The 56,424-nt window shown below is 50.8% G+C and carries 62 protein-coding genes, 1 pseudogene and 1 other annotated feature (2 of these 64 running past the window's edge); of the genes and pseudogenes, 49 read left to right on the forward strand and 14 right to left on the reverse strand.

The annotated features are described in order from the left end of the window. Positions 1-703, reverse strand: the 5' portion of a protein-coding gene (locus tag NI21_RS0108305; protein ID WP_033125773.1) for a helix-turn-helix domain-containing protein. It extends 65 nt beyond the left edge of the window; only the first 703 of its 768 coding nucleotides appear in the window; it begins with the start codon at positions 701-703; the stop codon falls past the left edge of the window. A gap of 135 nt (positions 704-838) precedes the next feature. Here NI21_RS0108305 and NI21_RS0108310 point away from each other — a divergent pair, with 135 nt between their 5' ends. The 10 genes from NI21_RS0108310 (at position 839) to NI21_RS0108355 (ending at position 6,423) form a co-directional block, all read left to right on the forward strand. Beyond that, positions 839-1,039, forward strand: coding sequence for a helix-turn-helix transcriptional regulator (locus tag NI21_RS0108310; RefSeq protein ID WP_033125774.1), 201 nt, complete (start codon positions 839-841; stop codon positions 1,037-1,039). After that, the gene (locus tag NI21_RS0108315; RefSeq protein WP_033125775.1) at positions 1,036-1,227 is read left to right on the forward strand and encodes a DUF6462 family protein; all 192 of its coding nucleotides are present in this window, start codon (positions 1,036-1,038) and stop codon (positions 1,225-1,227) included. Before NI21_RS0108310 ends, NI21_RS0108315 begins: the two co-directional genes overlap by 4 nt. Before the next feature lie 142 nt (positions 1,228-1,369). Further along, on the forward strand, positions 1,370-1,894 hold the full coding sequence (locus NI21_RS0108320) for a hypothetical protein (RefSeq protein ID WP_033125776.1): 525 nt from the start codon (positions 1,370-1,372) through the stop codon (positions 1,892-1,894). A 17-nt stretch (positions 1,895-1,911) separates the two neighbouring features. Beyond that, a complete protein-coding gene (locus NI21_RS0108325; protein WP_197052615.1) occupies positions 1,912-3,243 on the forward strand; it encodes a phage/plasmid primase, P4 family in 1,332 nt (443 codons plus the stop codon). Between the two features lie 136 nt (positions 3,244-3,379). Beyond that, positions 3,380-3,622, forward strand: a complete 243-nt coding sequence (locus tag NI21_RS0108330; RefSeq protein WP_033125778.1) for a hypothetical protein — start codon at positions 3,380-3,382, stop codon at positions 3,620-3,622. A gap of 140 nt (positions 3,623-3,762) precedes the next feature. Then, a complete protein-coding gene (locus NI21_RS0108335) occupies positions 3,763-4,296 on the forward strand; it encodes a hypothetical protein (RefSeq protein ID WP_033125779.1) in 534 nt (177 codons plus the stop codon). A gap of 353 nt (positions 4,297-4,649) precedes the next feature. Beyond that, positions 4,650-4,856, forward strand: coding sequence for a hypothetical protein (locus NI21_RS0108340; protein ID WP_033125780.1), 207 nt, complete (start codon positions 4,650-4,652; stop codon positions 4,854-4,856). A 17-nt stretch (positions 4,857-4,873) separates the two neighbouring features. Continuing rightward, positions 4,874-5,758, forward strand: a complete 885-nt coding sequence (locus NI21_RS0108345; protein ID WP_033125781.1) for a hypothetical protein — start codon at positions 4,874-4,876, stop codon at positions 5,756-5,758. Positions 5,759-5,779: 21 nt separating this feature from the next. Next, complete coding sequence (locus NI21_RS0108350) at positions 5,780-6,082, forward strand: hypothetical protein (RefSeq protein ID WP_033125782.1); 303 nt, start codon at positions 5,780-5,782, stop codon at positions 6,080-6,082. A gap of 77 nt (positions 6,083-6,159) precedes the next feature. Next, entirely contained in the window at positions 6,160-6,423 is a 264-nt protein-coding gene (locus tag NI21_RS0108355; protein ID WP_033125783.1) for a hypothetical protein, read from the forward strand. 400 nt (positions 6,424-6,823) lie between these two features. Here NI21_RS0108355 and NI21_RS0108360 read toward each other — a convergent pair whose 3' ends face one another. Continuing rightward, on the reverse strand, positions 6,824-7,042 hold the full coding sequence (locus tag NI21_RS0108360) for a helix-turn-helix transcriptional regulator (RefSeq protein ID WP_033125784.1): 219 nt from the start codon (positions 7,040-7,042) through the stop codon (positions 6,824-6,826). A 143-nt stretch (positions 7,043-7,185) separates the two neighbouring features. Between NI21_RS0108360 and NI21_RS0108365 the strand changes: the two genes are divergently transcribed. The 5 genes from NI21_RS0108365 (at position 7,186) to NI21_RS0108385 (ending at position 9,356) form a co-directional block, all read left to right on the forward strand. After that, positions 7,186-7,425, forward strand: a complete 240-nt coding sequence (locus tag NI21_RS0108365; protein WP_033125785.1) for a hypothetical protein — start codon at positions 7,186-7,188, stop codon at positions 7,423-7,425. Between the two features lie 78 nt (positions 7,426-7,503). Further along, on the forward strand, positions 7,504-7,746 hold the full coding sequence (locus NI21_RS0108370; RefSeq protein ID WP_033125786.1) for a hypothetical protein: 243 nt from the start codon (positions 7,504-7,506) through the stop codon (positions 7,744-7,746). After that, on the forward strand, positions 7,743-8,021 hold the full coding sequence (locus NI21_RS0108375) for a hypothetical protein (RefSeq protein WP_033125787.1): 279 nt from the start codon (positions 7,743-7,745) through the stop codon (positions 8,019-8,021). The genes NI21_RS0108370 and NI21_RS0108375 overlap by 4 nt, the downstream gene beginning before the upstream one ends. Further along, on the forward strand, positions 8,021-8,242 hold the full coding sequence (locus NI21_RS0108380) for a hypothetical protein (protein WP_033125788.1): 222 nt from the start codon (positions 8,021-8,023) through the stop codon (positions 8,240-8,242). Before NI21_RS0108375 ends, NI21_RS0108380 begins: the two co-directional genes overlap by 1 nt. A gap of 1 nt (position 8,243) precedes the next feature. Next, entirely contained in the window at positions 8,244-9,356 is a 1,113-nt protein-coding gene (locus tag NI21_RS0108385; protein WP_033125789.1) for a site-specific integrase, read from the forward strand. A 369-nt stretch (positions 9,357-9,725) separates the two neighbouring features. On the opposite strand, the gene NI21_RS0108390 is transcribed toward NI21_RS0108385, so the two are convergent. Continuing rightward, on the reverse strand, positions 9,726-10,271 hold the full coding sequence (locus NI21_RS0108390; protein WP_033125790.1) for a Uma2 family endonuclease: 546 nt from the start codon (positions 10,269-10,271) through the stop codon (positions 9,726-9,728). A gap of 139 nt (positions 10,272-10,410) precedes the next feature. Further along, positions 10,411-10,596, reverse strand: a complete 186-nt coding sequence (locus tag NI21_RS0108395) for a hypothetical protein (protein WP_033125791.1) — start codon at positions 10,594-10,596, stop codon at positions 10,411-10,413. Positions 10,597-10,996: 400 nt separating this feature from the next. Here NI21_RS0108395 and NI21_RS0108400 point away from each other — a divergent pair, with 400 nt between their 5' ends. The 6 genes from NI21_RS0108400 (at position 10,997) to NI21_RS16370 (ending at position 13,870) form a co-directional block, all read left to right on the forward strand. Continuing rightward, positions 10,997-11,374, forward strand: coding sequence for a TnpV protein (locus NI21_RS0108400; RefSeq protein WP_002586617.1), 378 nt, complete (start codon positions 10,997-10,999; stop codon positions 11,372-11,374). Between the two features lie 127 nt (positions 11,375-11,501). Then, the gene (locus NI21_RS0108405) at positions 11,502-11,810 is read left to right on the forward strand and encodes a helix-turn-helix transcriptional regulator (RefSeq protein ID WP_033125792.1); all 309 of its coding nucleotides are present in this window, start codon (positions 11,502-11,504) and stop codon (positions 11,808-11,810) included. 89 nt (positions 11,811-11,899) lie between these two features. Continuing rightward, positions 11,900-12,913 (forward strand): permease, encoded by a 1,014-nt coding sequence (locus NI21_RS0108410; RefSeq protein ID WP_033125793.1) that lies wholly within the window; start codon positions 11,900-11,902, stop codon positions 12,911-12,913. 18 nt (positions 12,914-12,931) lie between these two features. Beyond that, positions 12,932-13,306 (forward strand): thioredoxin family protein, encoded by a 375-nt coding sequence (locus NI21_RS0108415; protein WP_033125794.1) that lies wholly within the window; start codon positions 12,932-12,934, stop codon positions 13,304-13,306. A gap of 2 nt (positions 13,307-13,308) precedes the next feature. Continuing rightward, positions 13,309-13,701: an arsenate reductase ArsC gene (locus tag NI21_RS0108420; RefSeq protein ID WP_002586621.1), complete on the forward strand. Its 393-nt coding sequence runs from the start codon at positions 13,309-13,311 to the stop codon at positions 13,699-13,701. A 1-nt stretch (position 13,702) separates the two neighbouring features. Beyond that, complete coding sequence (locus NI21_RS16370; RefSeq protein ID WP_074141147.1) at positions 13,703-13,870, forward strand: cysteine-rich KTR domain-containing protein; 168 nt, start codon at positions 13,703-13,705, stop codon at positions 13,868-13,870. A 53-nt stretch (positions 13,871-13,923) separates the two neighbouring features. On the opposite strand, the gene NI21_RS0108425 is transcribed toward NI21_RS16370, so the two are convergent. Together NI21_RS0108425 and NI21_RS0108430 are read right to left on the reverse strand one after the other, a co-directional pair. Continuing rightward, complete coding sequence (locus tag NI21_RS0108425) at positions 13,924-15,360, reverse strand: MobA/MobL family protein (protein WP_002586622.1); 1,437 nt, start codon at positions 15,358-15,360, stop codon at positions 13,924-13,926. A 234-nt stretch (positions 15,361-15,594) separates the two neighbouring features. Further along, entirely contained in the window at positions 15,595-15,810 is a 216-nt protein-coding gene (locus tag NI21_RS0108430) for a helix-turn-helix domain-containing protein (RefSeq protein ID WP_002586623.1), read from the reverse strand. A gap of 172 nt (positions 15,811-15,982) precedes the next feature. On the opposite strand from NI21_RS0108430, the gene NI21_RS0108435 reads away from it, so the two are divergent. Then, on the forward strand, positions 15,983-16,657 hold the full coding sequence (locus tag NI21_RS0108435) for a helix-turn-helix domain-containing protein (protein WP_225363674.1): 675 nt from the start codon (positions 15,983-15,985) through the stop codon (positions 16,655-16,657). Between the two features lie 107 nt (positions 16,658-16,764). Further along, on the forward strand, positions 16,765-18,063 hold the full coding sequence (locus NI21_RS0108440; protein ID WP_002586625.1) for a tyrosine-type recombinase/integrase: 1,299 nt from the start codon (positions 16,765-16,767) through the stop codon (positions 18,061-18,063). Positions 18,064-18,208: 145 nt separating this feature from the next. On the opposite strand, the gene NI21_RS0108445 is transcribed toward NI21_RS0108440, so the two are convergent. Then, entirely contained in the window at positions 18,209-19,054 is an 846-nt protein-coding gene (locus NI21_RS0108445) for an acyltransferase domain-containing protein (protein ID WP_033125795.1), read from the reverse strand. 169 nt (positions 19,055-19,223) lie between these two features. Between NI21_RS0108445 and asnS the strand changes: the two genes are divergently transcribed. The 5 genes from asnS to NI21_RS0108465 all read left to right on the forward strand — a co-directional run bounded on the left by asnS (position 19,224) and on the right by NI21_RS0108465 (position 25,204). Beyond that, on the forward strand, positions 19,224-20,615 hold the full coding sequence (gene asnS / locus NI21_RS0108450; protein ID WP_033125833.1) for an asparagine--tRNA ligase: 1,392 nt from the start codon (positions 19,224-19,226) through the stop codon (positions 20,613-20,615). A gap of 154 nt (positions 20,616-20,769) precedes the next feature. Next, positions 20,770-21,459, forward strand: coding sequence for a VanR-ABDEGLN family response regulator transcription factor (vanR, locus tag NI21_RS0108455; RefSeq protein WP_033125834.1), 690 nt, complete (start codon positions 20,770-20,772; stop codon positions 21,457-21,459). Then, positions 21,449-22,720: a sensor histidine kinase KdpD gene (locus tag NI21_RS0108460; RefSeq protein WP_033125796.1), complete on the forward strand. Its 1,272-nt coding sequence runs from the start codon at positions 21,449-21,451 to the stop codon at positions 22,718-22,720. The genes vanR and NI21_RS0108460 overlap by 11 nt, the downstream gene beginning before the upstream one ends. Continuing rightward, on the forward strand, positions 22,629-23,654 hold the full coding sequence (locus tag NI21_RS16375; RefSeq protein ID WP_081958025.1) for a metallophosphoesterase: 1,026 nt from the start codon (positions 22,629-22,631) through the stop codon (positions 23,652-23,654). Before NI21_RS0108460 ends, NI21_RS16375 begins: the two co-directional genes overlap by 92 nt. Then, complete coding sequence (locus NI21_RS0108465) at positions 23,651-25,204, forward strand: ATP-binding protein (RefSeq protein WP_033125797.1); 1,554 nt, start codon at positions 23,651-23,653, stop codon at positions 25,202-25,204. The genes NI21_RS16375 and NI21_RS0108465 overlap by 4 nt, the downstream gene beginning before the upstream one ends. A 172-nt stretch (positions 25,205-25,376) precedes the next feature. Here the strand turns inward: NI21_RS0108465 and NI21_RS0108470 are convergent, their stop codons facing one another. From NI21_RS0108470 to murC, 4 genes are all read right to left on the reverse strand, one after another. Beyond that, on the reverse strand, positions 25,377-26,561 hold the full coding sequence (locus NI21_RS0108470; protein WP_033125798.1) for a ribose-phosphate pyrophosphokinase: 1,185 nt from the start codon (positions 26,559-26,561) through the stop codon (positions 25,377-25,379). 35 nt (positions 26,562-26,596) lie between these two features. Beyond that, complete coding sequence (locus tag NI21_RS0108475; protein WP_033125799.1) at positions 26,597-27,586, reverse strand: ATP-binding protein; 990 nt, start codon at positions 27,584-27,586, stop codon at positions 26,597-26,599. 40 nt (positions 27,587-27,626) lie between these two features. After that, positions 27,627-28,766, reverse strand: a complete 1,140-nt coding sequence (locus NI21_RS0108480) for a DnaD domain protein (RefSeq protein ID WP_033125800.1) — start codon at positions 28,764-28,766, stop codon at positions 27,627-27,629. Between the two features lie 145 nt (positions 28,767-28,911). Continuing rightward, complete coding sequence (gene murC, locus NI21_RS0108485; protein WP_033125801.1) at positions 28,912-30,291, reverse strand: UDP-N-acetylmuramate--L-alanine ligase; 1,380 nt, start codon at positions 30,289-30,291, stop codon at positions 28,912-28,914. Between the two features lie 255 nt (positions 30,292-30,546). On the opposite strand from murC, the gene NI21_RS0108490 reads away from it, so the two are divergent. The 5 genes from NI21_RS0108490 to NI21_RS0108510 all read left to right on the forward strand — a co-directional run bounded on the left by NI21_RS0108490 (position 30,547) and on the right by NI21_RS0108510 (position 34,825). Then, complete coding sequence (locus NI21_RS0108490) at positions 30,547-31,821, forward strand: glucose-1-phosphate adenylyltransferase (protein WP_033125802.1); 1,275 nt, start codon at positions 30,547-30,549, stop codon at positions 31,819-31,821. Next, positions 31,818-32,936, forward strand: coding sequence for a glucose-1-phosphate adenylyltransferase subunit GlgD (gene glgD / locus NI21_RS0108495; RefSeq protein WP_033125803.1), 1,119 nt, complete (start codon positions 31,818-31,820; stop codon positions 32,934-32,936). Before NI21_RS0108490 ends, glgD begins: the two co-directional genes overlap by 4 nt. A gap of 48 nt (positions 32,937-32,984) precedes the next feature. Continuing rightward, on the forward strand, positions 32,985-33,272 hold the full coding sequence (gene spoVG, locus NI21_RS0108500; protein WP_033125804.1) for a septation regulator SpoVG: 288 nt from the start codon (positions 32,985-32,987) through the stop codon (positions 33,270-33,272). 193 nt (positions 33,273-33,465) lie between these two features. Beyond that, positions 33,466-34,665 carry a PEP/pyruvate-binding domain-containing protein gene (locus NI21_RS16380; protein ID WP_242842831.1) on the forward strand — a complete coding sequence of 400 codons (1,200 nt, stop codon included), beginning with the start codon at positions 33,466-33,468 and terminating at the stop codon, positions 34,663-34,665. Further along, complete coding sequence (locus tag NI21_RS0108510) at positions 34,553-34,825, forward strand: hypothetical protein (RefSeq protein ID WP_243127193.1); 273 nt, start codon at positions 34,553-34,555, stop codon at positions 34,823-34,825. Before NI21_RS16380 ends, NI21_RS0108510 begins: the two co-directional genes overlap by 113 nt. A 6-nt stretch (positions 34,826-34,831) precedes the next feature. On the opposite strand, the gene NI21_RS0108515 is transcribed toward NI21_RS0108510, so the two are convergent. Then, positions 34,832-35,548, reverse strand: a complete 717-nt coding sequence (locus NI21_RS0108515; protein WP_052084019.1) for an RluA family pseudouridine synthase — start codon at positions 35,546-35,548, stop codon at positions 34,832-34,834. A 191-nt stretch (positions 35,549-35,739) separates the two neighbouring features. Further along, positions 35,740-35,953, forward strand: a binding site (T-box leader). 87 nt (positions 35,954-36,040) lie between these two features. On the opposite strand from NI21_RS0108515, the gene proS reads away from it, so the two are divergent. The 15 genes and pseudogenes from proS (at position 36,041) to NI21_RS0108595 (ending at position 53,440) form a co-directional block, all read left to right on the forward strand. Beyond that, a complete protein-coding gene (gene proS, locus NI21_RS0108520) occupies positions 36,041-37,483 on the forward strand; it encodes a proline--tRNA ligase (RefSeq protein ID WP_033125806.1) in 1,443 nt (480 codons plus the stop codon). Between the two features lie 170 nt (positions 37,484-37,653). Then, complete coding sequence (locus tag NI21_RS0108525) at positions 37,654-39,003, forward strand: CCA tRNA nucleotidyltransferase (RefSeq protein ID WP_138303380.1); 1,350 nt, start codon at positions 37,654-37,656, stop codon at positions 39,001-39,003. Positions 39,004-39,083: 80 nt separating this feature from the next. Further along, complete coding sequence (locus tag NI21_RS0108530; RefSeq protein ID WP_033125807.1) at positions 39,084-40,091, forward strand: MarR family transcriptional regulator; 1,008 nt, start codon at positions 39,084-39,086, stop codon at positions 40,089-40,091. A gap of 166 nt (positions 40,092-40,257) precedes the next feature. After that, positions 40,258-40,548 (forward strand): annotated as a pseudogene (locus NI21_RS0108535) (HU family DNA-binding protein); the annotation flags it as partial. 173 nt (positions 40,549-40,721) lie between these two features. Continuing rightward, positions 40,722-40,961 (forward strand): RNA-binding S4 domain-containing protein, encoded by a 240-nt coding sequence (locus NI21_RS0108540; RefSeq protein ID WP_033125809.1) that lies wholly within the window; start codon positions 40,722-40,724, stop codon positions 40,959-40,961. 49 nt (positions 40,962-41,010) lie between these two features. After that, positions 41,011-41,295, forward strand: a complete 285-nt coding sequence (gene yabP / locus NI21_RS0108545; RefSeq protein WP_033125838.1) for a sporulation protein YabP — start codon at positions 41,011-41,013, stop codon at positions 41,293-41,295. 3 nt (positions 41,296-41,298) lie between these two features. After that, on the forward strand, positions 41,299-41,631 hold the full coding sequence (gene yabQ, locus NI21_RS0108550; RefSeq protein WP_033125810.1) for a spore cortex biosynthesis protein YabQ: 333 nt from the start codon (positions 41,299-41,301) through the stop codon (positions 41,629-41,631). Between the two features lie 74 nt (positions 41,632-41,705). Further along, positions 41,706-42,029, forward strand: a complete 324-nt coding sequence (locus NI21_RS0108555; RefSeq protein WP_033125811.1) for a septum formation initiator family protein — start codon at positions 41,706-41,708, stop codon at positions 42,027-42,029. Positions 42,030-42,135: 106 nt separating this feature from the next. Beyond that, on the forward strand, positions 42,136-43,539 hold the full coding sequence (locus tag NI21_RS0108560) for a SpoIIE family protein phosphatase (protein ID WP_033125812.1): 1,404 nt from the start codon (positions 42,136-42,138) through the stop codon (positions 43,537-43,539). Between the two features lie 353 nt (positions 43,540-43,892). After that, positions 43,893-45,341, forward strand: a complete 1,449-nt coding sequence (gene tilS, locus NI21_RS0108565) for a tRNA lysidine(34) synthetase TilS (protein ID WP_081958023.1) — start codon at positions 43,893-43,895, stop codon at positions 45,339-45,341. Continuing rightward, entirely contained in the window at positions 45,298-45,825 is a 528-nt protein-coding gene (hpt, locus tag NI21_RS0108570) for a hypoxanthine phosphoribosyltransferase (protein WP_033125814.1), read from the forward strand. Before tilS ends, hpt begins: the two co-directional genes overlap by 44 nt. A gap of 17 nt (positions 45,826-45,842) precedes the next feature. Continuing rightward, positions 45,843-47,693, forward strand: a complete 1,851-nt coding sequence (ftsH, locus tag NI21_RS0108575; protein ID WP_033125815.1) for an ATP-dependent zinc metalloprotease FtsH — start codon at positions 45,843-45,845, stop codon at positions 47,691-47,693. Between the two features lie 17 nt (positions 47,694-47,710). Beyond that, on the forward strand, positions 47,711-49,753 hold the full coding sequence (locus tag NI21_RS0108580; protein WP_033125816.1) for a glycoside hydrolase family 13 protein: 2,043 nt from the start codon (positions 47,711-47,713) through the stop codon (positions 49,751-49,753). 358 nt (positions 49,754-50,111) lie between these two features. Further along, positions 50,112-52,274, forward strand: a complete 2,163-nt coding sequence (gene gnpA / locus NI21_RS0108590) for a 1,3-beta-galactosyl-N-acetylhexosamine phosphorylase (protein WP_033125818.1) — start codon at positions 50,112-50,114, stop codon at positions 52,272-52,274. A 38-nt stretch (positions 52,275-52,312) separates the two neighbouring features. Further along, on the forward strand, positions 52,313-53,440 hold the full coding sequence (locus tag NI21_RS0108595; protein ID WP_033125819.1) for a radical SAM/SPASM domain-containing protein: 1,128 nt from the start codon (positions 52,313-52,315) through the stop codon (positions 53,438-53,440). Here NI21_RS0108595 and NI21_RS15870 read toward each other — a convergent pair. Both NI21_RS15870 and NI21_RS0108605 read right to left on the reverse strand, forming a co-directional pair. Then, positions 53,437-54,273 carry an AraC family transcriptional regulator gene (locus NI21_RS15870; RefSeq protein ID WP_369792783.1) on the reverse strand — a complete coding sequence of 279 codons (837 nt, stop codon included), beginning with the start codon at positions 54,271-54,273 and terminating at the stop codon, positions 53,437-53,439. The genes NI21_RS0108595 and NI21_RS15870 overlap by 4 nt on opposite strands. 37 nt (positions 54,274-54,310) lie before the next feature. Beyond that, positions 54,311-55,771, reverse strand: a complete 1,461-nt coding sequence (locus NI21_RS0108605) for an arylsulfatase (protein WP_033125820.1) — start codon at positions 55,769-55,771, stop codon at positions 54,311-54,313. A gap of 214 nt (positions 55,772-55,985) precedes the next feature. Here NI21_RS0108605 and NI21_RS0108610 point away from each other — a divergent pair, with 214 nt between their 5' ends. Then, on the forward strand, positions 55,986-56,424 hold the 5' portion of the coding sequence (locus tag NI21_RS0108610; protein WP_330391207.1) for a sulfite exporter TauE/SafE family protein. 362 nt of this gene lie beyond the right edge of the window; 439 of the gene's 801 nt are visible here — the first part of the coding sequence; it begins with the start codon at positions 55,986-55,988; the stop codon falls past the right edge of the window.

The following is a 56,424-nucleotide window of genomic DNA, read 5'->3' on the forward strand; positions in this document are numbered from 1 at the left end:
ATTCTAACTGTTCAACGGCTTTTTTCTGTCCGTCGTGATTTAAGTTCTCAAAATAATTAAGCAATTGATTATAAAGCTTATCCGCTTCGGTTTCTTTGCCAAATCCCCATTCAAAAACAGTATTTGGATCAATATCTACTGCAGCTACTCCCAGACATCTTGAAATCTTGACCAAAGTATCTAAATTTAGTGAACGCAAGTTGTTTTCAATTCTATAGAGTAGGGATATAGGGAGTTTAGTTTGCGACGACATATCTGTTAAGGTAAACCCTTTTTTTAAGCGAAGCTTTTTTATTGTTTCTCCAGTTGTTTCATATAAATGTTGGCGTTCTGTATCTTTTGTCAATGATTTTAGTTGCTGGCAGAGTATTGCTTCTTGCTGTTTATACCTATTGTATATGGCATTAAATTTGTCTCCAAAAATCTCATCTTGCGTAAATGATTGTAAGGCTTCTTTTTTTTGCTTTCTAAGTTCTTCAAGTGCTTCTTCCAGAGTGGAAATGTCTGCCCTTGGGTCGATTTCAGAGGTTGGCACTCCCAATGCCTTAGCAATTCGTTTTACAGTTTCATATTTGGGCGGAGTTGTATTGTTCTCATACTGCCCTATCATCTGTTGTGATACACCCAACTTTTCGCCCAATTCTCGCTGTGAAAGTTTTTTTTCTTTTCTGATACGTTTAATATTTGCCCCAATAGTCACCATTTTCTACCCCCTTTGTGATTACTATAGCATTTGTGCTACTTTATTACAAGTAAAATATTGTCGTTTGTATTGACAAAAGTATTTTATTGTGATAATTTAAATACAAGAAAAAGATTGTTTGAAGGAGGCGAGAAAATGAGAATAGACAGGATTAAATTTGCTGTGCTGCTTGCAGAAAAGGATTTGACTTTAACAAGATTGTCGGATATCTCCGGAGTATCTAGGCAAACTTTAAGTTGTGTGAAACAGGGGAAAAGATGCACATCGGAAACAGCAGATAAAATAGCTCGTGCGTTTAATGTTGATGTTCAAGAGATTATGGAGGTGAAAAAATGAACGCCGCTATTGTAAATCCAGAAGGGCGTTATTGCCGAGTAGCAGAAGCGTGTTCCCAGACTAATTGGAGCAGGAATACTTTAATGCGTATTGCGGAAGAAGCAAATGCAATAATCAGAGTAGGGAGAACGGTAAGGATTGATATGCCGGTACTCTACAAACATATTGATGAAAATTACAAAGGTTAATTATCACATCTGAAAACTATAATTCTTGTACAAAAGATAAAGCACTCATTCGAGTGAAAATAAAATCCCATACCGAAGGAAGAACACCCGGTCAATAATAAGGAATTGATCGCTAACCTCAAATAATTGGAGAATAAACAGAATGAAGGAAAATTTTGAAATAATTAAATCAGAAGTCAATATTAATGATGTTGCCACTCGTCTACTGGGTGAACCAATTAGAGGAATGTATAGGTTTCCTGGTGAAAGAACACCTTCTATAAAAATTTATAAAGGGACAGGTAGTTTTTTTGATTTTGGAAGGGCAAAAGGCGGCGATGCTGTAGCTTTATGGGCGCACGTTCGGAATTGCAACAACTGGGAGGCAATGAAGGAAATATCCTCTGTATTTGGCGTTTCTACGGCTTTAAATAAAACGGACAGAAAAGTTATTGCTGAACGAATAAAGACGCAGGAACAGGCGCAAAAAGAGCGAGAACATGCTGAAAAATGTAAGCGAAAAAAATGGATAGCACAAGTGGACAGACTACATGAAGAATTAGAGTTATATGACAATCTTCTTAATTCTCCACACATTCCCCCGTTGTCTTGGGTGTGGACTTGGTGCATGAATGGCAAACAGTTAGCAGAATTTAAACTAGATAATCTGTGTGGAATTTTAGAATGAAAGGAGGGGAGGAATGCTTGGACGATTCATTTAAACTAAAATTTCATCTTTTGGACGGAAAAGGGAAACCATGCGGAGTATTCGATGATGCGATTCTTCGATATATCAAAGAAACTCAAAATTTATTTTTTATGGCCGGAACGCCATACCATTATGTACACGGCACATATGTGGCAGACTTTTCCGGCTCACGACTTAAGACGTTAATTAGAGAATTGATACTTCCACGTTTTATTAAAAGTACCACAATCACAAGGATTTATCAATTATTTGCAATGGATTATGAGTTGGAAAAAACATATGATGAAATCAATCAGTACCCAAAATACTGGATACCATTTAAGAATTGTATGTTGGATGCAAAAACCGGGGAGAGACATGAACATAAGCCGGAATACTACTGCGTCAATCAAATACCATGGAATTATGAGCCTGATAAGGAATATAGCGGCATTGAAACAGAGAGATTTTTCAAATCTGCTATGTCAGAAGAAGACAGAAAAACAATACTCCAGTTTCTAGGGCTATGCATGACTCGATGCAATTTTCAGAAATTTATCATTTTGAAAGGTTCCAGAGGTACGGGAAAATCTGTTGTGGTCCGACTATTTGAAAATGTGATCGGTGCAGGCAATTATAGCAATATTACCCTGCAAAAGTTGGAAGAAAAATTTTATTCAATCCAGCTAATGGGAAAGCTAATTAACGTGTGTGCCGATCTGAATGGAAATCCATTAAAAACGGTAAATACAATCAAATTGATTACTGGCGGAGATAGTTTGTCAGACTCATACAAAGGGCGAGATATTATAACTTTCACACCGTATGCACGGTTACTGTTTTCTTGCAATAGTGTTCCGATAAGTCTGGATGAAAAGAGCAATGCATTGTTTGAAAGAATCATCCTGATTGAGATGGACAATCGCCCAGAGAAGCCGGATCGACAACTTGAAGACAAATTAAGAGATGAAATCCCTTACATCATAGAACAGGCACTAAAGGAATTAAAGCAATTGTTTGAGGACAATGCCTTGTATGAAAGTGAACGGAGCAGGGAACTTGTGGCGGAGTTGTATGCCGATAGTGATTCTGTACAGGCGTTTTTACAGGAACGTATGATAAGAGATATTTCAAAATCAATTAAATCAACAAAGCTGCATGAATTATACAAGAAATATTGCGAAGAAACCGAACGAGAGCCATTGAGCAGAACTAGGTTTTATTCCAATCTGAAGAACAAAGGATTTGGGAAAAAGATTGTTCATGGGAATGAATATTTTGTTGGACTAGCAGAGAAAGAAGAAGGTTTTCTGAAGGTGGATGATTCGCAAGAGTTACCTTTTGAATGATAAAGCCTAATAATGGGTGGATTAAGTGGAATGTTATTCTAAATCATTATATGTACGAAAAAAATAATATATGCATAATAAAATGAATTTGAAATAAATCGCACTTTTCCCACCCTATTAGGCGAAAGGAGGCAAGATGGATTTTCGAGATACATATTTCAACATTTGGAAATCTGCATGGGATTTTCACAAACAATTTGCAGATATGGCCGGAACAGATAAGGAATGGGAGACAGTAGTTAATACATCCGGCGAAATAGTGGAAAAATATAAAAATGAACCCGGATATGAGTTCTTGAAAGATTTAATTTTAGCAACATTGAATGAGTTAGAGCGCCGAGACAAGATCAATAGAAAGGAGCACGGGGAACTTGGGTAATATGGAACATTGGAATCATTTTCTGCAATCTGTATTGGCTGATACTAAACAAGATAAGAACCATAATAGCACGAGGAAGTCAGAGGATAAAGAAGCAGGTTCAATGCATTTCGTTGACATCAAAAAAGGGGTGGAAAAAAATGAGCAAAAGTAATTTTCCTAATTCGCAGATTGATAATCTTCCAGCAGAGTTTGTGGCAGATGCGATAGAGAGCATTCAAGAGCTGGCATCGTTAAAGAAGATTACGCGTGATGCAAGCATGGATCAAGAATTTGAAGATAGAGTCAATATGATAATTGAGTTCTGTAAGAGGAAGAAGATGAGGCTGGGGATTGAGACCTTATGTGCAGGACTTGGTATTTCGAGACAAGAACTACATAACTGGGAGAATGGCGTGGGAAATACATCAGAACGCAGGAGGGACGGTGTAAAGCAAATAAAGCAGTTAATATATGCATTCCTTGAACAGTGTGGAATGTCCGGGCGGCTCAATCCCACTACATACGTGTGGTTGAGTAAAAATTGGATGAACTACGTTGATGAAGTGAAGATTGATACAGGGGGAACAGACATTAAAAATACACCAGCACTGAGCTATGAAGATATAAGGCAGATTGCAGATCAAGCACGACAGGAAAGCATACGAGATATTATTGATGAACTACCAGATTGATTTTTGGCTGATAATTTGGCTAAGAACAAAAACAATGTTTAACAAACGCTGTATTTTCGCAGAGTGTGGAAGAAATCCACCTAAATATATTGTAAATGTGATGCGATTTTTGATGATATTAGTAAGAAAAACAAAGACTTGTTGAGATGGAATCATGAAGGGCAGAGGGGGTCTTGCGTATTCGTGCGCAGAGGGGGAGTGACGTGTCTTTTCTGCCGCAAGAATAAAAGGCATTTCCGAAAAATCAGAAAATCATAAAAAGGCGATAGCCGGAAAGGGGAACACATGGCGAGAGATAAGCCAGAACAGAACTACATCATTTATCAGGCAAACATAGAAAGGAGATTAAAAAAATGGCATTAACACAACGGGAACTTGAAGATTGCAGAAATCAGAAACGGCGTTTAGATATGGCGCAGACACCACAGGGCAGAATTGCCATAGAATTGTCAGAGCGCCATAAAAGACAAGAAGAAGCTAAAAGCGCATTACTAAAGCGATGTGGACTTGATACGGGTGCGCAGTTAGTTGAAAACTCAATTTTGAAATATTATAAATAATGATTGGAGAAATAAAGATGAATGATAAAATGACAAAATTTGAAGAAATTAAGAAAATTGTGCTTGATTTCCAGAAACGGGCGGATCGCTATTTTTCTGAATATTGCGCAAAGGCTAGAGGCATGGAAGAGAAGTACCGCCCGGAGGTTTTTAAGAGAGAAATCATGACGCAGGTATGGCCGTATTATTCCGGGAATGTTTCTGCGGAACGAGATCACGCAAAAACAGCAATTTCCGATATTTGTGAGGACATAAGAAATGATCTGAAACGCTGGGCGCTGAAGCCGGTTGATCCGGGAACATTGCAGATTTTACAGTGTATGCATGATTTTGGCATCAAACTTTCACGCAGCGAATTATCAATAATTGAAAGCAGCGTTGAGAACAATCTTTTTGCACAAAAAATTTTCTGCGAAGTAGCAAAAAACAGCGGCTATCTTGCAAAGTTTCCAGATTTTTCTACATATCTTGCAGCATTGCAGGAAGCAGAATCTGATGCAAAATTGGCTGTTTCCGCATATGTCGGAAAATCCGAAAACGGACAGTTCCCAGGCGCTGATTTATTAGGTAAAAATGAAATAAACGGTATTGTTTACGGTGATTTTCAATTTTATCAAAAAATGTTTGCAGCAGAGTATGCAGAAAATCATAGATCGCTTAGTGAAGCGGAAGAACTTTGGAGCAAGGCACGAGTAAAAACAAGCTATACATTGACTGAAAAAGAAAGAACACGCCTTGAGAAAATTGTAGATGAAACTAAAAAAGGAGATGAACAGGAAAGAAAATCCCGAATGAAACAGATTCTTGAAGCAGAGCCGGATATCGCGGATAAGTTTTCTCTTATGGGCGTCGATTATCAAAACATGATTGCAGGATATGTTGACACTGGTAAATTGGATTAATAAAAAGGAGATTGTAGGAATATGCATCATTTAGAAAGCGCACGTTTTTCAAAGGTGGACAGACGTATGAATGGAATTACAAGTCATAAAGTTTTTGAAGTTGAGGGGAATGACTTAGTTATCGCTGTGCCTTCGGTTTTATCGAAAGATGGTAAAATTTCTTTTCTTATGTCTGATACATCGGGCATTAAGCAAGGGGATTATGTTGATTTTTGTTTTGCTTATACTGTTACTAATGGACGGGCAAACAGCTATCAAGCGCAGTTTCTGGGAATAACACCGCCGGAATTTAAGCCGGAAAATGCAGAGACATATACAATTTAAATAAGATTGTGGGCGTGGCGGTTTCTGCTCCTACCTTTGAAGCCGCCAGTAAGTCCCAAAAGGGGGAACAATATTACATGGATAATGTTTTAGTATTGAAAATTATCGGAACAAGTGAGTACAACGGAATGAGCCGGAATGGAAAACAGTACACGTTGACAACTTTGGAATTGGATTATCAAGGGAGTAAAGTGAAAATAAAGTGCTTTGAGAGCGGGGCAAAAGTTGGAGATTACGCTCAAATTGGGATTGGTACAAGAAAAAATATATACGGGGCAGAGTTTGCTGTTCTTGTGGAGCGGATCATTCCAGCCGGTGAGATTGAAAATAATTGGAAATAATATTGTTCGATACTTGATTTGTGGGAGAACAAAGTCACAAGCATTTTCAGACATAAAATAAATTGCCTGACTTAGCTAGATGTGCTATACTATCTGCACGGAAAGTCAGAGCGCATAAAGGCGGCCTACCCTCCACTTATCGGAGGGGCAAACCCTCCAGACGAAAGAAAGGAGGGCGATGCCGATGAACATTACATACTCGGATTTAATCCAGTTGATGATATTCATTGTCGCTCTTGTTGGTCTTTGTTATGAGATCTTCAAGGGAAAGAAGTAGCCGCCCACTACTGCCAATAGTGAACGGCTGTGTAAAACAGTTATCGTAATTATTTGGGGGTAGGCCGTGTGTTTCTGGCTTTCCCTTTTTCTAGTATCAATATAGCATATCCCGAACCGGCTTTCAAGACTTATCTTCTTTATCAGGCACATATTCCAAAATGTCAGAAATAGTACAGTTAAAGACTTTACATAAATTATTAAGCATATCCTTGTCGAGTCGCTGGATGCTTTCATCATATAAAGCGCCAACAGTGTTAGGACGAATATGGGCGGCTTCAGCAAGTTGTTTTCTATTCATTTTATGTTTTCCGAGTAGATCAGACACCTTAATTTTTATCAATTGTTATACCTCCTGATTAATAAATATTATACGATTTAAGAAAATAAAAGTCAATTAGAAATAAAAAATAGCGTTAAACGATATTGACAAATAACTATAAACGATATAAAATATCTACAAAAGATACAAACGGAGGTGAAAGCATGACAAAAAAAGAATTTGCAGAGTGGCTAGTAGGGATGGTTGAATTGACGAAACAGTTACCAGATGATTATTTATCAGATTGGAAATGTGAAGCAAAGAAGGCGTTCTCGTTAGAAGAGTGGGATAACATAGAAAAACTGATAGATGCAATTTGGAAGTATCGCATTCTCAACGATGAAGCGTTTCTTAGATTAAAGAAAGCCCTTGAAGAAGCTGGCACTTCAACAAAGGCTAAGTAACCCGACAACACATAGGAAAAGCCGGATTGTCTTAATTATAGAGGCAGTCCGATCAGAAATCAAGAAAGGATTTAGATTATGACTAAACAGGAATTGGAATGCAAATTTGTTGAGTTAGAAGATTGCCTCGATAAGGCGGAGCATATGTTGAGTTCATTAGAAGAAAACTATGATTTGCAGAAAGTAACTACAGATATGACGGACGATCTGTTGTTTGCGCAGAATAGAGGATTGATTTTAATGGAAGTCCGTATTGCGTGGGATTATGTGCAGAAGGCAATTCATATTCAAGATAAAATTGAAAAGGAGATGGCATTATGAATTTAGCAACAGAAATTATCAAGGAACAGAGAGAAATGATTGATTCTAAGCGCCTGGATCAAATTATTACAAATGAATATTCAACTGCTGTTGTAGCGGCTATTATCGACAGTGTTACAGATAATTATTCAGCTATGCTTGAGGAATGTGTGCCAGCGGACAAACTGGATGAACTGGACGAGCGTATCAATGAATATATTGATAGAGTGAACCGTGCAGTTTTTGAGCAGGGATTTATCCGAGGAGTGGCAGCAGGCAGAGGCGGTGTTGTGTAATGACAGGTTATTTGATTGAGTATAAAAAGAAAACATCATTCCTCTACCGCGACGAGCCGGGAGATAACTTCACGGAGAAACGCAAGGCATTAGTCAGCCGGGAGATACTGGCGCAGATGCTGAGTACATACCGATTTATTATATTTGTAGCGTATTTGGTGGATGTGGAACAGTACAGGGATAACTGTGAAGATGTAATAGAAGTAATTACGGAGGTATAGTATGGCAGAGAAAAAACTGCCGAAAGGTATTCGGAAGAACGGGAATAGGTATCAAGGGCGGATCATGTTCCATGGAAAAAATTATTCTGTTACAGGTGCCACTATTACCGAGACAAAAAAAGCTATGACTGATTTAAAGTATAGGTTAGAACATGGACTGTTTGTTGAACGTGAAAAAGTGACTTTTGACTCTTGGTTCAAAACATGGATTAAAGAATATAAGCAGAATGACTTGAAAACAGGTACACTTATTTCATATCAGAATTATTATAATTTTTACATCAAAGAGCCTCTAGGGAAAATGCCTGTTTCCTCAATACGTGGTGAACATATCCAAAAGTTATATAACAAGTTATTGGATGATGATATGGCATTATCTTCCTTGAAAATCATATCAGCGGTAATGAACGGATGTTTCCAAAGAGCGTTAAAAAATGGCCTGATAGAACGAAATCCAGTCAAGTTGGCGGAATTGCCACGGAAGAAACAAAAGACAGAACGAAGGGTATTAACTCTTCAGGAGCAGGAGTTATTTTCAAAGTATTCTCAAGAAAGTTATCTTCATAATTTATTTGCTTTAATGCTTAGAACTGGAATGAGAAGTGGCGAAGCCAGGGGATTAAAGTTTTCAGATATTGATAGCAAGAACAACGTTATCCATATCAGGCGCACTTTAAAATATGAAACGGGAAGAGGCTTTTTTGAAGATGCGCCAAAAACATCGTCATCAATGCGGGATATACCAGCTACACCGGAAATCATGTCCATTATTGAAGCGCAGCGTAAAATTAACAGAGAATATTCTAATGTGGTTAGTATTGATGAATATATCTTTCACCTGCCGGAAGGAACACCGATTAGCCGGGAACGTGTACAAGCTGAAATTGATCGGATTTTGAAAAAGATAAACGAAACAGGCAGTCACGTAGAAAGATTTACTTCTCATTGTTTTAGACATACCTTTGCTACAAGGGCGATAGAGGCCGGAATGCAGCCGCAGACGTTAAAGACGATCTTGGGGCATTCCAGTTTATCTATGACAATGGATTTATATTCTCATGTACTTCCAAATACAAAGGCGGAAGAAATGCAAAAAGTAGCAAGCATTTTTTAAATAAGCAGAGGGCGGAAACCGCCCTCTTATTATATCCTTGTTTACGCCAAAAGTTACGCCAAAATGAGATGAAAACAGACGGTATAAGATAACGGATAAAAAGCTGCTTTCCTTATGAAAAACAATAAGACGCAACTTGACGAACAGTAAATTTATTTAGTTTTGTTTTACGAGTGGAAGGTCTCGAACACTCGGCACATTTTACGGCGGTGACCGCCGGCAGACCTTGAAAGACCTTGGTTTTATGCGGGTCTGCAACGTGGGATAGTATAGCATGACGGCAGTGGGAAATCAAGAGAAGTACCAAAAAAGTACCAATAAGAAAGAAAAGCTGCCCCGCCAGTGATGGCATGGGCAGCAGTTTGCTACTTAGATATCTATTGAGCTAAAATCAATGGTTAGATCATCATAGATCCCGGCTTTGACAGCTTCAGAGAAAGTATATTCTGCGGTATCGTCGGACTCAAACGAATAAACCATGATCCTGTTTTTCTCTGGATCAACAATCCAGTATTCACGAACTCCGGCAGTTCGGTATTTGAACAACTTGGTATAGTAGTCCATCCGCCTGCTGCCTGGAGAGACAATTTCGATAATCCAGTCCGGAGCACCTGTGCAGCCTTTGTCTGTGAGCTTGTCAGAGCTGCATATAACGCTTATATCCGGCTCGACATAGTTTTTATCGTCTTCGTTCAAAAACACGGCAAATGGGGCGATATCGACCTCACAGGAGCCTCCTTTTTTGTCGATATAGTCCGCAACCTTACGATAGAGGGCGCCAAGTATCTGCTGATGCTTTCGTGTGGGAGGCGCCATCATATACATCTGGCCGTCAATCAGCTCCGCCCGTTGTCCGTCAGGCAGGGCATAGATATCTTCAATGGTATACTCTTTGTTCTGTTGCAGTAATGGCATAATAACACATCCTTTCATGGTGAGAGTGTTGACGGTTGTGAGAGGGCTATTCTTCATCATCCCAAAAGGTTTCGCCAATCTCGTTTTCATGAAGCGCTAAAATAGCCCGTGGAAAAAGAATAAATAGTAAAAAAGAATATTATTGTTCCCGCTTCATCCGTTCATCAATGGCCTTTTTGATATAACCGTTCACAGACTCCCCGGTTTTATCGGCCGCTGCTTTAATCTCCTCATACTTCTCTTTTTGAACGTCTAAGGGGATGCGCTTAAGTTTGGACTTTTTATAATCGTACAAGTATTCTTTTCTTTCTTCAGATATCGGCACTGTTTCACCTGCTTTCTTCGCTGATGATTTGAAGGTATCTTTAAAATAGAGACACCTCCTTTACCTTACAATAAAAGTATATCATAAAACGAATGATGTGTACACTACAAAAATGTGCAAAATTACATATTTAAATTACAATTTGAATATCAGTAAATTATGACCTCTCAACAGAGGTTACAGTGTTTTAATAAAATCCTCCAAAAGCCTTGAAAATAAAGGATTTATCGCAATGTGTCTGCCTTATCTCTTTATACGGTTACACACAAGTTTACTCTTTCCCTCATTGCTCATAAGGGCAAATACAAGGGCAAGAAAATCTCATAACAAGATATAACAAAGTGTGGCAATCGGAGAACTGTGATGTATGTGCGAATATATTATAACGGAGGATTTTTCAATGGACAAGTACATTTACGATGATAAAAATGGTCTGTGGTATGAACTGCAAGGAGATTATTATATCCCATGTCTTATCTTACCAGCCGAAAAAGAACAGCCTATTGGTTTGTGGGGACAGCGGCACTTGCGGTATCTGAAAGAATACCGCCGAGCCACCTACATAACCTTGTTCACAAGCGGCAGACTGAACAATTACCTTGCTGACATCGACAGGCAGGCGCAGGAACGCATGGAAAGGCTCACAGAGCAGATGAAACGGGTGCAGGGTATTACGGAGCAGTTAAAGGCGGAAAACGCTTTGGAATGGACACAGAGAATGAATAACATACGGGCGTGTGCAAAGGAGATTGTGGAAAAAGAAATCATCTTTGCATAAGAAGACAGCGGTAGGATTTAGTTTTCCTACCGCTGTTTCACTTAAATCAAAAAAATATATTGACATTTTTCTATGTGTTGCATATAATAACACATAGACATTTATCTATAGGAGGTGATTGAGAGAGATGGATGAAAAAAGAATTGCGGCAATTTTCAAAGCGTTTTGTGATGAAAATCGCATTAGGATTATAAAACTGCTGCGTTCAGGTGAAAAATGCGCCTGCAAGCTGTTGGAAGAAATCAATGTCACACAGCCTACGCTTTCCCACCATATGAAAATTCTTTGTGACTCGGAAATAGTTGTCGGGCGCAAAGAGGGAAAATGGACACACTATTCTATTTCAGAAAAAGGTGTGGAACAGGCAAAAGAATGTTTGCGGCAGTTGACAACACTTGATGTTGAAAGCGAAAATAAGTCGTGCTGTGAAAAGTGAGGAAGTTTATTTGAATGCTTTTCCGCACGACTTATATTCGGAATATTAGATCGACATATTTCAATATGACTATATGAAAGGAGCTTTTTATGGAGGCACTAAAAACAATTTGGGACTTTTTTCAAAATGAAGTTGTAGGTATGGCATGGCTTAATCGTCTAATAGGTAATTTAATTAACGCTTGCGGATTAGACGCAACGAGCAAAATCGGTGGTGGTATTCAATTTTTTGTTTACGACACAATCAAAATCATGGTGTTGTTAGGGGTTCTGATTTTAATTATTTCATATATTCAAAGCTATTTCCCGCCGGAACGGGCAAAGAAAATTCTTGGAAGGTTTCATGGTATCGGCGCAAATATAATTTCTGCGCTCCTTGGTACGGTAACACCGTTTTGCTCGTGTTCTTCCATTCCGTTGTTTATCGGGTTTACAAGCGCAGGTTTGCCGCTTGGCGTTACATTCTCCTTTTTGATTTCTTCGCCGATGGTTGACCTCGGAAGCCTTGTCTTACTGATGAGTATTTTCGGCTGGAAAGTTGCTGTTTTATATGTAATATTCGGTTTGGTAATCGCTGTGGCTGGCGGAACGCTAATTGAAAAGTTGCACCTCGATAATCAAGTGGAAGAATATATCCGAAACGGTCACTCGATTGATGTTCCGCAGGAGGAACTGCATTTCAAAGACCGTATGAAATTTGCGTGGGAACAGGTTGTTGAAACCGCTAAAAAGGTTGCTCCTTATGTTCTGATCGGCGTGGGCATTGGTGCTTTCATTCACAACTGGATTCCTGAAGAATTTATTGTCAAAGCACTTGGCGAAAATAATCCGTTTGGCGTAATTCTTGCTACGATAGTCGGTATTCCGATGTATGCGGATATTTTCGGTACAATTCCGATTGCAGAAGCCCTGCTTGCAAAAGGTGCTTTGCTCGGCGTTGTCCTTTCCTTTATGATGGGCGTTACTACGCTTTCGCTCCCTTCAATGATTATGCTTCGCAAGGCGGTCAAACCGAAACTGCTTGGTATTTTCATTGGAATATGTGCTGCTGGTATTATTATTGTAGGCTATCTTTTCAACGCAATACAATATTTAATTGTTTAATTTTAGGAGGTTATTATTATGGCATTATTTAACTTTGGAAAGAAAAAGGAAGAAGAAAAGAAAACACCTGCTTGCGCTTGTAGCTGCGGTTGTGCTGCCAGCGAAGCAGAAAGCATTACAAACGATTGCTGTCCTGATTTGAAAGAGGGAGAAATCTGCTGTATCAAGGTATTAGGTTCAGGGTGTTGTCATGCTCTTTATGAGAACACACAATCCGCCGTTAAAGCAATGGGGATTTCCGTAGAAGTAGAATATATTACGGACTTGAAAAAGGTTATGGAATATGGCGTTATGAGTGTACCTGCTCTTGTTGTCAACGAAAAGGTTGTTGCTATGGGTAAGGTTTTGAAAGCTGCTGATGTGGTTGCTCTGCTGCACAAGCTGGGGTTTTAACGATGGATAAGAAAAAGGTAGCCTTTATTTGTGTGCATAACTCCTGCCGCAGTCAGATTGCAGAAGCACTTGGAAAACATTTGGCGGGAGATAAGTTTGATTTCTATTCTGCCGGAACAGAAACAAAATCACAAATCAATCAGGACGCTGTGCGGCTTATGAAACAGCTTTATGGGATAGATATGGAGCAAAGCCAGTATAGCAAGACGATTGATAAAATCCCTACGCCCGATATTGCGATTTCAATGGGGTGTGATGTCGGTTGTCCCTATATCGGTAGAGCGTTTGATGATAATTGGGGACTTCCCGATCCGACGGGCAAAAGTGATGAATGTTTTATACAGGTCATTGAGAGAATATCTCAAAAAATAAAAGACTTGAAATTAGAAAAGTAACATGAAAGCCACAGAATGGATATATTGCCCTATCTGCGGCAATAAAACTCGCACAATGATACGGGAAGATACAGAATTAAGAAACTTCCCTCTCTACTGTCCGAAGTGCAAAAAGGAAACAAGCATCAATGCTCAGGATATGAAAGTCACGCTTGCAGAACACAAATAAGATTTTTATGTATGCCGCCGCATGGGTGATACCATAGCGGCGGTTTTTCGTGCCTATCGGCTGTCTCTGTCAAAGGATTTCTTTCTCTGTCTCGGCTGGTTTCTCTGCTTACCCTCCGCCTGAAGCTGACGCAGGCGTTTCAGCACGCTCTCTCGTTCAGGCGGCTTTGCCTGCTCTTTTTTGGCGGGTTTCTGTTTTTCCCTGACCTGTTGCTCCCATGCGGCAAGGTCACGATTGAACTGCTCCACAACAGCCTCCGCCTTACGGTAGGTTGCCATGTACGCCTGCACATCGGGATAACCGTCCTCTTTCAGAACATCGGGCAGTTTATCCAGCTTTTCAGCGATTTCCTTTTCTGTCCGCTGTATCTGCTCTGTGAGCGCCTTGCGCTCCTTACCCTTGAAAATCCCTTTTGTATCGGCAAGCTGTTGTTTCAGCTTCGGAAGTACCGTATCCTGCAAATGCCGGATTTCTTTCGCCTTATCCTGCGCCTTTATCATCAGCTTTTGCATGGTACGGAACTCTGCCATATCTATTTCAAGGACAGGCTTCGGCGGCATATCGTGTTCACGGATTAAGTTTTGCAGGAAGTCCTTAGCCTTGTTTACGATACTGCGGAACAGACCCGGCAGCCAGCCCTTGCTTTTGATAGACTGGCTCGCCTTTTCGTGTATCTCTGTCTGCTTGACTTCTAAAATCTTTGCTTCGGAGATACCTGATAATAACGCCATATCCGCTGTCCTGTTCCATTCCTGCCTTGCGGCATTATCGGCTTTGATTTCGTCCTCTTTGGGATTATTTTTGCCGATTTTCTTGGCCGGAAGATAGACGCTGTTTTTATCAAATACCTTTAAGTGCTGCTCAGGATCGGAGATATGGCAGTTAATAAGTTCTGTATACACTTCCTTTATCTCTCGGAGAAAAGGCTCTCCCTTAAAGCGTGTATCTTTGGTAGTAAACAGATGGCTTTCGTATACCTCGCCTTTTTTGATGACGGTACAGCCTTTCCGTATCTGCCCGTCCTCCCCCGTGATTTCCTTTTTGGTGCGGACACGCTTTCCAGTCTCGTCAAAGAACACGCTGCGGGAAGCAACCTTTACATCAGGTTCGGGGAGCAACCTCCTCTCGCTGAAAATCAGATGGATATGATAATTTGTCTTGCGCTTGTTGTGGTGGAGGGCGGACACGCACTCCACACCGTACCGCCTGCGGAACTCCTCTGTAAAGTCCGTGAGTACCTGCTGCGGCTCGTATTGCGTATAGATTTCGGGCAAGGCGATAATCAGTTCCCTTGCTTCGATACATTTGCCCTCTGTGCCGCTGCGCTGAAACTCCTGCTGGCTTTCCCTTGCAAGGTTGCTCCAAAAGGTGCTGTCGGCGGTGCGGTAGGTGGCATAGAGATTTTCCTGCCTTGCATGGCTTGTAATATACGATATTCGCCCTTTGACATTGGGCAGTTTTGACATCTGGATAAAACTGTGTCTCGGCATACATCATCTCCGTTTTCTGTTGTCAAGGTGCGTCCTTTTTTTGCAACCGTTTACGGTTGTGGCTGTCGCTGCGGCAGCGGTGACAGCCCCGTATCATACGCCGCAGGCGGTTGATACGGAAGCCCCCTGCAAGGGCGAAATACCCGGAGTACAAATCGAAGATTTGTGCGAGGGGTGTATTTCGCTCTCAAACGCCGAGGGCTTAGGGTTACTTTCCGAAAAGAGAATGGATGGTCATTCCACTCTGCGGACATCATCGGGCTTCAGAAGATTTCTTCCCTGATTGACCGTCAGAAACCGTTCCAGCGTGTCCCTGCGGATAATGGTCTTGCGCCCCACTTTGAGGACGGGCAGCTTTCCCCATTCCACCAGCTTCCGCATGGTGTTCCTGCCGATACCCGTACATTCTGCGGCTTCCTCTATGGTAAGTCCCATTTTGACTGCGCTCATTCTATCAACCTCCTTTTAGAATACTCATTTTGCAACTACTGTTTTATCATTATACTTATTCTGCCATCTCTTGTCAACCTATTTTGCAACCATTCATAGTTTATTTACAACTTTCATTGAGATAAAGGTTGCAAAATAAGTATCGGCGTGTTATACTGATACCAGTCAGGAGGTGAACACCTTGAAAAAAGAAACCACATTCACCGCAAAACAGGTCGGTAGGAGGATTAAGGAACGCCGCACAGAGTTAAACATTACCATGCCGGAACTTGGCAGGCGTGTAGGCGTGAACAAATCCACCATTCAGCGGTATGAAGCGGACGGAGTTGATCCGAAGCGCACAATGGTTATCAACGGTCTTGCGGAAGCGTTGCTCACAACTCCCGAATGGCTGACAGGTCTTTCCGATGATAAGGAATATGACACCTATACTCTTTGCCAGCGGGATATTGAGGAACACATCAGGAAATATCTGGACACAGTTTCCTATACAGTAAAGGGCGAGCCGCACCAGCAGCTTCTCACGACATTTCTCGGCAAGATGGTTGACCTGTATACGGTTATGACCTGCTACTTTGCTGATGCTATGGAGGAAGTTGACCGTGTGGCGGAGGACAAAGGGCTGAAAGAGTCTCTTGGACGGTACGCCATAGAGTCCGGGGCAATCATGGAACAGGTATACCGCAAGAAGATGGAAGTACCGATTGAGGATATGAAACGGTTTTTAGACGGGATTTTACATATCCACGATGAGGGGCGCACAAGAATGTCGATGGGCGCACTTTTCGGGATAGTGGAGGAAGCCGAAGAAAGGCTTTCCGAAAAAGAAAATTCCGTGGCACCTTGACAAGTAAAGACGCCAGTTGACTTTCACTGGCGGAAGTGACACAATTACTTTACGCACACCATATGTCACAGTCCCGATTGCCACGGATAGAAAGGAGTTTTTTATCTATGGCAAAAGGTTCTGTAAGAAAGAAAGGCAAAAAGTGGTACGGACGCTTTTATATTGAAGATGAAAGCGGCAGAAAAGTGCAGAAAGAGTTTGCAGGCACAGAGAGCAAGGCGGAAACAGAAGCCATGCTCCGCAAAGCGATAGCGGACTATGAGGAAAAGCAGTTTGTCGGGAAAGCGGAAAACATCACGGTAGGCGATATGCTGGATATGTGGGTAGAGGAAGAACTGAAACCCGGCAACTTAAGCAACGGGACGGTCATGTCCTATCAGGGAACGGTCAACCGTATCAAGCAATATCCCATTGGCAAACGCAAGCTGAAAACCGTGACCGCCGACCATTTGCAGGCGTTCATTGATTTTCTGAGCTACGGTGGGACAAACCCGGACGGGACAACTTCAAAGCCCATGAGCAAAGGATATATGCTCCTGTTCTCGGCGGTGTTGCAAAATTCCTTCCGCTTTGCGGTTTTCCCGAAAAAACTGATTACCTTTAACCCTATGCAGTATGTGAAGCTGAGGGGCAGGAAGCAGGAAACGGATATTTTCTCGGACAGTGAGGAAGATACTTCCAGTATTCCTACTATCACCCATGAACAGTTCCAAAAGCTGGAGGAATTTCTCAAGGCAAAAGATAATCCCGCCTTGCTGCCTGTGCAGATAGCGTACTACACGGGGCTTCGTATCGGGGAAGTATGCGGCTTGACTTGGCAGGATATTAACCTTGAGGAACAATATCTCACGGTACGCCGAAGCATGCGCTATAACGGAACAAGGCACACAACCGAAGTGGGAACGACAAAACGGAGCAAAGTCCGCACCGTTGATTTCTGCGACACGCTGGCGGCAATCCTGCGGGCGGCGAGAACAGAACAGCGCAAAAACCGTTTCCGCTACGGGGAGTTTTATCACCTGAACTACTACAAAGAAGTAAAGGAAAAAGGGCGCACCTATTATGAGGTTTACAGCCTGCAAAGGACAGAGGAAGTCCCGGAGGATTACAAGGAAATCTCCTTTGTCTGCCTGAGAGCAGACGGGGCGTATGAAGCGCCGAGTACGGTAGGGATTATGTGCAGGGCGGCAAAGAAGAAAGTGAAAGGGCTTGAAGATTTCCATTTCCACACGCTCCGTCACACCTACACAAGCAATCTGCTTTCCGGCGGCGCAAAGCCGAAAGATGTGCAGGAACTTCTCGGACACTCCGATGTCAGTACCACAATGAACATCTACGCTCACTCTACAAGGGAAGCGAAGCGCACTTCCGCAAGGCTGCTGGATAAGGTGGTCGGCGGGGAATAAAAAGTTGCCCTTGTTTCGGCTCGTAAGGGCAAAAACAAGGGCAAACAGATAAGGTTTGAATGAAAAACAGGCGTGAAGCCTTGAAAAATCAATGGTTTTTGAGGATTAGATAGTTAAATATGAATTTATCCACAATCCACAATGTTCAGATGCGTTTACAGAGCAGCCTGCCCTTCCCCTCTCCAACCTTTCCCCCTGCCAGGAGATATTTTTTCAGATTTCTCTGAAGGGAGGTGCCCTCGGGCAGATCAGGAAGAGGGATGTCCGGGCGCTTGTAGACCCAGGTGAGGAAGGAGTCCGGCTCCGAAAACACATCGGTCACCTCGTATTCATCCTGGAAGGAGCGGATCCGGGATCCCTTTGGCAGACATTCCCTCAGCGCAGGGCTAAGAAGCCAGGAGGTGCAAAGGAAGGGAGCGCCCTTGTATGCGGGGGAAAAGCGGGCGATAAAGTCCCGTGCCATATCATAGGAGCGGTGGCGGGCCTCCGGGGAGAGATCCGCGTCCGATGGGATGTGGACGTGGACCGCTTTCCCTTCTCCGTCCTCTGTCAGTTCAAATTCCAGCGTGCCCAGGCGGAAGAGCCGGGCGGCCAGCTGTCGCATGGTCCAGAAGTCCCGGTCAAATCCGAAGACGCCGTAGCTTTCCTGGTGTTCATTTATAAAGCGGGTAAAGCATTTCAGAGTTTCAATGTATATATCGCCGGAAATGCCAAGGGACTGATAGGAGCGCCAGGTTTCCCCGCAGCAGATGAGCATAAGGGTGAGGATTTTTATGCCAAGAGGGTCCTCGCCGATCAGCGCTTTCAGCCGCACCAGGGCGCTGTCCCAGGTAGCGGGGGTGAGAAGCTCCTCAAGCAGGGGACGGGCCTGGGGGAGGAGGTCTGTGAACTCCTTTGAGGACTGTATAGAAAGGACAGCGTCTGTGATCTCCGGGGGAAGGCTGATGGAGTGACAGAGTTCGGTAAGCTGAGTTGGTGATAAGATTTTCATAAAGGTACCTGCTTTCTTGTTTCCTGCTTTTGCAGTCTAACACATACTTCTGCAAAAAGAAAGGAGGCAGGGACTTCTGCCAATCCTTCCTTTTAAAACTGCTATCGGTGTGCTATAATGTTTGAAAGTGCTGAAAAAAAGATATAGATATCAGAAGGAGTAAATGATCATGAAGCTTACAACAGTCAGAGAATTATATAAGAACACGGAGGCCTTCCTGGACAAGGAAGTGACCGTGGGCGGCTGGGTGCGCAGCATCCGGGACTCCAAGACTTTCGGGTTCATCGTGGTAAATGACGGGTCCTTCTTTGAGACCCTGCAGGTGGTGTACCATGACACCATGGACAATTTCGCGGAGATCTCCAGACTGAACGTGGGAGCTGCCATCATTGTGAAGGGAACCCTGGTGGCCACACCCCAGGCAAAGCAGCCCTTTGAGATCCAGGCGGAGACGGTGGAGGTGGAGGGCGCTTCCGCGCCGGACTACCCGCTCCAGAAGAAGCGTCACAGCTTTGAATACCTGCGGACCATTGCCCATCTTCGCCCCAGGACGAACACCTTCCAGGCGGTGTTCCGGGTGCGGTCCCTGACAGCCTACGCCATCCACAAATTCTTTCAGGAGAGGGGCTTTGTGTATGTGCACACCCCACTGATCACGGGAAGCGATTGCGAGGGAGCAGGGGAGATGTTCCAGGTGACCACCCTGGACCTGAACAATGTGCCCAGGAAGGAAGACGGCACGGTGGACTATTCCAAGGACTTCTTTAACAAGGAGACGAACCTGACAGTCAGCGGCCAGCTCAACGGCGAGACCTTTGCCCAGGCTTTCCGGAATATCTATACCTTCGGCCCCACATTCCGGGCAGAGAACTCCAACACCACAAGGCATGCGGCGGAGTTCTGGATGATCGAGCCGGAGATGGCTTTTGCGGACCTTGATGACAACATGGATCTGGCGGAGGCCATGCTGAAATATGTCATTAACTATGTGCTGGAGAACGCGCCGGAGGAGATGAACTTCTTTAACTCCTTTGTGGACAAGGGACTCCTGGACAGGCTCCACAATGTGGTGTCCTCCGAGTTCGCAAAGGTGACCTACACAGAGGCAGTGGAGCTCCTGGAGAAAAACAACGACAAGTTCGAGTACAAGGTTTCCTGGGGGACAGACCTGCAGACAGAGCATGAGCGCTACCTGACTGAGGAGGTCTTCAAGCGCCCTGTGTTTGTCACAGACTATCCAAAGGAAATCAAGGCATTTTATATGAAGCTGAACGATGACGGAAAGACCGTGGCGGCTGTGGACTGCCTGGTGCCCGGCATCGGCGAGATCATCGGCGGCAGCCAGAGGGAGGACAATTACGAAAAGCTGGCGCAGCGCATGAAGGAGATGGGCCTGAAGGAGGAGGACTACGGCTTTTACATGGACCTGAGAAAATACGGCTCCACCCGCCATTCCGGCTTTGGGCTTGGATTTGAGAGGTGCATCATGTACCTGACAGGAATGGGTAACATCCGCGATGTGATCCCCTTCCCCAGGACAGTGAACAACTGCGACCTGTAAGAGGGAGGCGGGACAGGCAGAGCGGATTGACAGGATAAAGGAAAGACAGCAGAGAAGGAATGACGAGGGGAACATCACACATTCACCGGAGATGGGGGAGCGCCGGGAGGGCGTCTCTCCTGCCGAAGGAGAGAATAAGGAGGTTCACGAAAGTATGAATATCGTAGTAGTGGATGACGAGCGGGAGATCGCCGATGTCATCGAGCTGTATCTGCAGAACGATCAGTATACGGTCTACAAGTTCTATACAGGGCAGGAGGCCCTGGACTGTATCTTTGAGAAGAAGATCGACCTGGCCATTCTGGATGTGATGCTGCCGGACATTGACGGGTTCCAGATTTTGAAGAAGATCCGGGAGAAATACACCTTCCCTGTGATCATGCTGACAGCTAAGACCGAGTACATGGACAAGATCACAGGGCTCACCATGGGAGCTGACGACTACATACCCAAGCCCTTCAACCCGCTGGAGCTGGTGGCAAGGGTGAAGGCCCAGATCCGCCGCTACACCCAGTACAATGACGGCGGGAAGGAGCCGGGGGAGATCATTGATTTCGGCGGGCTTCTCCTGAACCGGACGTCCCATGAGTGCATTTACAACGAGGTCCCTCTCACACTCACCCCCATAGAGTTTGACATTCTCTGGCTCCTGTGCGAGAACAGGGGCAAGGTGATCAGCTCCGAGGAGCTGTTCGAGAAGGTGTGGCACGAAAAATATTACAAAAACAGCAACAACACGGTCATGGTGCACATCCGGCATCTGCGGGAAAAAATGAGTGCGCCTACCGGAACTTCAGACTTTATCAAGACAGTATGGGGAGTAGGTTATAAAGTTGAAGAGTAATTACAGAAAATTAAAATTCAGTATTCTGCTGCAGACAGTGCTGGTGACAGCACTGACTGTACTTGTTGGCGGCTTTCTTCTGAATTACGTGATTGACGGGGTATACAACGACAGCTTTGCGACTACATTTGTGGATATCCTGACAGCCTTTCATGTGGAAGAACAGACCGCCATTGATTTATATTGGAGCCTGATCGGGGACAACAAAGTGTTTTTCATGATCGTTGGGTTCCTCCTTTTGTTTGCCCTGTTTTTCTATGTGGCCCTGTCCAAGATGACTAAATATCTGGACCAGGTGGGGGACGGTATCGAGAATATTATCTCCGAGTCCACAGAGCCCATCCACCTGATCACGGAGCTGAAGCCCATTGAAATCCGGCTCAACGAGATCAAGGCTACGCTGAAGAGGCAGGATCTGGAGGCCATAGAGAGCGAGAAGAAGAAAAATGACCTGGTGCTCTTCCTGGCCCATGACCTGAAGACGCCTCTCACCTCCGTGGTTGCCTACCTGGCCATGCTGGACGCCCACCCGGACATGCCGGAGGCGGAGCGGGCAAAGTATATCCACATCTCCCTTGAGAAGGCTATAAGACTGGGAGAGCTGATCAATGAGTTTTTTGACATTACCAAATTCAATCTCCAGGACATCGAGCTGGAGCCGGTGGAGCTGAACCTGTCCATGATGCTGGAGCAGATTGCGGACGAGCTCTACGGCGTTCTCCAGGAGAAGCAGCTCACCTGCGAGGTGGAGACGGAGGACGGACTGGTGGTGTACGGGGATCCGGACAAGCTGGCCAGGGTCTTTGACAACATTCTCCGGAACGCCATAGCCTACTGCTATGCTGGGACGACCATACAGATCAGCGCCTGCAGAAAGAATAAGGATGTGGAGATTATATTTTCCAACAGGGGAAAGAAAATTCCGGGCACAAAGCTGCAGACTATCTTTGAGAAATTTTACCGCCTGGACGACTCCAGATCCAGCGAGACCGGCGGGGCAGGGCTTGGCCTGGCCATAGCAAAGGAGATCGTGGAGCTTCACGGGGGCAGGATCATGGCCAGGAGCGACGACGAGAAGACACAGTTTATCGTGACGCTGCCGTCTGAAAAAGAGCAGGAGGAAAAGGAAGAAAATGAAGTTCATACACATCGCGGACGTGCATTTAGGGGTGTCGCCCGAGGCAGGAAAAGCGTACAGCGGGGAGCGAAGCGGAGAAATCTGGGAAAGCTTTCGAAGACTGATAAGAGTGTGCAAAAATGAGGCGCCGGATCTTCTCCTGGTGGCCGGTGATCTGTTTCACAGGCAGCCCCTCCTGCGGGAGCTGAAGGAGGTGGACGGCCTGTTCGCCTCCCTGGAGAGGACGCAGGTGGTTCTCATCGCGGGAAATCACGACTATATGCGCAGGGACTCCTACTACCGGACTTTTCAGTGGAGTGCCAACGTGCATTTCCTGGGCTCGGCGAGTGTGGAGGCTGTGGAGCTTCCCGCCCTTGAGACGGCAGTGTACGGGTGCAGCTACCACGAGAGACAGATCCGGCAGCCCCTCTACGACAGCGCACCAGCGGCCGGGAGACAGAGAAGAGAGATCCTTCTGGCCCACGGTGGGGACACAGACCACATTCCGGTAAGCAGGGAGGCGCTGGCCGGCCTGGGCTACGACTATGTGGCTCTGGGGCACATCCATATGCCTCAGGTGGTCATTCCGGGTCTTGCAGCCTACGCGGGGGCGCTGGAGCCAACGGACAGGAATGACACCGGGCATCACGGCTACATACAGGGGGAGATCACGGAGGATGGCTGCCGCTTTTCCTTTGTCCCCTTTGCATCCCGGGAGTATATCCACTGTGAGGTGGAGGTGGATCGCCGGACAACAGGCGCGGGTCTGGCGGATCTGATCTGGAGGAAGATTGAGGAAAACGGAATACAGAACATGTATAAGTTTCTTTTGAAAGGGTATCGTGACCCTGATATCCTCTTTGATCTGGACGCCCTGGACAGGCGGGGGAATATCATCGACATCGTGGATGAGACAAAGCCGGCCTGGGATCTGGAGAAGCTGTACAGAAACAATAAGAACAATCTGATCGGCAGATATATAGAAAGCTTTTCCGGAGCGGAAAAGGACAGCGTGGAATACAGAGCGCTCTTTGAGGGGATCAGCGCTCTCATGGAGACAAGAAGGGGAACAGAATGAAAATTCAGAAGCTGGAACTGAGACATTTCGGAAAATTCAGAGACAGGACCATCCTGCTGGGGGACGGCATACAGCTCCTTGGCGGGGAGAACGAAGCCGGGAAGACCACCGTCCACACTTTCATAAAGAGCATGCTCTTCGGCATGGAGAGAGGCCGGGGCCGGGCGGCGGCGGGCGACACCTTCAGCCGGTACGAGCCCTGGGACGGGGACGGTTTCTACGGGGGAGCCATAGAGTTCACCTGCGGGGGAAAGACCTTTCGGCTGGAGCGAAGATTTGACCGGCAGGCCAGGAGGGCGGAGCTTGTCTGCCTGGATGACGGAGAGCGTCTGTCTCTGGAGGACGGGGATCTGGAGATGATCCTGCCAGGGCTGGAGGCTGACAGCTATGAGGACACGCTGTACATTAGGCAGTCCGGCGCCCGGACAGGGCAGAAGCTGGCAGCGGAGCTGAAAAATTTCGCCGCAAATTATTCTGTTTCCGGAGATACGAGGATTGACCTTGCCTCTGCCCAGGAAGTGCTTCGGGACCATGAAAAAGCGCTGGACCGGCAGGCCAGGGATTACACCCGGGAGCGCCAGCGCCGCCGGGAGAAGATCGAGCAGGAGGCCTCCTATGTGTGGCGGGATATCCACCGGCTGGAGGAGGAGCTGGACCGGGTGCAGGAAGGACTGGAGCTGAAGAGGATCAAGGAAGAGAATGAGAAGAAGGAGAGCGAGAAGCGGATGATCGACGAGCTGCGCCCGGCGAGATGGCGGATCCATCCCCTTGAGGTGGCAGGTATCATCCTGGCGGTGATCATTCTCTTTGTCCTCATCCCCCGGCCCTGGAATTATGCCACATCGGTTGTGGTGGCCCTGGCAGGCGGGATCTATATCTGGAACCGCATGAAAGTGGAGAAGAAGCGGCAGAAGACAGTCCCCGAGCTGATGCTGGAGGAGATCACCCCGGAGGAGGAGCTGGCCTCAGCGGAGAAGCTGCTCTGGGAGCAGCAGCATCTGGAGGAGGAGAAGAAGGAGAAGCAGATCCAGTATGAGAACCTTCAGGAGGAGCTGACGGAGATGGGCGAGCTGGACAGCATCTACAAGGAGCAGGAGAAGAAGAGGGCTGCCCTGTCCCTGGCCCATGAACGGCTCTCCCAGGTGGCCCGGGACATGCAGACCCAGGTGCGCCGGGACCTGAACGGGGCTGTCTCCGGGATTATTCAGGGCATCACAGGAGGGAAGTACACCAGGCTGCTGGTGGAGGAGGGGGCTCAGCTTATCCTCTTCCAGGACGGCCGCAGGATTTCCATGGGACAGGTGAGCCGGGGGACTGTGGAGCAGGCCTACCTGGCCCTCCGGCTGGCGGCGGCAGATCTTCTCTACGAGGAGGAGTATCCCCTGATCCTGGATGACGTCTTTGCCAGCTATGATGACCGGCGGCTCGCCAACACTCTTCGATGGCTGTCGAAGAACAGGGAGCAGGTGCTCCTCTTTACCTGCCACAGCCGGGAGGAGGAGATCCTCCGCCGGGAGTCCATCCCCTTTGACCGGATCGATCTTCCCTGATATCCCGCGGGGATCATCCCGTGACGGACAGAAGGGAAGTCATAGGAATGTAATGTATGGAAAAAGACAGGTTCTGTTTCCCGATGCCGAATTGTCCCTGCAATCCGGCTCCGGCGGAAACGGAACCTGTCCTTTTTTGTGTATTCTATTCTGTTTTGGATCAGAGCTGTCCTTAGATTTCCTCGCCCCTGCGGTATTTCTCCACCACGTTCTGAATTCTCGCACTGGGGTTCAGGATGCTGCTGATGGAGCCGTCGTGGTTCAGTGTGTCGATCATGAGGGCGATGTACTTGCTCATGTCGCAGTTGATGTAGTAGGGACGTGAGAGCAGCTCCGGCGTCTGGTAGATCAGGTTGGTGGTCAGGATGCCGTTTATGATGCCCTCCTCGTAGGCCCTGTCGAATTTCTCCATACCGTTTGTGAAAAGCCCGAAGGTGGCGGCAGCGTAGATCCTCTTCGCGTTCCGCTGCTTCAGCTGGCGGGCTACATCCAGAATGCTGTCTCCGGAGGAGATCATGTCGTCCAGGATGATCACGTCCTTGCCCTCCACGGAGGAGCCCAGGAACTCGTGAGCCACGATGGGGTTGCGGCCGTTTACGATCCTTGTGTAGTCACGGCGCTTGTAGAACATGCCCATGTCCAGGTTCAGCACGTTAGCCAGGTACACGGCACGCTCTGTGGCGCCCTCGTCGGGGCTGATGGCCATCATGTGGTCGCTGTCGATCTGAAGATCCTTGACTGTGCGCAGAAGTCCCTTTACAAACTGGTAGGTGGGGCGCACGGTCTCAAAGCCGCTTAAGGGAATGGCGTTCTGCACTCTCGGATCGTGGGCGTCAAAGGTGATGATGTTGTCCACGCCCAGGTGAACCAGCTCCTGCAGGGCCAGGGCGCAGTCCAGAGACTCCCGGCTGCTCCGCTTGTGCTGGCGGCTCTCATAGAGGAAGGGCATGATCACGTTGAGACGGCGTCCCTTTCCCCCGATGGCGGCGATGATGCGCTTCAGGTTCTGGAAGTGGTCGTCGGGAGACATGTGGTTTGTGTGGCCGGACAGAGAATAGGTCAGGCTGTAGTTGCACACGTCAACCATGATATAAATGTCCTTTCCGCGGACGGACTCTCCGATGATCCCCTTTGCTTCACCGGAGCCGAACCGGGGCACTCTTGCGTCGATCAGATAGTTGTCTCGCTCATATCCGCTGAAGACGACATCGTTCTTGTGCTCATGTCCGTCTTCCTTTCTCCATTTTACGAGATAGTCGTTGACACGTTTTCCCATGTCCTGGCAGCCGTCCAGGGCGATGATCCCAAGGGCTCCAACGGGAATATTGTCTAAAATACGTTCATTTCGGCGCAGCATCTTATAAGGTACCTCCTGTTATTTGAAATATTTTCTTACGCTCTGTTCATCAGTTTTTTCTGTATCCGGATATCGTCACCTGTCAGCCTCAGCACGGTGTAGGCGCTGGTGATCCTCGAAAAGACTCTCTCCGAGTAAATGTTTTTCAGGTCTTCCAGTGAGAGATTGGTTGAGATCAGGGTGGATTTTTTTCGCAGGATCCGCTCGTTCAGACAGATAAAAAGCTGGGAGTTGGTGAAGGTGTTGCTCATCTCCGTTCCCAGATCGTCAATGATGAGAAGATCACAGCTGTAGATATGCTCGCAGTCGGCCCCTGCCTCCTCCTCCCGCCGGAAGGTGCTCTTCGCAAATATGTCAAAAAGCTGGGCGGCCGTGAAATAGATTACGGAGAAGGACTGCTCCAGCAGCTCCTTTGCGATGCAGTGGGACAGAAAGGTTTTTCCCACCCCTGTATCTCCGTAGAGGAGCAGATTGCGGAAATCCGTCCCGAATGTGTCCGTGAACTCGTGGCAGGTTTTCAGGGCGATCTCTATGGCCTCCCTGGAGGACCGGCCGGTGAGGCGGTCGATGTGGCCCTCGGAATAGTATTCCATAGAAAAGGTGTCAAAATTCTCCCTGTCCAGCACCTCCTGCAGATTGGACTGGGTGTAGAGCAGGTCGATGACAGCCTTCTTAAAGCAGTGACATTTCCTGTCTCCGATATACCCTGTGTCCTGGCAGTCCGGGCATGTGTAGTGAAGCTCCAGATAATCCGAAGGATAACCGTTTTCCCGCAGAAGTGCAAGCTTTTTTTGGGAAAGCGAGTGAATTTTTTCTTTTAAGGTGTCCAGAGCGGACTCATCCCCCTCCAGAAGGCGGCGGGCCTGCTGCAGAGAAAGGCTGGAGATCTCATCGTCCAGCTCCTTTATCTGAGGAATCTTTTTTTCTATATCCGCATAGCGCCTGCGCCTCCTGTACTCATTTTCCAGGCGGTGCTGCTCGTAGGTGCGCATGATCTGGTCGTATTGGGAATTGGTAAGAGCCACAAGTCTTCTCCCTTCTCAAGTGTTGGAGGACAGTCCTGTCCTACTGGTTCTGTATGAGCCTGCGGGTCAGATCCTCCATGTCCTCGTAGGTCCTGCCCTCAAAGTTGTTGAAACGGTTCCGGGCTGCCCTGGGTGTCTCCGGGGAAGCGGCTGCGGACCGCGCCTGGCACTTTTCCTTCCGCTCCTGCTTCTCCTTCTGGTAGGCCAGGTCCAGAGCCTCCACATCTTTCCTGGTCTTGACGCCTCCCTCCAGCCAGCTCTTCAGGATGGACTCCGCGTAGTCGAAGCTGGGCTGGTGGATGCTGTTCATGGTTCTGTTGCAGGCCTCCAGGATCAGCTCGTCCGAGAAGCCGTACTCTCCGCTCCAGCGCTGGATGTAGGCCAGCTCGGAGGACGCGGGGGAGCGCCCGGTGATGCCGAAGGCCTTCAGGACACCATAACAGCTTTTGCTGTAAAGGGCCGCGCTCTGCTTAGCCTCCTCCGGAGTCCGGATCTTCCGGTCTGTCCAGGAGAGAGCCACCTTCTGTATGTAGTGCATGCTCTTGTGCCCGTTCTCCACGCAGTACTCGATGAGGTACTCGATCAGGTCCGTAGACATGCCCAGCTCGTCATAGAAATAGGTAATAGTCTTCATATCCGTGACAGAGAGGGTCTTTCCCAGGTACTGCTCCGCCACAAAGAGCAGCTCCTTTAACTCCTTGCGGTTTCGGAAGCGGGTCACGTTCTCCGGGGAGGATGCCGCCGGGGAAACCGTCACCGAGGAATCCGATGCCGGGGAAACCACCGTCGGGGAAGCTTCCGTCGGGGAAACACCCGGGGAAGAAACTGCCGCGGAAACCGATGCCGCAGAAGAGAATGCCGGTGAAGAGGCCGCTGCGGAGGACGTCTCATGGCTGGAAGAGGACATGCCGCTGCCAGGGTACTCCGTGATCTCATAGTCCAGAAGACCCTGTTTTTTCCAGTATTTCAACGCGCGGATCACATCCTTCTCCGTGTCGTCCAGGATGTCCGCGATGCCGGAGACGGTCAGCTCCCTGTCCGGGCTGGCCTGGCAGCGCAGCAGCAGAAGGTAGACCTTCACGTACTCTCCGTTAGCCTCCGGCATATAGTTGTCAATGAATTCGTAATCCAGCAAAAGCGCGCTCTCCTGCCGGCAGTTTTTCAGTGTCAGTTTCTTCATGCTTCTCCCATCCTCGCTTGTCGTTATCTGTCGTATACGTCTTATCGCAGACCTATTATAGCACCGGAGAGGGAGGGGCAAAAAGAACTTTTTGAGCCAAAATCCATCTTTTTTGTGGATAAAATCCTGTGGAAAATGTGGATAACTAGCCTTTCAGCAGATCCTCTCCAATGTTTACAACGTTTCCGGCCCCCATAGTTATCAACATGTCCCCCTTCTGGCAGTGCTTGCCGAGAAATTCCTCGATGGCCTCAAAGGAGGGAAGGTAGAAGGCGTCGCAGCCCTTCTCCTTCAGAGCCTTTGCCAGCAGCTCTGAGGACACGCCCAGCGTGTCCGTCTCCCGGGCGGCGTAAATATCCGCCAGCACTACGTGATCCGCGTGAGTGAGTGCGTCGGAGAAATCGTCAAAGAGGGCCTTGGTGCGGGTGTAGGTGTGGGGCTGGAACACGCACCAGATCTCCCGGTGGGGGTAGGCTGCAGCCGCCTTCAGAGTGGCCTTTATCTCTGTGGGATGATGGGCGTAGTCATCGATGACGGTGACTCCGTTCCAGTCGCCCTTGTGCTCAAAGCGGCGGTCTGTCCCCCGGAAGGAGGAGAGACCTTTTTGCACGTCCTCCAGGGACACGCCCAGCAGGTCTGCGGCCGCGATGACGGAGAGAGCGTTGCAGATATTGTGATCCCCTGTCACGGAGAGGCGGATCCGCCCTGCGTTCTGGCCGTTCCGGATGAGGTCAAAGGAAGCGTCGCCGAACTCGTCGTGGGAGACGGAGCCGGCAGAGTAATCCGCATCCGGCTCCAGGCCAAAGGTGATGATCCGGCATTTCAGCCCTTCCGTAATCTCCTCCAGTCTGTCAATGCCTTTGTTGATGATGAGGACGCCGTCCTCAGGCAGGAGCTGGGCGAATTTCCGGAAGGAGTGGCGGATATCCTCCAGATCCTTAAAGAAGTCCAGGTGGTCCGCGTCAATGTTGAGGATCACGGAGATCTTCGGGAAGAAGTGGAGGAAGCTGTTGGTGTACTCGCAGGCCTCCGTCACAAAGATGTCGGAGCCACCCACCCGGATATTTCCCCCGATGGCCTTCAGGATGCCGCCCACGGAGATGGTGGGATCCTTCTCCCCCGCCAGAAGGATGTGGGAGAGCATGGAGGTCGTGGTGGTCTTTCCGTGGGTGCCGGAGATGGCCACAGGAACCCGGTAGTTCCGCATGAGCTGGCCCAAGAGCTCCGCCCGGCTGAGCATGGGAAGACCCTGCCTTACAGCCTCGGCGTACTCCTCATTGTCCTCGTGGATGGCCGCTGTGTACACGACCACGTCGATCCCGGGGATGATGTTGGAGGCCTTCTGCCCGTAGAAGACCTGCGCGCCCAGGGAGGAGAGATGGTCTGTCAGGGCAGACTGCCTGGCGTCAGAGCCGGAGATGGTGAAGCCCTCCTTGAGGAGGATCTCAGCCAGGCCGCTCATGCTGATGCCGCCGATGCCGATAAAGTGCACGTGAACAGGTTCATGAAAATTGATTTTATACATGATCAACATACCTTTCTGTAAAATAATATCCGTCAATAGCAATACATATAAGAATGGCGAAGCGCCGAAAAAGGCGATCTGTGCCTCATTTATATTATTATAAACATATATAATAGAAAAGCCAAGAAACTTTTTTTGTGATATATCGATAAAAAAATAGTAGAATAATCACTTTTTTTGTAAAATATGTTCACTTAAATACGGAAGTATGGTATAATAAGAGTCATTATAAAATTGCTGAGAAGGGGTGATGGCATGATTAAAAAAGAAATGATAGCAATGCTGCTGGCAGGAGGACAGGGCAGCAGACTTGGAGTCCTCACGGCGAAGGTTGCCAAGCCGGCCGTTGCTTTTGGGGGGAAATACAGAATTATAGATTTTCCGCTCAGTAACTGTATCAACTCGGGGATCGACACTGTGGGCGTTCTGACCCAGTACCAGCCGCTGCGGCTCAATACACATATCGGGATTGGCATTCCGTGGGATCTGGACCGCAACATCGGAGGAGTGTCCATTCTCCCGCCATATGAGAAGAGCTCAAACAGTGAGTGGTACACAGGTACAGCCAACGCGATCTATCAGAATCTGGATTACATGAGCACGTTTAATCCGGACTATGTGCTGATCCTGTCGGGAGACCACATTTATAAAATGGACTATGAGGTGATGCTGGACTACCACAAGGCGCACGACGCGGATGTGACCATAGCCGCCATGCCGGTTCCTATGGAGGAGGCCAGCCGTTTCGGTATCGTGGTGGCGGACTCTGACGGCCGCATCACGGAGTTCCAGGAGAAGCCGCCGGAGCCAAAGAGCAATCTGGCGTCCATGGGCATCTACATCTTCAGCTGGCCGGTGCTGAAAAAGGCGCTGATGGATCTGAAGGACGTGCCCGGCTGTGATTTTGGAAAGCACATCATCCCCTATTGCCACGAGAAAGACAAGCGTCTCTTCGCCTACGAGTACAATGGCTACTGGAAGGATGTGGGAACGCTGGGATCCTACTGGGAGGCCAACATGGAGCTCATCGACATCATACCGGAGTTCAACCTGTATGAGGAGTTCTGGAAGATCTACACGAACAGTGATATCATCCCGCCCCAGTACATTGCGGACACTGCCATCATCGACAGGAGTATCATAGGAGACGGCGCAGAGATCTATGGGGAGGTCCACAACTGCGTTATCGGCTCCGGCGTGACCATCGGACCCGGCAGCGTGGTCCGGGATTCCATTATCATGAAGGATGTGGAGATCGGCGCGGGCTGTATCATTGACAAGGCCATTATCGCGGAGAGCGTGCAGATCAGTGACAACGCCACTCTGGGCACGGGCGCGGATGTGCCGAACAAGCTCAAGCCGAACATTTACTCCTTCGGCCTTGTGACCATCGGGGAAAATTCCGTCATACCCGAGGGCGTGCAGATCGGAAAGAATACTGCCATCAGCGGCGTGACAGTGAAGGAGGATTACCCCGGCGGCGTGCTGGAGAGCGGAGAGACATTGATAAAGGCGGGTGAGAGAATATGAGAGCAGTAGGAATTATATTAGCAGGCGGGAACAGCAACAAGATGAGAGAACTGACCCAGAAGAGGGCCGTTGCGGCCATGCCCATCGCGGGGAGCTACCGGGCCATCGACTTTGCCCTGAGCAATATGACCAACTCTCATATCCAGAAGGTGGCTGTGCTGACACAGTACAATGCCCGCTCCTTAAATGAACATCTGAATTCCTCCAAGTGGTGGGATTTCGGAAGAAAGCAGGGAGGACTCTTTGTGTTCACTCCCACCATCACCGCGGACAATGGCTACTGGTACAGGGGGACGGCGGACGCCATCTACCAGAACCTGGATTTCCTGAAGAAATGCCATGAGCCCTACGTGATCATTACTTCCGGAGACGCGGTGTACAAGATGGATTACAACAAGGTTCTGGAATATCATATAGCAAAGAAGGCGGACATCACCATCGTGTGCAGGGATCTGCAGCCGGGGGAGGATGCCACACGTTTCGGCACCCTGAAGATGGACGAGACCATGCGGGTGGAGGAGTTTGAGGAGAAGCCCATGATGGCTGCCTACAACACCATCTCCACAGGCATTTACATCATAAGAAGGCGCCAGCTCATCGACCTGATTGAGCACTGCGCCGAGGAGGAGAGGCATGACTTCGTGACGGATATCCTCATCAGATACAAAAATCTGAAGAAGATATACGGCTATAAGATCAAAGACTACTGGAGCAATATTGCTACAGTTGACGCGTATTATAAGACCAACATGGATTTCCTGAAGACGGAAGTGAGAAATTACTTCTTCAAGGAATATCCGGGCATTTATTCCAAGGTCAGCGACCTGCCACCGGCAAAATACAATCCGGGGGCTGTTGTAAAGAACAGCCTTGTGGCCAGCGGGTCCATTATCAACGGCACAGTGGAGAACTCCGTGCTGTTCAAGAAGACCTTTGTGGGGAATAACTGCGTGATCAAGAACTCGATCATTCTCAATGACGTGTATCTGGGCGATAACACCTATATTGAGAACTGTATCGTGGAGAGCCGGGACACGATCCGGGCCAATACGCGCCACGTAGGCGAGAACGGCGTAAAGATAGTAGTCGAAAAAAATGAGAGATATGCACTGTAAGAGAAAAGGAAAAAGATGCAGTGACTGACAAGAAAGGGGCTAGAAGATATGCAGATCACAGATGTACGCGTGCGGAAAGTTGCGAAGGAAGGGAAATTAAAGGCAGTGGTGTCCATCACAATGGATGAAGAATTTGTTGTGCATGACATTAAAGTCATTGAAGGAGAGAAAGGGCTTTTCATCGCGATGCCGAGCAAGAAAGCGCTGGACGGAGAGTACAGGGATATCGCCCATCCCATCAATTCCGCCACAAGAGAGCGGATCCAGAGCATTATCCTGGAGAAGTACGAGGAGGCGCTGAGCCAGGAGGCGGAAGCCGAGCCGGAGATGGCCTGATCCATAGATTGGAAGTAAAAGAAAACAAAGGCTGGTGTGAGTGACCAGCGGACAGCAAAGGCGCTGCGGAAATCCGGAGAGGGATTTCCCGGCGCCTTTTTGGCAGCCCAAGGGAGACACCCCGGCGTAGGCGGCCGGGGCAGCCATAGGGCAGCAGGTGGAATGGCAGATGAAAAGATGGAGATAGCCAGATGTGGGAAGGCAGGGACAGAATATGAGTGCGTTTGACAGGATTTTAAGCGGTTTTCCGGACGTAGACCGGCTTCTGGACAACATTCGGCTTGGGGACAATGTTGTGTGGAGGGTAAAGAGCCTGGACCAGTTCCGGTATTTTGCGGAGCCCTTTGCGGAGCGGGCCATCGCCGACGGCCGGACTACTGTCTATATGAAGTTCGCCGGGCATGAGCCCCTGCTGGCACCCCGGCCGGGACTTAAGATCCGGGAGTTTGACCCGGATAAAGGTTTTGAGGCTTTTACGGTTGACATCTATAACTGTATCACAGAAAATGGAAGGGAGGCTTTCTATGTCTTCGACAGCCTCTCCGCTCTCCAGTCCGTGTGGTATACGGATCTGATGATGGGGAATTTTTTTCGCGTTACCTGTCCTTACCTGTTCCGGCTGGACACAGTGGCCTATTTTCCGCTGCTGCGGGGACGCCATTCCTTTGACGCCGTGGCCAGGATACGGGACACGACGCAGGTTTTCCTGGATGTGTACAGGGGAGATGGCTTCTACTATCTCCATCCCCTGAAGGTGTGGAACCGGTATTCGGCCAAAATGTTCCTCCCTCACGCCTGCGATCCCGGGAAGGGGACTTTGAAGACTGTGGAGGACGGCGTGGCCCTGAGCCGCTACTACCGCATCCTGGAGGAGGAAGAGCTCCAGGAGATGCTGCTGGCCCGAAAGATTGTCCGGAAGGAGCTGCCCGGGTGCGGGGCGTACCTGGAGCCCCATGACTCTTTCTACATTGGGTCGGATGTGTTTTACACCTATATTGTGTCCAACAGCTGCTGGGAGCTGCGGATTGCCCAGAGGACCCAGGAGGGCTATTTCAGCCGGTCGAAGGAGCTCAGAGAGGCCCTGCTGGCAGGCGAATTTCCCCCGAATATCCGGGAGAAGTTCCGCTCCATACTGGAGTATTTCGGGCAGAGCCCTATTATCGTGCGGTCCTCCAGCTTTCTGGAGGACGGATTTGGAGATGCCTGTGCGGATACAGGACTGATGAGGGAGACAGAAAGGAGAGATAGATATGGCAACGACTATGGAAATGCTGGAGGAGCTGCAGCACAGGGCCCATCAGGACCCGGAGCTCAAGGAGGCTCTGCTGGCCACCAGGGAGGAGGACGATCCCCTGGGGGCCTTCTGCCGGAAGTGCCGGGAGCTGGGATATGAGATATACGAGATGGAGCTGGTGAACGCGGGGGAGGAATTCTACGCCGAGATCAAGAGGAGCACCAACGGCGGCGGAGAAAATTCTCCTCTCCTGGATGGGCAGAACGACGCCTACGAGCTCTTTTTCGCGGCCCTGGAGCAGGAGCCCATCGACGGGTAAGGGGGCTTACACGTCCCGCTCCAGGCAGAACTGCATTTTCTTTCCGGTGACCGGGTGGAGAAATTCCAGCCGGAAGGCGCACAGCTTCAGCACCTGCCAGGAGCCCGGGGAGAGGGCTGACGGGTTGTACTTGGTGTCCCCTGCCAAGGGACATCCCAGGTGGGCCAGCTGTACCCGGATCTGATGGTGGCGGCCGGTCAGGAGGTGGATCTCCAGCTCTGTCTGCCCCTCTTTGGCGTCCGGAAAAAAGGAGGACTCCCCTGAGACGGTGCGGTACTCAAGGACTGCCTTTTTTGCGCCGGGGGTGTCCGGAGAGCAGACCCGGGAGGTGTTGGAGCGCCCGTCCTTTACAAGATAGTCCTGGAGCGTGCCGGAGGGGGTGGGCGGACAGCGGTCCACAAGCGCCCGGTAATGCTTCCCGAAGGAACCGCCTGTGAGCTGGGCATTCAGCGAGGAAGCGCTTTTTTTCGTCTTCCCGAAGACAAGAAGGCCGGAGACCGGCTGGTCCAGCCGGTGGATGACAGCCAGGTAGGGCTTCTGTCCCTGGCGGACCAGATGGGTCTTCAGCAGGCTCTCCAGGTCCGGCGAGCCCGCCCGGCGGCTCTGGACGGGCAGGCCGTGGGGCTTGGCGCAGACCAGGATGTCCCCGTCCTCGTAGAGGATACTCCAGGAGCTTTGGGGGCTCTGGCCCGGGTGTGAGTGTATGGTGTGGGTCTGAGACATTTTCAGTCCCTCCTTCCTTTTGTAATAAAACAATTTGGAGTTATTATAGCATTTCGGCCGCAGGGGCTCAAGGCAGATGGGCCGGCGGAAAATTCACCCCTTGACAAATAAAACTGTATTCGCTAAAATTCTGTTTAACTGATATATTCAGACAAAAGCATACCTGCCGGCAGTGATGGCTGCGGAAGGCAGGACTGGCAGTGAAGAGGAATAGTAATGGTAAGACCGGTGCACACAGAGAAGGGATCCTGCGGCTGAGAGTTCCCTGTATACGGGTATCATGAACCTACCTTGGAGCCTCTGTATGAAAATACAGCGTCATGTCAGCGTTAATGACAGCCAGAGAGAACTGCAGAAGGGCTGCAGTTAATTAGGGTGGTACCGCCGAACTTTTCGGTCCCTTTTTCGGGGAGACGAGAGGTCCGGCGATTTTTTATTTCCCAGGATCAGAAGTCCTCCGCAGAAAAATCGAGAAAAAAGGAGAAAAAAGTCATGGCAAATGAAAAGAAACTGGTAAAAAATATCACTTCCCGCGATGAGAACTTTGCGCAGTGGTACACAGATGTGGTTCGGGAGGCTGAGCTGTGCGACTACTCAAGCGTAAAGGGATGTCTGAACTACCTTCCCAACGGCTACGCCATCTGGGAGCTGATCCAGGCGGATCTGGACAGACGTTTCAAGGAGACAGGTGTGGAGAATGTATGCCTGCCCATGCTCATTCCGGAGAGTCTTCTGGAGAAGGAGGCAGATCACATCGAGGGATTTGCGCCTGAGGTAGCCTGGGTGACACACGGAGGCATGGAGAGACTGCAGGAGCGCCTCTGCATCCGTCCTACGTCTGAGACACTGTTCTGCGACCTCTGGGCAAAGACTGTCAAATCCTACAGAGACCTTCCCAAGGTGTGGAACCAGTGGAACTCCGTGCTTCGCTGGGAGAAGACAACAAGGCCCTTCCTTCGCTCAAGAGAGTTCCTGTGGCAGGAGGGACACACGATCCACGCCACATACGAGGAGGCAGAGGCCCGCACCATCCAGATGTTCCACGTATATGAGGACTGCTACAGAGAGACGCTGGCGATCCCCTTCGTGTCCGGAAGAAAGGCAGAGCATGAGAAGTTCGCCGGCGCTCAGGACACCTACACAATCGAGGCTCTGATGCACGACGGAAAGGCGCTCCAGTCAGCCACCAGCCATTTCTTCGGAAGCGGCTTCCCGGACGCCTTCGGCATCAAGTACCTGGATAAGAACAACCAGCTCCAGAGCGTGTACGAGACATCCTGGGGATGGTCCACAAGAAGTATCGGCGCCATCATTATGGTTCACGGCGATGACAGCGGACTGGTTCTGCCGCCTCACGTGGCTCCTGTAGAGTGCCGCATCATCCCCATCGCACAGCACAAGGAGGGAGTGCTGGACCGCGCCTTCTCACTGCTGGATGAGTTGAAGAAAGCCGGATACAGGGTAAAGATCGACGACTCCGACAAGAGCACAGGCTGGAAGTTCTCCGAGCAGGAGATGCTGGGTATCCCCACACGTATCGAGATCGGACCGAAGGATATCGAGAAGAACCAGGTAGTGGTAGTCCGCAGGGATACAAGAGAGAAGATCGTTGTGTCTCTCGACGAGATCGCAGGAAAGCTGCGTGAGATCCTGGAGACCATCCAGCAGGATATGTACAAGAAGGCCGAGAAGTTCCTGAACGACCACATCGACAGAGCCACAACCATGGATGAGATGGTGGAGAAGTTCAAGGCCAACAGAGGCTTTGTAAAGGCCTGCTGGTGCGGAGATCCGGAGTGCGAGGGCGAAGTGAAGTACGCCACAGGCGGCGCTGCCACAAGATGCCTTATCGAGGACGAGGAGTTCATCTCCGACAAGTGTATCTGGTGCGGCAAGCCGGCCAAGCACATGGCATACTGGGGCAAATCCTACTAATCCCCGCCTTTTGCTTTCCCGGGCAGAGCCCGGAAAAAGCGGGAGAAACCATACAGAAAAGACAGGATACAGGGGCGGAAGGACAAAAACTTCCGCCCCTTGTCTTGCGCCTAAAACGGGAAATGGGCTATGATAGAGACATGATAACAGAGGGTAAAGGACTGATAGATATGAATGGCGCCAGAAAGATATACATTTCCATGCCGGACAAGGTAAAAGAGATCATCCGCACGCTGCGGGGCGCGGGCTTTGAGGCCTGGGCCGTGGGCGGATGCGTCCGGGACTCCATCCTGGGGAGGGAGCCCGGGGACTGGGACATCACCACCTCCGCTCTGCCGGAGCAGACAAAGGAGCTGTTTTCCAGAACCTTTGACACCGGGATCCAGCACGGGACCGTGACCGTGCTCCTGGAGGGGGAGGGCTTTGAGGTGACCACCTACCGGATCGACGGAGCCTACGAGGACAGCCGCCATCCCACGGAGGTGACCTTTACGAGAAATCTTCGGGAGGATCTGCTGCGCCGGGACTTCACCATCAACGCCATGGCCTACAGCGACGAGGAGGGGCTGGTGGACATCTTTGGCGGCCTGGAGGATCTGGAGCGGGGCGTGATCCGCTGCGTGGGTAACGCCAGGGAGCGGTTTCAGGAGGACGCCCTGCGGATCCTGCGGGGCGTTCGCTTTGCGGCCCAGCTGGGCTTTGAACTGGAGGAGGAGACACGGGAGGGGATGCGCGCGCTGGCCCCCACGCTGCAGAAGATCAGCGCGGAGCGGATCCAGACGGAGCTTCTGAAGATCCTCCTGTCCGGCAGGCCGGATATGCTTCGAACCGCCTGGGAGCTGGGGATTACCGCCTGGTTCCTGCCGGAGTTCGACAGGATCATGGCCACCACCCAGGAGACGCCTCACCACATGTACACGGTAGGTGAGCACACTCTCCACGCTCTTCTGAACGTGCGGCCGGACAAGGTGCTGCGGCTCACCATGCTGTTTCACGACATGGGGAAGCCGGATCTGAAGACTGTGGATGAGGAGGGGACTGCCCACTTTAAAAAGCACGCCCTGCGCAGCGAGGAGATCACGAGGGAGGTCATGCGCCGTCTGAAGTTTGACAATGAGACGCTGAAAAACGTGGCGACCCTTGTGAAGTACCATGATTACCGGATGCCGGTCCAGGGGAAATACGTGAGGAGGGCTATGAACCGGATCGGCCTGGATCTTTTCCCCCTGTACCTGGAGGTGCGCCGGGCGGACGTGCTGGCCCAGAGCCCGTACCGCCGGGAGGAGAAGCTGGCGGACATAGAGGGGGTGGAGAGACTCTACAGGGAGGCTCTTGAACGCCGCGACTGCGTTACGCTGAAGGATTTGGCGGTCAACGGCAGGGATCTCATAGAGGCCGGCTTCCGGCCGGGAAAGGAGCTGGGGGAGATCCTTCAGGGGCTCCTGGAGGACGTGATCCGGGAGCCGGAGCTCAACGGGAAGGAGAGGCTGCTGGCTCTGGCGAAAGAGAAAAAGAAGTAAAAGAGGAACAGGCATATTACCGTCTCCGCTGTCATACATTAAACAGAACATGATATTGGAAGAGTGCAGGGGACGGTAATATGCAGGATTACGAATTGAGTATATTGGAGCAATATCCAATCAATGTAAAGAGCACCCGCAAAACAAGGGGTGCGTTTTTTTGTGATACAGACCAGGGACTTTTTCTGCTCCGGGAGGCGGGGGTGTCCAGGCGTCATGCCCTCCTGATGCGGCATGTGGGACTCCATCTGTACCGGGAGGGGAGTATGCGGACAGACCTGCCTGTGGCCAACTGCGAGGGCGACCTTCTCTCCACCTCCCCCGAGGGGCGGACCTATATACTGAAGCAGTGGTTCAGAGGGCGGGAGTGCGATATCCGGAAAAGCCGGGAGCTCCTGGAGGGGACTGCTAATCTGGCCCACCTGCACCGGTTTATGCGGCAGGTACCGCCCTGCCCGGAGGCGGAGGAGGACGGCTCTCCCGGGGAGCCGGAGGGGCTGAAAAAGGAGTATGACAGACACAACCGGGAGCTGAAAAAGATCCGCCGCTTTATGAGAGCGCAGTCGCCAAAAGGGGAGTTTGAGCTGGAATTCCTGCGGTGCTTTGAGGGGATGTTCGAGTGGGCCCTGGGGGCCTCGGGGGAGCTGGAGCGCCTGGATTTTGGGAAAATATGGAAGGACTCTGTGCAGAATAATACCATGATCCACGGGGATTATAATTATCACAATATCCTTGTCATGGCGGGCGGATATGCCACCACCAATTTTGACAGGTGCAGGGTGGGCATCCAGATGGAGGATCTCTACTATTTCCTGCGGAAAGCCATGGAGAAGCACGGGTGGAACGTAAAGACGGGAAACCACATGCTGGACGCCTACAGCGCCATACGACCCCTTGCGGAGGCGGAGGTGGAGTACCTGAAGGTGCGCCTCATTTACCCGGAAAAATTCTGGAAGCTGGCGGACTCCTACTACTGTTCCAATAAGGCCTGGATCCCGGCGAAAAATGTGGAGAAGCTGAAGACGGTGGTGGCGCAGACGGAGGAGAAGCGCAGGTTCCTTAAGCAGCTGTTTTCGTTTTCTCTGTAAAAGCCCCGGAAACCTTGAAAATACCGGGTTTTTCGGGGATTTTCCCTTGACAAACAAAGGGAAAACCTGTATAACTTTATTGAAAGACGTCCCGCCGGCCCTGCGGGATACGAGCAGGACGCATAATATGCTGAATAGAATAAGATAAGGGTTCTATCATAAGTCGAAGGAGGAGTTTTCCATGAACAAAACAGAATTAGTAGCAGCTATTGCTGAAAATGCAGAGATATCCAAGAAGGATGCTGAGAAGGCTTTAAAGGCTTTTGTCGATGTGGTGACAGAGGAGTTAAAGAAAGAGGAGAAGGTACAGCTTGTAGGCTTCGGTACATTTGAAGTGAGCAAGAGATCTGCAAGAGAGGGAAGAAATCCTCAGACAGGCCAGACAATGAAGATCGAGGCGTGCAAGGCTCCGAAGTTCAAAGCCGGAAAGGCTTTAAAGGATGCTGTAAACGCATAGGGCTTGTTGCGATTTATGTAGAATATCTGACAGGATGTGCGCAGACTCATTCTGACGGATACTTCGGAATAGAAGACGGCACTGCGGCGGGAGAAGGCTGCAGTGCCGTTTTGCGATAGCGGGGAGCGCGAGGCAGCAGGCCCCCGGAGATCAGGGGGAGAGGGAGGTGAAGTATGAGACTTGACAAATTTCTGAAGGTTTCCAGGCTGATCAAGAGGCGCACTGTGGCCAACGAGGCCTGCGACGCGGGCAGGGTTCTGGTAAACGGGGCCACGGCCAAGGCGTCCACGAAGGTAAAGCCGGGAGATGTCATCGAGATTCAGTTCGGCACAAAGGCCGTAAAAGTGGAGGTTCTCGACATAAAGGACACGTCCAAAAAGGAGGAGGCCAAGGATCTGTTCAAATATCTGTAATAATCTCAGACAGCCTTTCATATGATTATCAAGAAAGGTTGTGATGGCAATGGAAGAAAAACAGGCGCGGGGAGCGCACAAGCTTGTTGTGAATAACCGGAAGACCAGCCTGGTAACAGGCGTCCTGGACGTCCTTTCCTTTGACTTAAACGAGATCCTCCTGGAGACCGAGCAGGGGATGCTCATGGTCAAGGGCTCTGACCTGCATGTGAACAGGCTGAGCCTGGAGAAGGGGGAGGTGGATCTGTCCGGAACCATAGACAGCGTGGCCTACTCGGAGGTGCACCCGGCAGCCAAGACCGGAGAAAATATACTGAGCAGGCTGTTCAGGTGACGCATGTACGGGATAGAGGTGGAAGGCCTTTCATTCCTGGAGGCAGTGCTGACGGGAATGACCGTGTGCAGCGTCTACACGTGCCTGCGCGCGCTGCGGAGGATCATCCGCCACACCCCGGCGGCCATTGCTGCGGAGGACCTTTTTTTCTGGCTGGGGACGGCGCTCTACATGTTTGTGCAAATTCACCATACCACTAGTGGTAGCATCAGGTGGTATTTTATACTAGGTGTTGTGCTGGGAAGCTTTTTTTTCTCCCGCATGTCGAAAATTCCGGGAAAATTGCGAAAAAAATTGTATGCGAAAAGAATGGGAAAATTCGGTGAAAATGGTTGAATAAACGGGAGAAAAAAGATAAGATTAAAGATAATAACCAGTGACACAGCTGGCAAGATGGGTGAGTAATTAATATGGGAAGTATCAAACAAAAGAACAGGGCAAGACGCCGGAAAAAACAGGTGCATCAGCACAGGAGAAGCATGCTGGGCATCAGCGCGGTGATCCTGCTCCTGGCGGTCATTGTCTCGGTGAGCAGCATTGAGCTGCGGGCCAAGAACAGCGCCTACATAGAGCAGGAGCAGGAGCTGGAGAAGGACATCCAGGCAGAGAAGGACCGCGCGGAGGAGATCGAGAAGCTGGAAGAGTACGTAGGTACAGACGAGTACGTGGAGCAGACAGCGAAGGATAAGCTGGGGCTGGTCCATGAGAACGAGATCATTTTCAAATCAAAATAAGAACAAAAATAAGTATGCAAAAGAAAAGCTTTGGGAAAGAGTCCCAAAGCTTTTTTGTTTCCCGGGAGGCCCTGTCGGGCTCCCTGGGGCGCGGGGGAGTATCGAGATGAGCGAGGTTAAGGAGAGGGAGCTTTTTGTCAATCCCTATGTGATACAGATGGACAAATTTGCCGGGTCCCTGAAGCACCTGTCGGAGACGTTTCTGGGACTGGAAAAGGGACGCCGGACGCTGACGGGCGAGGAGATCGACGAGATGCTTTGCGCTGTCTCGGAGAAGGTCTGCCAGGGCTGCGAGAGGAAGAGTATTTGCCTGGGAGAGGGCAGGGAGAGGACAAGGCAGATGGTCTACGAGATCATGGCCGCCGCCGAGGAGTACGGGGCGGAGCTGAATGTGGAGCTGAAGAGAAAGATCCAGAAACAGTGCGTGAAGGCGCCCCGTTTCCTGCGGGAGACCCTGGAGGTATTTCAGGCGGAGAAGCAGAAAATGGTGTGGAACCGGAAGCTGGTGCTGAACCGGGAGGGATGCGCCGCGTCCATGAACGCCTTCGCGGATCTTGTACAGCACGCGGCCCGGGAGCTGGACGCGGGGATCTGCGTGGATGATCATCTGCAGAGAAAGGTGAAGGCCCAGCTGAAGAAGAGAGGGCTGAAGCTTCTGTCCAGCGTGTTTTTCGTGACAAAGCAGGGCAGGTACGAGGTTCATCTCACGGTTCGGGCGCCCAAGGGACAGTGTGTGGCCTCCAGGGAGGCGGCGGAGGCGCTGTCCCATAGCCTGGGGCGGCAGATGCTGCTGGTGAAGGGGGAGTGCCCGGTGGTCACGGAGAACTATGGCACCCTCGTGTTTATGGAGGGGCCTGCCTTTCAGACGATCCAGGGGGTGGCCAAGATCGGGAAGGGCTGTCAGAAGATCTCCGGGGACACCTTTGCCATGACCCAGCTGCCCGGCGGGAAAGAGGGGGTGGTCCTCTCCGACGGCATGGGCTCCGGGGAGCACGCCTTCCAGGAGAGCGCCATGGTGGTGGAAATGCTGGAGGAGCTGCTGGAGGCAGGGTTTCCGCCCCAGACCGCCGTCCAGATGATGAACACAGCCCTGGTGGCAGGCAGAGAGGAGCTGTGCTTTTCCACGGTGGACATGTGCGTCTTCGACCTGTATCAGGGAACCTGTGAGCTCATGAAGGCGGGGGCATCCACCACCTTTATACGGACCGGAGGCGGGGTGGAGAAGATCAGCTCCACGACCCTCCCCATAGGAGTCCTCCAGGAGCTGGAGATCCAGAGAACCTGCCGGCAGCTTGCGGACGGGGATTTTGTCATCATGGTGACGGACGGGGTGCTGGACGCTCTGCCGGTGGGGAACCAGGAGGCTATGCTGTCGGCCCTCATCGGGGGCACCAGCATCAGCAATCCCGGAGAGCTGGCCCACTATCTGCTGGAGCAGGTGCTGGAGATGTCCGGGGAGGTGCCGGCGGATGATATGACCATTCTGGCAGTGGGGCTGTGGAAGGTATGAGGCGGCAGGAAAGCATAGAAAGGCAGGAAAGCGCGGAAAGGCTGGAAAGTGCGGGAGAGCTTGCATTTTTTCTCCGGATTATTTATAGTATTATATATTTGATGCCAGGGTCAAAAGTCAAAAGGTCTAAGCCCACATGAGCTTGCTCATAAGTGGGTGAAAGACCTTGGGACCCGCCCCGATATGAGCATAAAAGTGGGATGTATATCCCACGATATGCGAATATTGGGTGGGATTGTGAGAGTGCGCAGCACGGAACAATCTGTAGGCATCGTAGTTGGGGGCTTTTGACCCCAACATCATATATTTGATAGACGGCGAAGAGGCCTGCCCTGGGGCAGAGGGAAAAGGACATGTATGAAAAGATAAGGGACTATGCGCGGGCGCATGGGATGCTGGATAAAGGAGATGTGGTCATAGCAGGCATATCGGGAGGAGCGGACTCCGTATGCCTGCTTTGTGTGCTTCTGGAGCTGAAAAAGGAGTATGACCTGGAGATACGGGCCGTCCACGTGAACCACGGCATCCGGGGGGAGGCCGCCGCGGCGGACGAGGCCTACGTAGAGGAGCTGTGCCAAAGCTGGGAGGTCCCCCTGGAGACCGTGCACGTGGATGTGTGCCGGATGGCCCGGGAGGAAGGGATGACCCAGGAGGAGGCGGGGCGCGCTGCCCGCCGCCGGGCCTTTGAGGAGGCTGCGGGGAGGTGGCGCGCCGACAGAATCGCCCTGGCGCACCACAAAAACGACAATGCCGAGACTGTGCTCCTCAATCTGGCCCGGGGCACCGGCCTGCGAGGGATGGGGGGGATCCGACCCTGTTCCGGGAAATACATCCGTCCCCTCCTGGAGGTGTCCAGGGAGGAGATCGAGGAGTTCCTGGCTGAAAAAAATATTTCTTATTGTATGGATGCCACAAATTATGAGGATACTTATACACGGAACCGTATCCGCAATCATATAATTCCATATATGGAGGAGCAGGTCAATCCCAGGTTCGTGGATCACGTGTGCGGGACTGCGGAGCAGATGGCGCAGCTCTGGGAGTACGTGGAGAGGCAGACCGGTGAGGCGGCTGCCCGCCTGACCACCCTTCGGACAGGAGCGGATGGCCGGGGGAGAGAAGTGGTCATAGACGGCCCGGGATTTGCCGGGACAGACAGGGCGCTGCGGCCCTACCTTTTAAAGCGGGTGCTGGGGCAGGTCAGCGGCAGGGAAAAGGATCTGGAGACCGTCCACTTCAAGGATCTGGAGGAACTATTTGACAGGCAGGTGGGCAGAAGGCTCAGCCTCCCCTATGGGATGAAGGCGTTTCGGTGCTACGAGGGGGTGCGGGTGGTCAGTGCGGACTGGCAGGCCCCTGGGGAGGACAAAAGAGAAGGGGTGAGCGGGAAGATAAAGATGCGCATCCTGGACCCGGCGGACATAGAAGGCCCGATAGAGGAGGCAATTCCCAAAACACCCTACACGAAATGGTTTGATTATGATATAATAAAAAATAGTGTTATTATCAGGACCCGCCGCCCCGGCGACTATCTTGTGATAGACAGGGATGGGGCCAGGCAGAAGCTCAACCGGTATTTTATCAATGAGAAGATCCCGTCACAGGAGAGGGACAGCATCCTTCTGGCGGCGGACGGCAGCCGCATCCTGTGGGTGATCGGATATCGGGGAGGGCTGGGGTACGAGGTGACCGGACAGACGAGGAAGATACTTGAAATAAGGATAGATGAAGTCACGACAGACAAGGGAGGAAAATACGATGGCAGAGACAATCAGAGAGCTTGTGTCAGAAGAAGAAGTTGAGAAGAGAGTGTGTGAGCTGGGAAAACAGATCAGCGAGGACTATGCGGGAAAGCATGTGCATTTGATCTGCGTCCTCAAGGGCGGCGTGTTTTTTATGTGTGAGCTGGCCAAGAGGATCACAGTCCCGGTTTCCATGGATTTCATGAGTGTCAGCAGCTATGGCGATGGAACGGCGTCCAGCGGCGTGGTGAAGATTGCCAAGGATCTGGATGAGCCGCTGGAGGGCAAGGATGTGCTCATTGTGGAGGATATCATTGACTCCGGGCGGACGCTGTCCTACCTGATCCAGATTCTGGAGAAGAGAGGGCCCAGGAGCATGAAACTCTGCACGCTTCTTGACAAGCCGGAGCGGAGAGTGAAGCCGGTGACAGTGGACTATGTGGGCTTTAACATCCCGGATGAATTTGTCGTGGGATACGGCCTTGACTATGCACAGAAATACAGAAACCTTCCCTACATCGGAGTTGTGGAAGGTGTGGAGTAGAAAGGAGCAGCAGAGATTTGAACGATAAAAGAGGCAGGGGCCTGAGCGGCGCCACACTGCTTGTGTGCGTGATATTGCTGTTTGCAGCGCTCTGGTTCACCAATCAGATCGATCAGCGGGATAAGCAGATCACATACCAGGATTTTGAGAGCCTGGTGGAAAATGAAGAGATTTCAGAGGTGACCATCATCCAGAACCGGAATGTGCCGACAGGACGGCTGGAGGTGACGGTAAATGACGCCCAGGAGGGGGACGAGGCGAAGCTGGTCTACGTCTCTGACGTCAACAAGGCACAGGATTATCTGGCTGAGCACGGCGTGGACTACACGCTCAGAGATGTGCCCCAGGAAAACTGGTTTATGACAAACATCTTCCCGGTGCTCCTCATACTGGCGGCATTTTTCCTGTTCTTCTTCATGATGAACAGACAGAACGGCGGGGCTAACGCGAAGGCTATGAGCTTTGGCAAGAGCCGGGCCAGGATGAGTACGGAGCAGGATAAGAAGATCACTTTCGCCCAGGTGGCAGGCCTGCAGGAGGAGAAGGAGGAGTTGGAGGAGATCGTGGATTTCCTGAAGGCGCCGAAGAAATATATCCAGGTGGGAGCCAGAATTCCCAAGGGCGTGCTCCTGGTGGGCCCTCCGGGGACAGGAAAGACTCTGCTGGCAAAGGCCGTGGCGGGGGAGGCGGGGGTTCCCTTCTTCAGTATTTCCGGCTCCGACTTTGTGGAAATGTTCGTGGGCGTGGGAGCGTCCCGTGTCCGCGACCTGTTTGAGGACGCCAAGAAAAATGCGCCCTGCATCATTTTCATTGATGAGATCGATGCGGTTGCCCGCAGAAGGGGAACCGGCATGGGCGGCGGCCACGATGAGAGAGAGCAGACGCTGAACCAGCTCCTTGTGGAGATGGACGGCTTTGGCGTCAACGAAGGCATCATCGTCATGGCTGCAACCAACCGTGTAGATATCCTGGATCCGGCTATCCTGAGGCCAGGCCGCTTTGACAGGAAGGTGGTCGTGGGGCGGCCGGACGTGCAGGGAAGGGAGGAGATCCTGAAGGTGCACGCCAAGGGCAAGCCCCTGGGAGACGATGTGGACCTGAAGCAGATCGCCCAGACCACAGCCGGATTTACAGGTGCGGACCTGGAAAACCTGCTCAACGAGGCGGCTATCCTGGCGGCCAAGGAGAACAGAGTCTACCTGCAGCAGTCAGATATCAGGAAGGCCTTTGTGAAGGTGGGCATCGGAGCGGAGAAGAAGAGCCGCGTCATCTCAGACAAGGAGAAGAAGATCACAGCCTACCACGAGGCGGGCCACGCCATCCTCTTCCACGTCCTGCCGGATGTGGGGCCTGTGTACAGTGTGTCCATCATCCCCACAGGGACGGGGGCAGCCGGCTACACCATGCCTTTGCCAGAGAAGGATGAGATGTTCAACACAAAGGGCAAGATGCTCCAGGATATCACAGTGGCTCTGGGAGGCCGGGTGGCAGAGGAGGAGATCTTCGACGACATCACCACCGGAGCGTCCCAGGATATCAAGCAGGCAACCAGCCTTGCCAAATCCATGGTCACAAAGTTCGGTATGTCCGAGAAGCTGGGACTTGTCAACTACGACAACGACAGCGACGAGGTGTTTATCGGCCGGGATCTGGCCCACACCTCCAGAGGCTACGGCGAGCAGGTGGCGAGCACCATAGACCAGGAGGTCAAGGACATCATCGACGCGTGCTACCGGCGCGCGAAATATATCATCCGGAAGTACCAGGGCGTGCTGGAGAAATGCGCGCAGCTTCTGCTTGAGAAGGAAAAGATAACGAGAGAGGAATTCGAGTCCTTATTTGACGGGATTGAAGTTTCAGAAATATAAAGTCAGGCGGCGATAGAATGAACATACATGCATTATTTTGCGACGGAACAGGAAATTACGTTTTCCCGCCGGAACCACTGCCAGGACAGCAGGTCACACTGCAGTTCCGCACCGGAGCAGGCGATGCGGACAGTGTCTGCCTGCTGACGGGCGGCAGAGAGTACGAGATGGAGAAGCGGAGCACATCCGGGGTGTTTGACTACTATGCAGTGTCCCTGGAGTTGGGTGAGGAGAATCTGTACTACAGCTTCAGGGTGCGCGCCGGGGAGGAAGTCTGGTATTATAACCAGTTTGGCGCCACCAGGGAGAAGATCGAGGAGTATGAGTTCCAGATCGCTCCTGGATTTAGTACTCCCGACTGGGCCAAGGGCGCGGTCATGTACCAGATCTTTGTGGACCGTTTCTGCAATGGAGATCCATCCAACGATGTGGAAGACGGAGAGTACATCTATATCGGAGAACCTGTGGAACATGTGAAGGACTGGAATGAATACCCGGCGGCCATGGACGTGCGGCGCTTCTACGGAGGTGACCTGAAGGGCGTCATGGAGAAGCTGGACTATCTCCAGGATCTGGGAGTGGAGGTCATTTACTTCAATCCCCTGTTTGTCTCGCCCTCCAACCACAAATATGACATTCAGGACTACGACTATATCGATCCCCATTTTGGCGTCATCGAGGAGGACGGCGGCGAGCCTCTCCCGGAGGGCGTGAAGGAAAATGTATATGCGACGAAATATCAGAAGAGGGTGACGGACAGGAAGAACCTGGAAGCCAGCAACCGGCTTTTTATCGAGCTTGTAGAGGAGCTTCACAGGAGAGGAATGAAAGTCATCCTCGACGGCGTTTTCAACCATTGCGGATCTTTTAACAAATGGATGGACCGGGAGCGGATCTACGAGAACCAGGAGGGCTACGAGAAGGGAGCCTACGTCTCCGCGGACAGCCCCTACCGGGATTTCTTTGAATTTTTCCAGAACGGCGATGAGAACTGGCCCTACAATGGAAGCTACGACGGCTGGTGGGGGCACGACACCCTGCCCAAGCTGAACTACGAGGGCTCGAAGGAGCTGGAGGACTATATACTGGAGATCGGACGCAAATGGGTGTCTCCCCCCTACAATGTGGACGGCTGGAGACTGGACGTGGCGGCGGATCTGGGGCACAGCATAGAGTACAATCACGAGTTCTGGAAGAAATTCCGGCGTGAGGTCAAGAAGGCCAAACCGGATGCGCTGATCCTGGCGGAACACTATGGGGACCCGAAAGAGTGGATTGCGGGGGATGAGTGGGACTCTGTTATGAACTATGACGCCTTCATGGAGCCTGTTACCTGGTTCCTGACCGGGATGGAGAAGCACAGCGATGAGGACAGGGAGGAGCTCCACGGTAACGCGGACAGCTTTGTGCGCTCTATTTTTCACCATATGTCCCACATGCTCACTCCCTCTCAGCAGGTGGCCATGAATGAGCTGTCCAACCACGACCACTCCCGGTTCCTGACAAGAACCAATCATATGGTGGGAAGAATCGGCAGCCTGGGGCCGGAGAAGGCGGAGGAGTATGTGAGCCTGCCTGTGATGCGGGAGGCGGTGGCCATCCAGATGACCTGGGTGGGAGCGCCCACCATCTACTATGGCGACGAGGCGGGGCTGTGTGGGTTTACAGATCCGGACAGCAGAAGGACCTACCCCTGGGGAAAGGAAGATCAGGAACTCATTGACTACCACAGGGAGCTGATCCGCATACACAAGAATTACGAGGTGTTCCGCACAGGTTCCCTCCAGTGGCTGGTGAAGCAGGACAATGTCCTGGCCTACGGGAGGTTTAACGACACGGATCAGTTTGTCGTTGTTATCAACCACAGCAGTGAGCTGCGGGAAGTGCGGGTGCCGGTGTGGGTGATCGGCGTGCCCATGAAGAGCAGCATGAGGAGGGTGATTTACTCCTATGAGGAGGGGTACACCATGGAGTTCGACGAGATTCACGTGATCGATGGAGAGATCGTGGTGAACATGGGAAGCCAGTCTGTGCTGATTGCGAAGAATAAGGAATTTTGATAGAAGAGAAGGCCGGTAAGGCCGAAAAGAAAGCCGGATGTTCCGTTTGGGTCTTGTGGAGCATCCGGCTTTTGGTATATGCCTTCGGATATTTGTTTTTAGGTGATTGCATTTGCCATCTACTGCGGGACCATCTGGATATTCAGGTCCGCGTTTCCTGTGATGCCCCTGCTGATCGCGATTTTAGTAACAATGGTCTCTGGTTTTCAAATCAAAGCAAGAATCATAAAAATGTAAGCAACATGCAAATTGACGGATATCCTCTTTTCGCCTATGCTTGTTTTAAGTAAAATGTACAAACTATGTGCAGGGAAAAGAAACTTAAAAACAGCATTATGCAAAAAGAAAGGAGAAAAAAGTGAAGGAGCAGACAAAAGGAAGAGTTACCATACCTACAGACGTTGACGTTGTGCCGGAGACACTGGAGCTGGTAGAGCGCTGGGGAGCCGATGCTATCCGTGACTGTGACGGGACGGATTATCCGGAAGAGCTGAAGAACGTGGACGCGAAGGTTTACTCCACATATTACACAACAAGAAAGGACAATGCGTGGGCCAAGGCCAATCCGGATGAGATCCAGCAGATGTATATCATGACACCGTTCTACACAGCGGTGGAGAGCGAGCTTTCCATCCACCTGATGAACCATCTCTACCCGGATATGCTGAAAGTGAACGACCATGATGATATCACCAGATGGTGGGAAGTCATCGACCGCACCACAGGGGAAGTCGTGCCGGTGGAAAAATGGAGCTATGACGGGGAGACCGGGGATGTGACCATCCATGACGCAGCGGCCTTCCACGACTACACAGTCAGCTTCCTTGCCTACATTATGTGGGATCCGGTCCATATGTACAATGCAGTGACAAACGGCTGGACCAATTTTGAGAAGCAGATCACTTTTGACGTGCGCCAGCCAAAGACAAAGGCTTACTCCATGGAGCGTCTGCTCAGGTTCATCGCGGAGAACCCTCACGTGGATGTGATCCGCTACACCACTTTCTTCCACCAGTTCACATTGATCTTTGATGAGCTGGCCAGGGAGAAATATGTAGACTGGTACGGATATTCCGCATCTGTGAGCCCCTACATCCTGGAGCAGTTTGAGAAGGAAGTGGGCTACAAGTTCCGTCCCGAGTACATCATCGACCAGGGCTACATGAACAACACCTACCGCATCCCCTCCAGGGAATTCCGGGATTTCCAGGATTTCCAGAGAAGAGAAGTGACAAAGCTGGCAAAAGAGATGGTGGACATCACCCACGAGTGCGGCAAGGAAGCCATGATGTTCCTGGGTGACCACTGGATCGGCATGGAGCCTTTCATGGACGAGTTCAAGAATGTTGGGATTGACGCAGTTGTAGGAAGCGTTGGAAACGGATCTACCCTGCGCCTGATCAGCGACATCAAGGGCGTGAAGTACACAGAGGGACGTCTTCTTCCCTACTTCTTCCCGGATACATTCCACGAGGGAGGAGACCCGGTGAAGGAGGCGAAGATCAACTGGGTGACAGCAAGGCGTGCCATCCTGAGAAGCCCTATCGACCGGATCGGCTACGGCGGATACCTGAAGCTGGCTATGCAGTTCCCGGATTTTATCGACTATGTGGAGAGCGTGTGCCAGGAGTTCCGCACACTGTACGACAACATTAAGGGAACCACTCCCTACTGCGTGAAGAAAGTGGCGGTCCTGAACTGCTGGGGTAAAATGAGAGCATGGGGCAACCACATGGTGCACCACGCCATCTACTATAAGCAGAACTACTCCTACGCAGGCATCATCGAGGCCCTCAGCGGAGCACCGTTCGATGTGAAGTGGATCAGCTTTGACGATATCCGCAGCAACCCGGAGATACTGGATGACATTGACGTGATCCTGAACGTGGGCGATGCAGATACAGCCTACACCGGAGGAGAGAACTGGACAGACGAGAAGGTCATCACTGCTGTAAAGAAATTTATTTACAACGGCGGCGGTTTCATCGGTGTCGGCGAGCCGGCAGCGCACCAGCATGAAGGACATTTCTTCCAGCTGGCCACAGTCATGGGCGTGGAGGAAGAGAACGGCTTTACTCTGAATGTGGACAAATATAACTGGGATGAGCACGAGCATTTCATCACAGAGGACTGCAAAGGCGACATCGATTTCGGTGAAGGAAAGAAAAATATTTACGCTTACGAGGGAACTACGATCCTGAAGCAGAATGACAAAGAAGTACAGCTGGCTGTCAATGACTTTGGCAAGGGACGCAGCGTCTACATCAGCGGACTTCCCTACAGCTTTGAGAACAGCCGTCTCCTGTACCGCTCCATCCTGTGGGCTTCCCACGATGAGGGCGAGCTGCACAAATGGTTCAGCACCAACTACAATGTGGAGGTGCATGCCTATGTGAAGAACGGCAAGTACTGCGTTGTAAACAATACCTACGAGCCCCAGAGCACGACTGTGTACAAGGGAGACGGCACAAGCTTTGACCTTGACCTGGAGGCAAACGGTATCTACTGGTACGAGATTTAAAAAGAAAAAGATGAAAAAGATATAAAGGAGAAACAAAGATGAGAGAGCTTCAGCTTCTCATCAAGCCAGTCTCCTCTGCCTGTGACCTGGACTGCACCTACTGCTTTTACAAGGATGAGGCAGCAAACCGCGCTGTGGGCGATCATGGGAAAATGAGCCGGGAGACCATGCGCGCGGTTGTGGACAAGGCACTGGCGGCATCGCAGACCTGCGTGTTCGGCTTTCAGGGGGGAGAGCCGACACTCGCAGGTCTGTCCTTTTTTGAAGACTTTACAGCATATGTAGAGGAGAGAAAAAGGCCGGATCAGGAGGCGGTGTACACCATACAGACAAACGGGAACAGGCTGGATGAGAGATGGTTTGAGTTTTTGAAAGAAAAAAATTTCCTTGTGGGACTTTCCCTGGACGGTGTCCGGAAGACCCATGACGAGAACAGGAAGGACCGGGCGGGAGAGGGAACCTTTTCCAGGGTTTTTGCCTGCGCGGAGCGTATGCGTGAACTGGGGATCCCCTTCCATGTGCTCTGCGTGCTGAATGCCCAGACAGCCCCCCGGATCGGAGCCATCTACCGGTTTTTCATGCGGAAGGGCTTTGACCATCAGCAGTACATCCCCTGCCTGGATCCCCTGGGCACAGTGCGGGGTGAGGCGTCCTTCTCCCTGACCCCCACAATGTACGGGGAGGCTCTGGGGACCCTCTTTGACCTATGGTGTCAGGACAGGATGGCGGGGCGTCCGGTGTACATCCGGCAGTTTGAAAACTATGTGGCCATGCTCCGGGGCGGACAGCCGGAGGCCTGCAGCATGTACGGCAGATGCAGCATGCAGAACGTGGTGGAGAGCGACGGGACCGTCTATCCCTGTGACTTTTACGCGCTGGACGCGTGGCAGATGGGAAATCTGAAAGATCCGGATACGGACTTTGTGAAACTGCAGAAGATAGCGGCGGAAGAGGCCGGGAGTAAGAGACATCCTTTTTTCAAGGAGGCGGACAGGCGGGACGACAGATGCCGGACCTGCAGATGGTATCCTCTGTGCCGGGGCGGCTGCCGCAGGGACTGCTTCCCGGAAGAGGGCAAGATGAGAAATTATTACTGTGAGACGTACCAGAAGTTCTTTGCGGAATCCATAGGACGGCTGGAGTACATGGCGGGGCATCTTGTTTAGATGCCCCCTCCTGCGTTTGAACGACTGCCGTCGGCGTGCTGCTGCCGGTACTTGATGGGCGTCATGCCGTACTTTTTGCGGAAAGCCTGGGTAAAGTAGGACTGAGAAGAAAAGCCCACCGTAGACGATATGGAAGAGATGGAGTGGTCCGTGTCCTTCAGCAGTGTGCAGGCAGCTTCCATCCGCCGCTGGTTCAGGTACTGGATGGGTGACTGGCCGGTGTACTTGGCGAAAGAGTGAGCCATGTAGTACTTGTTCATGTGGGTCAGCTCTGTCAGCGTGTCCAGCGTGATGGGATCTGAGTAGTTGATGTCCAGATACTCTTTGATCCGGGCGCACTCCTTTGTCATGTAGGTGGAGGTGATGGGCACCGGGATCACGTGCTGATAGCGGACGATGCGCAGGATCAGGATCTCCAGCAGATCCTGGCAGATCTTGTCAGAACCGTAGGAGGGATTCCTCACCTCGTAGAGCATCTGCGCAAAGAGGTCTGCGATCAGAGACTTATTGCTGAAATTACAGAAGACCTGTACGCAGGTTTTTTTGTTTGCCGGCTGGAAGGAGATGCCCTCCACTCCGATGACATAGTACTCCAGTGGAGTGCCCTTGATAGACTGTTCCGTGTGTTCCATGTATGGGGGGATGATGACCAGGTCCCCCGTTCGGATATGATACTTTTCGTCGTGGAAGAGGAAGTTCCCCTCCCCGTTTACCACGAAGAAAAGCTCGGTGAAATGATGTGTGTGGAAAACGCTCTGCCAGTCCTTTTCGTCCTTGGACAGAGAAACGGACAGAAGACGGGCATTCAGCTTGTCAATGTTTGTGGGCTTGATAGCGTATTATCTGTGACTCATAGGTCCTCTCCTCTGCTCAGATGTTTCGGGTGTGCTCCATTGTCTCCGGATAGGGCCTGCCGGGAATCAGGACTTTTCCGTCTGTAAATCCTTCAGGCCGGTCTTTCAGGGACTCGATCAGGCAGGACCGGAGAAAGGAAATCCTTTCTTTTGCTGTGCTTTCGTTTATCAGATCCGTCAGTTCATGGGGATCTTCCCTCAGGTTAAAATACTGTTCCCGGCCTGTGGCGGAGTGCCAGATGTACTTGTCAGTCTCCGTGACGATCCAGTGGTTGGAAAAGTCGCCGTAGGAGTGCTCTCCGTGAAGCCATGGCCGTACGGACCCGGAGGGATCGGACAGGAGGGGCAGAAGATCTTTGCCGTCCACGGAGTCCGGGATATCGGCTCCTGCCGCAGAAAGGAGGGTGGGCATCACGTCCCTGAGTTCCACCACGCCGTGGCACACGCTGGAAGGCTTAAGATCCAGATGGACATTTTTGCCGGCCCAGACAAAGAAGGGAACACGGCAGCTTCCCTCGTAGGGGCGGGATTTCCGGAACATGTGGTGGTCGCAGAGCTCTTCCCCGTGGTCTGAGGTGAAGAGGATGATGGTGTCATCATACACTTCCTGCTCCACAAGAGCCATGATGAGCCTGCCGATCTGGTGGTCCAGGTGGGTGATGCAGGCGTAGTAGCCGATCTGTGCCTGGCGGATCAGCTCTTTGTCAGCCGGGCCAGTCTTGGAGTCAAAGATACGCCCTTCCCGGCGGAGATACTCATCGCTCTCCCAGGTGCCCACAAAAGGCGGACGCAGATCCTTGTCCCGGTACAGGTCGAAATAGTACTGGGGGGCATCAAAAGGCGGGTGGGGCCGCAGGTAGGAGGCCATCAGGAAGAAGGGCTGGTCCGGATCTCTCCTGCGGAGAAAATCCAGACACCGGTCTGTCACCCAGTTGGTGGGGTGGTACTTTTCCTCGTGGGTCCAGGGGCGCGCCACCCAGCTGTTGCAGTCAATGCCTGTGTCCGTCACATCGGCATCGGCGCCCAGCTCCTTTTTCAGCCAGTAGAAATAGTCGTCCGCCACAAGCTGTGACTCCCGGTATGGCACGTTTCCGTACCTGGCCGCATGGAGGTAGCCGTCGTGGAGATCGACATTGTTGAAGCCCAGATAGTTGCGCAGGGGATGGACATGCATCTTTCCCACACACTGGGTGTAGTAGCCGGCCTTTGTGAGCTCGCCTGCCAGGGTGTGCTCATACCGCCAGGGGATGCTGTCCTCGTATCCCACACGGCCGTGGTGGCTCTGTTCCATGCCGGTGTGGAGGGCGGCGCGGGCGGCGATGCAGCTTGGGCAGGCGCTGTAGGCCCGGTCAAAGGCAACGCCCCGGGAGGCCAGGGTGTCCAGGTAGGGAGTCTTTACGTCCGGGTGTCCCGCATAGCCCAGAGCATCGCCGCGGAGCTGGTCTGTCATAAGTAAAATAATATTTGGTTGTCTCATAATCTCTCCTTCATCTCGCAAATACAAATCTTATGGGAAATTATATCTACCATAATACATTCCCGGGGGAAAAGCAAGCGGGTGGGGCGAATGCAGGAGAGATTTTCTGTGGCTGAAAAGAGAAAAACAGAGTATAATGTAGGGACAATGTGCGGCGTACGCCGCATTCTGAGGAGATTATCAAAAGACAGAATAGTAGAAGGGAGAAAAGAAAATGGGTATGGTATTTATATTTTTTGCAGTCAGCATCCTGTCCTGCACGGCAGGGTCCATCTGCGGGATCGGAGGGGGCGTTATTATTAAGCCGGTGCTGGATGCCACAGGGATCATGGGGGTGAGCAGCATCAGCTTTCTGTCGGGGTGCACAGTGCTTGCCATGTCCCTTGTGTCTGTCTGGAAAAATCTGCGGGCCGGGACGGCGAAGATGGATGTGGGGATCTCTACGGCCCTGGCTGTGGGAGCGGCGGCCGGCGGTGTGGCCGGGAAGGCTATGTTCCAGAGCCTGAAAAACGCAGTGGGGGATGAAAACCTTGTGGGCATGACCCAGGCGCTGGTCCTCATCGTGATCACGCTGGGCACGCTGGTCTACACGATCTGCAAGGAGAAGATCCGCACAAAACACTGCCGCCAGATCTGGCTCTGTGTGCTGATCG

The sequence above is a fragment of the Eubacterium sp. ER2 genome, assembly GCF_000765215.1.
Classification (GTDB): domain Bacteria; phylum Bacillota; class Clostridia; order Lachnospirales; family Lachnospiraceae; genus Claveliimonas; species Claveliimonas intestinigallinarum.

What these genes read in the sequence shown, in the direction of transcription:
- NI21_RS0108310 (WP_033125774.1), top strand. Translation starts at nt 839, where the DNA reads ATGAGAATAGACAGGATTAAATTTGCTGTGCTGCTTGCAGAAAAGGAT.
- NI21_RS0108315 (WP_033125775.1), top strand. Translation starts at nt 1,036, where the DNA reads ATGAACGCCGCTATTGTAAATCCAGAAGGGCGTTATTGCCGAGTAGCA.
- NI21_RS0108320 (WP_033125776.1), top strand. Translation starts at nt 1,370, where the DNA reads ATGAAGGAAAATTTTGAAATAATTAAATCAGAAGTCAATATTAATGAT.
- NI21_RS0108330 (WP_033125778.1), top strand. Translation starts at nt 3,380, where the DNA reads ATGGATTTTCGAGATACATATTTCAACATTTGGAAATCTGCATGGGAT.
- NI21_RS0108335 (WP_033125779.1), top strand. Translation starts at nt 3,763, where the DNA reads ATGAGCAAAAGTAATTTTCCTAATTCGCAGATTGATAATCTTCCAGCA.
- NI21_RS0108340 (WP_033125780.1), top strand. Translation starts at nt 4,650, where the DNA reads ATGGCATTAACACAACGGGAACTTGAAGATTGCAGAAATCAGAAACGG.
- NI21_RS0108345 (WP_033125781.1), top strand. Translation starts at nt 4,874, where the DNA reads ATGAATGATAAAATGACAAAATTTGAAGAAATTAAGAAAATTGTGCTT.
- NI21_RS0108350 (WP_033125782.1), top strand. Translation starts at nt 5,780, where the DNA reads ATGCATCATTTAGAAAGCGCACGTTTTTCAAAGGTGGACAGACGTATG.
- NI21_RS0108355 (WP_033125783.1), top strand. Translation starts at nt 6,160, where the DNA reads ATGGATAATGTTTTAGTATTGAAAATTATCGGAACAAGTGAGTACAAC.
- NI21_RS0108365 (WP_033125785.1), top strand. Translation starts at nt 7,186, where the DNA reads ATGACAAAAAAAGAATTTGCAGAGTGGCTAGTAGGGATGGTTGAATTG.
- NI21_RS0108370 (WP_033125786.1), top strand. Translation starts at nt 7,504, where the DNA reads ATGACTAAACAGGAATTGGAATGCAAATTTGTTGAGTTAGAAGATTGC.
- NI21_RS0108375 (WP_033125787.1), top strand. Translation starts at nt 7,743, where the DNA reads ATGAATTTAGCAACAGAAATTATCAAGGAACAGAGAGAAATGATTGAT.
- NI21_RS0108380 (WP_033125788.1), top strand. Translation starts at nt 8,021, where the DNA reads ATGACAGGTTATTTGATTGAGTATAAAAAGAAAACATCATTCCTCTAC.
- NI21_RS0108385 (WP_033125789.1), top strand. Translation starts at nt 8,244, where the DNA reads ATGGCAGAGAAAAAACTGCCGAAAGGTATTCGGAAGAACGGGAATAGG.
- NI21_RS0108390 (WP_033125790.1), bottom strand. Translation starts at nt 10,271, where the DNA reads ATGCCATTACTGCAACAGAACAAAGAGTATACCATTGAAGATATCTAT.
- NI21_RS0108400 (WP_002586617.1), top strand. Translation starts at nt 10,997, where the DNA reads ATGGACAAGTACATTTACGATGATAAAAATGGTCTGTGGTATGAACTG.
- NI21_RS0108405 (WP_033125792.1), top strand. Translation starts at nt 11,502, where the DNA reads ATGGATGAAAAAAGAATTGCGGCAATTTTCAAAGCGTTTTGTGATGAA.
- NI21_RS0108410 (WP_033125793.1), top strand. Translation starts at nt 11,900, where the DNA reads ATGGAGGCACTAAAAACAATTTGGGACTTTTTTCAAAATGAAGTTGTA.
- NI21_RS0108415 (WP_033125794.1), top strand. Translation starts at nt 12,932, where the DNA reads ATGGCATTATTTAACTTTGGAAAGAAAAAGGAAGAAGAAAAGAAAACA.
- NI21_RS0108420 (WP_002586621.1), top strand. Translation starts at nt 13,309, where the DNA reads ATGGATAAGAAAAAGGTAGCCTTTATTTGTGTGCATAACTCCTGCCGC.
- NI21_RS16370 (WP_074141147.1), top strand. Translation starts at nt 13,703, where the DNA reads ATGAAAGCCACAGAATGGATATATTGCCCTATCTGCGGCAATAAAACT.
- NI21_RS0108425 (WP_002586622.1), bottom strand. Translation starts at nt 15,360, where the DNA reads ATGCCGAGACACAGTTTTATCCAGATGTCAAAACTGCCCAATGTCAAA.
- NI21_RS0108430 (WP_002586623.1), bottom strand. Translation starts at nt 15,810, where the DNA reads ATGAGCGCAGTCAAAATGGGACTTACCATAGAGGAAGCCGCAGAATGT.
- NI21_RS0108440 (WP_002586625.1), top strand. Translation starts at nt 16,765, where the DNA reads ATGGCAAAAGGTTCTGTAAGAAAGAAAGGCAAAAAGTGGTACGGACGC.
- NI21_RS0108445 (WP_033125795.1), bottom strand. Translation starts at nt 19,054, where the DNA reads ATGAAAATCTTATCACCAACTCAGCTTACCGAACTCTGTCACTCCATC.
- asnS (WP_033125833.1), top strand. Translation starts at nt 19,224, where the DNA reads ATGAAGCTTACAACAGTCAGAGAATTATATAAGAACACGGAGGCCTTC.
- vanR (WP_033125834.1), top strand. Translation starts at nt 20,770, where the DNA reads ATGAATATCGTAGTAGTGGATGACGAGCGGGAGATCGCCGATGTCATC.
- NI21_RS0108465 (WP_033125797.1), top strand. Translation starts at nt 23,651, where the DNA reads ATGAAAATTCAGAAGCTGGAACTGAGACATTTCGGAAAATTCAGAGAC.
- NI21_RS0108470 (WP_033125798.1), bottom strand. Translation starts at nt 26,561, where the DNA reads ATGCTGCGCCGAAATGAACGTATTTTAGACAATATTCCCGTTGGAGCC.
- NI21_RS0108480 (WP_033125800.1), bottom strand. Translation starts at nt 28,766, where the DNA reads ATGAAGAAACTGACACTGAAAAACTGCCGGCAGGAGAGCGCGCTTTTG.
- murC (WP_033125801.1), bottom strand. Translation starts at nt 30,291, where the DNA reads ATGTATAAAATCAATTTTCATGAACCTGTTCACGTGCACTTTATCGGC.
- NI21_RS0108490 (WP_033125802.1), top strand. Translation starts at nt 30,547, where the DNA reads ATGATTAAAAAAGAAATGATAGCAATGCTGCTGGCAGGAGGACAGGGC.
- glgD (WP_033125803.1), top strand. Translation starts at nt 31,818, where the DNA reads ATGAGAGCAGTAGGAATTATATTAGCAGGCGGGAACAGCAACAAGATG.
- spoVG (WP_033125804.1), top strand. Translation starts at nt 32,985, where the DNA reads ATGCAGATCACAGATGTACGCGTGCGGAAAGTTGCGAAGGAAGGGAAA.
- NI21_RS0108515 (WP_052084019.1), bottom strand. Translation starts at nt 35,548, where the DNA reads ATGTCTCAGACCCACACCATACACTCACACCCGGGCCAGAGCCCCCAA.
- proS (WP_033125806.1), top strand. Translation starts at nt 36,041, where the DNA reads ATGGCAAATGAAAAGAAACTGGTAAAAAATATCACTTCCCGCGATGAG.
- NI21_RS0108525 (WP_138303380.1), top strand. Translation starts at nt 37,654, where the DNA reads ATGAATGGCGCCAGAAAGATATACATTTCCATGCCGGACAAGGTAAAA.
- NI21_RS0108530 (WP_033125807.1), top strand. Translation starts at nt 39,084, where the DNA reads ATGCAGGATTACGAATTGAGTATATTGGAGCAATATCCAATCAATGTA.
- NI21_RS0108540 (WP_033125809.1), top strand. Translation starts at nt 40,722, where the DNA reads ATGAGACTTGACAAATTTCTGAAGGTTTCCAGGCTGATCAAGAGGCGC.
- yabP (WP_033125838.1), top strand. Translation starts at nt 41,011, where the DNA reads ATGGAAGAAAAACAGGCGCGGGGAGCGCACAAGCTTGTTGTGAATAAC.
- yabQ (WP_033125810.1), top strand. Translation starts at nt 41,299, where the DNA reads ATGTACGGGATAGAGGTGGAAGGCCTTTCATTCCTGGAGGCAGTGCTG.
- NI21_RS0108555 (WP_033125811.1), top strand. Translation starts at nt 41,706, where the DNA reads ATGGGAAGTATCAAACAAAAGAACAGGGCAAGACGCCGGAAAAAACAG.
- NI21_RS0108560 (WP_033125812.1), top strand. Translation starts at nt 42,136, where the DNA reads ATGAGCGAGGTTAAGGAGAGGGAGCTTTTTGTCAATCCCTATGTGATA.
- tilS (WP_081958023.1), top strand. Translation starts at nt 43,893, where the DNA reads ATGTATGAAAAGATAAGGGACTATGCGCGGGCGCATGGGATGCTGGAT.
- hpt (WP_033125814.1), top strand. Translation starts at nt 45,298, where the DNA reads ATGGCAGAGACAATCAGAGAGCTTGTGTCAGAAGAAGAAGTTGAGAAG.
- NI21_RS0108580 (WP_033125816.1), top strand. Translation starts at nt 47,711, where the DNA reads ATGAACATACATGCATTATTTTGCGACGGAACAGGAAATTACGTTTTC.
- NI21_RS0108595 (WP_033125819.1), top strand. Translation starts at nt 52,313, where the DNA reads ATGAGAGAGCTTCAGCTTCTCATCAAGCCAGTCTCCTCTGCCTGTGAC.
- NI21_RS0108605 (WP_033125820.1), bottom strand. Translation starts at nt 55,771, where the DNA reads ATGAGACAACCAAATATTATTTTACTTATGACAGACCAGCTCCGCGGC.